Raw genomic sequence first — 57,671 nt, 5'->3', positions numbered from 1 at the left:
TCGCGTACGCGGTGCACACCGAGGTCGGGCACAAGTGCATCGGGGCACGGGTCAACGGCAAGTTGGTGCCGTTGGAGTCGACGCTCTCCAACGGCGACGTGATCGAGATCTTCACGTCGAAGTCCGAGACCGCCGGCCCGACGCAGGACTGGCTCGGCTTCGTCAAGAGCCCGCGCGCCCGCACGAAGATCCGGCAGTACTTCAACAAGGAGCGGCGCGAGGAGGCGATCGAGGCCGGCAAGGACGCGATCGTCAAGGCGATGCGCAAGCAGGGCATGCCCCTGCAGCGGATGCTGACCTCCGACGCGCTCATGTCGATCGCCCGGGACCTGCACCTGGCCGACGTGGCGTCGCTCTACGCGGCGGTCGGCGACAGTCAGGTGTCCGCGCAGTCGGTGGTGCAGAAGCTGATGGCCGCGTACGGCGGCGAGGAGGGCGCGGCGGAGGACATCGCCGAGACCGCCGTCGCCACCCGGCCACCGCGCAGCCGGCAGAGCAGCAGCGACCCCGGTGTCGTGGTCCGGGGCGTCAGCGACGTCTGGATCAAGCTGGCCCGCTGCTGCACCCCGGTCCCACCGGACTCGGTGTTCGGCTTCGTCACCCGCTCCGGCGGGGTGAGCGTGCACCGCGACGACTGCGCCAACGCCGAGGACCTGCGGGCACAGAGCGAGCGGGTGGTCGAGGTGAGTTGGAAGCTCACCTCCGCCTCGACGTTCCTGGTCGCCATCCAGGTCGAGGCACTGGACCGGCACAAGCTGCTGGCCGACGTCACCCGGGTGCTCTCCGACGAGCGGGTCAACATCCTCTCCGCCACCGTCACCACCACCCGCGACCGGGTGGCGGTGAGCCGGTTCAGCTTCGAGATGGCCGACCCGAAGCACCTGGGCCACCTGCTGGCCACGGTCCGCAAGGTCGACGGCGTCTTCGACGCCTACCGGGTCACCTCCGGCGCCTGAGCCGCACACGGAAAAGCGCCCGCCGGCTCAGCCGGCGGGCGCTTCCTCGCGTGCGCGGGGTGTCAGCCCTGCGGGTTGCTCATGGTGAGGTCCTTGATGACGACCTCCTTCTTCGGGTGGCCACCACCGGCCTGCTGGGCGAACGCCCCGTCGTCACCGGCCTTGGCCACGTCCTTGACGATGTCCAGACCGCCGGTGATGGTGCCGAGCACCGTGTACGCCGGGTCCAGCGGAGAGTCGCCGTACACGATGAAGAACTGGCTGCCGGTGCTGCCCGGCTGGCCGGAGTTGGCCATCGCGATGACACCCTCCGGGTACGGCGGGCGCTTGTCGGTGGGCAGGTTCTCCTCGGCCATGCGGTAGCTCGGGCCGCCCTGGCCGTCGGTGTCCCGCCAGCCGTTGCCGGTGGCGCTCGGGTCACCGCACTGCAGCACCTTGATGCCCTCGGTCACCAGACGGTGGCACTTGGTGTTGTCGAAGAAGTTCTTCTCCGCGAGGTAGGTGAAGCTGCCGGCGGTGCACGGCACCAGCGAACGGTCGACCTTGGCGGTGATCGGGCCGAGGTTGGTGTCGATCGTCATGGTCTGCACGCCGGTGCCGGACTGCTCGTTGCTCGGCAGCCCGACGTCCTTGATCTGCGGGGGCCGCTGATCGGTGGGCAGCGCGTTGAACGCGCACTCGGACGCCCCCGGCGCTGCGGTGGTGGTGTCGGGCTTGTCGTCGTCGCCGCCCAGGCTCACCGCCAGCCAGACGGTGCCGGCGACCACGAGCACCAGCGCGACACCCGCGCTGACGATCGCCTGCGTCTGCCGGCGCTTGCGGGCCTTGGCCGAGCGCTCGGCCATCTCCTTCTCGAGCCGGGCGCGTGCCGCCGCGCGCTGCCGCTCTCTGGTGGACGTCACGCCTGGATCCTCCTGGCTGTCTGCTGCTGAGTGCCGACTGGGTGGGTGGTGGCGACCGGTCAGCCGGCGCTCGGGCTGCTGACCGGAGCGCCGGTGGCCGACGGCGCCGCACCGGTGACCGGCTCACCGACGGTGAGGCTCTGGATCGTCACGTCGGTGCTGGGCTTGACCTTGGCTCCGGTCCCATTGTCCACGGTCGGGAGGGCGCCGATCTTCTCCACCACGTCCAGCCCGCCGGTCACCCGGCCGATCACCGGGAACTTCGGGTCGGTGGTGGTGAAGTCCTTGAAGAAGAGCAGGAACTGGCTGCCGTTGCTGCCCGGCGGGTTGGAGATCATCGCCACGGTGCCCTTCGGGTACGTCGGCGGCTGGCCGGGGGCCGGGCTGGCCGACGGGGACGCCGACGGCACGGTCGGCAGTTCCTCGTCGTAGAACGAGTAGGTCGGCCCGCCGAGGCCGGTGCCGCTGGGGTCGCCGCAGCGCAGCGCGCCGTCCGCGGTGATCTCGTGGCACTTGGTGTTGTCGTAGAACGACCGGCTCGCCAGGTGGGCGATGCTCGCCGCCGCGCACGGGGAGTTGGTCAGGTTCAGCTCGGCGGTGATCGGCGCGCCCTGGTTGGTCGTCACCGTCATCGTGCGGGTGCCGTCGGTGGGCAGGTCCTTGGTCGCCGGCGTGCCGACGTCCTTGAGGTTGGTGTTCGCGGTCGCGTCCTGCGGCGTCCAGATGCAGGTCTCCGCCGCGGCCGTGTTCTGCTTCGGGTCGGAGTCGAACGCCCCGAGCGCCCAGGCCGAGCCGGCCACGACCAACACGAGGATCAGAGCGGCCCCGACCCCGGCCTGGATCTGCCGGCGGCGCCGCGTGGCGGCGGCCCGGCGAGCCATCTGCCGGTCGAGCTTGGCCCGCGCCAGTTTGCGCTGCCGGTCCCTGCTGGAAGCCACCCGTGCTCCCCTTTCCTTCACCTGGTCGTCGCCGGCGGCCGGGCGTCCCGGCCCGTCCGGGCGTCACGTGTGTCGCGCCACACGCCCGCCAGAGTGTACGGCTAGCGACTGGGAATGTGGTGTACGAGGTTCCACCCCATCGCGAGCAGCGCTTATCGGGAGTTGTCACTGTGCCGTACGGGGTGCCTGAGACGGACGCGGCAAAGTCGCTCGGCATGCCCGTTAGGCTGCTGGCAGGACGACTACTGCTCGACGGAGAGGACAGCGCCCGTGCTCGTGGCCGGCTTTCCCGCGGACGCCTTCGGCACCAACTGCTACGTGGTCGCCACCGCGCCGGGGGAGCAGTGCGTGGTGGTCGACCCCGGCATCGGGGTGCTCGACCAGCTCGACGCGCTGCTCGCCGAGCACCGCCTGCATCCGGCCGCCGTGCTGCTCACCCACGGCCACCTCGACCACACCTTCTCGGTCGCGCCGGTGTGTGGCGCGCGGGGCATCACCGCCTACGTGCATCCCGGTGACCGGGAGATGCTGGCCGACCCGTCCAAGGGGCTTTCCACCGACCTGACGTCGCTGTTCGGGGGCCGGCTGAGCTACACCGAGCCGGAGGACGTGGCGGAGCTGACCGACGGCGCCACCCTCACCCTCGCCGGTCTGGAGATCGCCGTCGATCATGCCCCGGGCCATACCGGCGGGTCGGTGTTGTTCCGGCTCCCGGGCGCCGGGTCGAGCTGGGAGGCCGACGAGTTGTGCCTCTCCGGCGACGTCCTCTTCGCCGGGTCGATCGGCCGCACCGACCTGCCGGGCGGGAGCATGCCGGCCATGCTCAGCAGCCTGCGCGACAAGATCCTTCCGCTGGCCGACGACACCGTCGTGCTGCCCGGCCACGGGCCCGCCACCACCATCGGCCGCGAGCGGGTCAGCAACCCGTACCTCGTCGAGGTGGCCCAGGTCGGCGGCGGCCGACCGGCGGCCCCCACCCGGGGCCTCTAGATCTCCTCCGCGCCGCGCGCGGACCCACGACATCACCGCGCCACCGGCGCGGAAGCGCAAGGAGTACGCCGATGAGCAAGCCCACGCCCATCTCCGGCTTCCCGGAGTGGACCCCCGGTCAGCGGATGATCGAGCAGTTCGTGCTCGACCGGATCCGGGCCACCTTCGAGCTGTACGGCTTCGCGCCGCTGGAGACCCGCGCGGTGGAGCCGCTGGACCAGCTGCTGCGCAAGGGTGAGACCTCCAAGGAGGTCTACGTGATCCGGCGGCTGCACGCCGACGCGGAGAGCGCGGGCGGCGACGACCAGCTCGGCCTGCACTTCGACCTGACCGTGCCGTTCGCCCGCTACGTGCTGGAGAACGCCGGCAAGCTGGCCTTCCCGTTCCGCCGCTACCAGATCCAGAAGGTGTGGCGGGGTGAGCGACCGCAGGAGGGCCGCTACCGGGAGTTCGTCCAGGCCGACATCGACATCGTCGACCGGGACATCCTGGCCCCGCACCACGAGGCGGAGATGCCCCTGGTCATCGGGGACGCGTTGCGGTCCCTGCCGATCCCACCGGTGACCATCCAGGTCAACAACCGCAAGATCTGCGAGGGCTTCTACCGGGGCATCGGGCTGACCGACCCGGAGGCGGCGCTGCGCGCTGTCGACAAGCTCGACAAGATCGGCCCGGCGAAGGTGGCCGACCTGCTCGCCCAGACCGCCGGGGCGAGCGAGGCACAGGCCAAGGCGTGCCTGGCGCTGGCCGAGATCTCCGCGCCGGACGCCTCGTTCGCGGACGCCGTACGCGCGCTCGGGGTGAGCGACCCGCTGCTCGACGAGGGCATCGACGAGCTGGTCCGGGTGGTGGAGACCGCCGCCGAGCACTCGCCCGGCCTCTGCGTGGCGGACCTGCGCATCGCCCGTGGCCTGGATTACTACACGGGCACCGTCTACGAGACCCAGCTGCGCGGCTACGAGCGGTTCGGCTCGATCTGCTCCGGCGGCCGGTACGACAACCTGGCCAGCGCGGGCGCGGTCTCGTACCCCGGGGTGGGCATCTCGATCGGGGTGACCCGGCTGCTCGGGCTGCTCTTCGGCGCGGGGGCCCTGTCGGTCTCCCGGGAGGTGCCGACCGCCGTCCTCGTGGCGGTGACCAGCGAGGAGCGGCGGACGGCCAGCAACCGGGTGGCGGAGGCGCTGCGCCGCAGCGGCGTGCCGACCGAGGTGTCGCCGAGCGCGGCGAAGTTCGGCAAGCAGATCCGTTACGCCGAGCGGCGGGGGATTCCGTACGTCTGGTTCCCGGGCGTCGACGGGGCGCCGGACGAGGTGAAGGACATCCGCTCCGGTGAGCAGGTCACCGCCGTCGACCAGGAGTGGATGCCACCGGCGGAGGACCTGAAGCCGGCGGTCGGTTGAGGGCTCCCACTGGCGCTAACGGCCGCGGGGACCTACGGTAGCGTAAGTTACGCCACCGTAGGGAGCTTCTCGTGACCGTCAGCACCACACTGAGTCAGACCGCACTGCTCGTCGAGTTGGAGCCGGTGGTTGCCCGCAACCTGGACCGGCACCTCAAGCTGGCCAAGGAGTGGTTCCCGCACGAGTACGTGCCGTGGAGCGAGGGGCGCACCTTCGACGGTCCGCTCGGCGGTGAGGCGTGGTCGCCGACCGACTCCACGATCCCGGACGTGGCTCGTACCGCGCTGATCGTGAACCTGCTGACCGAGGACAACCTGCCCTCGTACCACCACGAGATCGCCACCCTGTTCGGCCGCGACGGCGCGTGGGGCACCTGGGTGCACCGGTGGACCGCCGAGGAGGGCCGGCACGGGGTCGCGATCCGGGACTACCTGACCGTCACCCGCGCCGTCGACCCGGTGGCGTTGGAGCGGGCCCGGATGACGCACATGTCGGAGGGCTACACCAACGCCCACGGCGACGAGGTGCTGCACTCGCTGGCGTACGTCTCGTTCCAGGAGTTGGCCACCCGGATCTCGCACCGCAACACCGGAAAGGCCACTGGCGACCCGGCCTGCGAGGCGTTGTTGGCCCGGGTGGCCGCCGACGAGAACCTGCACATGGTCTTCTACCGCAACCTGCTGGCCGCCGCGTTCGAGCTGGCCCCGAGCCAGGCCATGCGGGCCGTCGCCGATGTGGTGGCCGACTTCCAGATGCCGGGCAACGGCATCGAGGGCTTCGCCCGCAAGTCCGTGGCGATCGCCCTGGCCGGCATCTACGACCTGCGCCAGCACCGCGACGAGGTGTTGCAGCCGGTGCTGCGTCAGTGGGACGTCTTCAACGTGACCGGCCTCGACGCCGACGGCGCAGCCGCCCAGGAGCAGTTGGCCACCCACCTGCAGGACCTCGACCGCGCCGCGAGCCGCTTCGAGGAGAAGCGCGACGCCCGAGCCGCCCGCCTAGCCCTCCGCTAACCCCCCGACCCCCGGCCCACACCCCCGGACCCCCGCCCCACACCTCCGCCCTCGTTGATCATGATGTTGGCGGGTCGTTGGATCTCCGAACCGCCCGTCAACCTCATGATCACCCGAGTTGGGTGGGGAGTGAGGGTGGGGGAGTGAGGGTGGGGAAGTGAGGGTGGGGTTCGGGGTCAGGGTTGGGGGAGGAGGAGGCAGGTGCTGGTGGCGTGGGCGATCAGGCGGGCGTTCGCGTCGGTGATGCGGGCCTCGGCCAGGGCGGTGCGGCGGCCCCGTTGCAGCACCGTGCCCTCGCACCGCAGGGTGCCACTGTCGACGGTGACCGGGCGGAGGAACTTCACGTTGAGGTCCAGCGACGTGTAGCCGACGCCGGCCGGCAGCGTCGTATGCACGGCGCATCCGGCGGCGGTGTCCAGCAGGGTCGAGAGCACGCCACCGTGGACGGTGCCGAGCGGGTTGTAGTGGAACTCCTGCGGGGTCAGCTCGACGCTGACCCGCCCCTCGTCGGCCTGCATGCGGGTCATGTCGAGGAGGTGCATCACCGGTGGCGCGGCCAGTTCGCCGGCGATCATCGCCCGCAGCATGTCGATGCCGCTGCGTCGACCGACCTGGGCGGCGTTGGCTGCCGGGTCGGCCCAGCTGAAGGTACGACTGCGCCCCGGTTCCTGCGTCTGCGTCATGGACGCAGCCTGACACCCGCTTGCTGAGTCTGTCAACGAGACCTAGCCTGGTCGGATGCGACCCGCGGCACTGGACTGGTCGGTGGAGAACTGCACCATCGCCCGCTCGATGGAGATCCTCGGTGAGCGGTGGACCCTGGTGGTGCTCCGCGAGGTGTTCACCGGCGTACGCCGTTTCGACGACATGCGGGTGCGCACCGGCATTCCGCGTCAGGTGCTGACCAACCGGCTGGCCACGCTGGTGGAGCAGGGCGTGCTCAGTCGTGAGCCGTACCGGGAGCCCGGCAGTCGGCTGCGCCACGAGTACCGGCTGACGGAGAAGGGGCTGGACCTCTGGCCGGTGCTGGTCGCCGTGCTCGGATGGGGTGACCGGTACCTCGCCGACCCGGAGGGGCCGCCGCTCACCGTCGCGCACCGTGACTGCGGCGCGCCGGTACGCGTCGAGTTGCGGTGCGCCGACGGGCACGTCGTGGAGCGGACGCGCGACGTCGTGCCCCGCCCCGGCCCCGGGGCCCGTCGCCGTATGTCCTGAGGTGATCCGCCGGCGCTGTCCGCGCATCCGGCAGGCATCGATGACCGTGCTCGCGAAATTCGACATCGGTGTGACGGTGGTTGTTCACCAGCGTGTCGGTGGTGTTGCGCCGAGGCGGGCGATCAAGATCGGCAGATTCGGGCGAATCCAAGCCTTGTCAATGATCTTAAGTATGTGAATACTTCTGTTCACCTGGCCGGTTTTCGCAGATCGGCCGGGTTGTCCTCGGGTCAGCCGTCCCCCACGGCGAGACCCGCTCCCCCGCCCAGGAGGTTTGTTACATGCGACCCACGAGGTCCTCGTTCCGCGTCGCGGCCACAGTCGCCGTGTCCGGATCCCTGGTCGTCGGCGCGCTCATCGGCGCGCCCGCCCAGGCCGCCCCGGCAGCCTCGCCGGATGCCGCCGCCGCGCTCTCCGCGGAACTCGGCGACCGCTCGGCCGGCTCGTACATCGACGCCAGCGGCAAGTCCGTCGTCACGGTGACCGACGCCGCCGCCGCCAGCAAGGCGAGCAAGGCCGGCGCCGTCGTCCGCTACGTCACCCGCGGCGCCGCCGAGCTCAACCGGGCCACCGCCGAGCTGGAGCGCTCGGCCAAGATCCCGGGCACCGCCTGGTGGAGCGACCCGGTCACCAACCAGGTCGTCGTCTCGGTGGACAGCACCGTCACCGGGGCGAAGCTGGAGCGGGTCAAGGCCGCCGCGGCGCGGGCCAACGGCGCGGTCCGGATCGAGGCCGAGGCCGGTGTGCTGAGCACCCGGATCTCCGGTGGCCAGGCCATCTACGCCGGTGGCGGCGGGCGCTGCTCGCTCGGCTTCAACGTGCGCAGCGGCAGCACCTACTACTTCCTCACCGCCGGGCACTGCACCAACATCTCGGCCAGCTGGTACTCGAACTCCGCCCAGACCGCGCTGCTCGGCTCCCGCGCCGGCACCAGCTTCCCGGGCAACGACTACGGCATCGTGCGGCACAACAACTCGGCCAACGCCGCCGGCAACGTCTACCTCTACAACGGCAGCTACCGGGACATCACCGGCGCCGGCAACGCGTCCGTCGGTCTGTCGGTGCAGCGCTCCGGCAGCACCACCGGCCTGCGCAGCGGCTCGGTCACCGCGACCAACGCCACGGTGAACTACGCCGAGGGCTCGGTCTCCGGCCTGATCCGCACCAACGTCTGCGCCGAGCCGGGCGACAGTGGCGGCTCGCTGTTCAGCGGCAGCACCGCTCTGGGCCTGACCTCCGGTGGTAGTGGCAACTGCCGCACCGGTGGCACGACCTTCTTCCAGCCGGTCACCGAGGCGCTCAGCCGCTACGGCGTCAGCGTCTTCTGATCGATTCACCGACCGCGGGCCGCCGGAGGATTCCGGCGGCCCGCGCCGCGTGTGGGGCCGGGTCGGGCACGGCGGCCGCGCCGTCCGTGCGGCCCGACTGGGGCGAGCCGTTCGGGGACGGCGGACGCGCCACGTGGGTGGCCCGGCTCAGGCGAGCCGGTCCGGACCGTCCGCCGGTCGCAGGGGATCCGGGGGTACGACTCCGGCGACCGGTGGAACCGTGCCGACAGGTGTCGCGCCACCGGCGGCCCAGGCGAGGTGCGCCCGCCGGGCGGAGAGGACCGCCAAGAGCGGCCACAGGGAGACCGCCACCGCCGTCACCCGTTCCGCCAGTCCGGTACGGGATCCACTGGTCACCTCGAACGCGAACCAACCGAAGAGCGCGAGCAGCACCACCGTCGCGCTCAGCCCGACGGCCCGGCGAAACGCCCACGGCGGTTCGGGTCGGCTCGGGTGCGCGGTGTCGTGCCCGCGCGGCAGCCACAGTGCCGACCCGGCCGGCCAGAGCGCCAGCGCCAGGACCGCCACCGTCGCGACGATGCCGTGGCTCAGCGAACCGCCCACCGTGGGCCGGGGGAACGCGACGAGCGCGATGGTCGCCACCCCACCGACGGCGAGCAGGAAACGACTGGGTAACCCGGCCGCGTGCAGCACGGCGGCGACGGCCAGATAACAGCAGCCGAGCAGCACCAGGCAGGTGATCATGATCCAGGCGTCGGCGGCGTCGTGCCCGGCCAACTCGCTGATGGTGTCCCGCACCGGGTCGTAACCGGCGGGTTGCCGCGCCTGGGCGATCGTCCATCCGGACACCAGCAACAGGGGTGCGGCGGCCGCCGTGGCGACGGCCCAGTTCGGTACGGCGCGCATTTCGCCACGTTAACCGGCGGGGCTGTCGGCTGGGCCGGGTTCGCCGGTCCGCCCACCTGCGAATCGCGCCGGCCTGCCGGGTGCCCCGGAGGTGGGGCGGCCACCCCTGACAGAATGCCGGTGAGGACTGTTCCACGATGAGGAGTTGCCAGCCGTGATCCGTACCCACAATGCCGGAAGCCTGCGCGCCGCGGACGCCGGCTCGACGGTGACGCTCGCCGGGTGGGTGGCCCGCCGGCGCGACCACGGCGGGGTCATCTTCGTCGACCTGCGCGACGGTTCCGGTGTTGTCCAGGTGGTGTTCCGCGAGGAGGATGCGCACGCGCTGCGCAACGAGTTCTGCGTGAAGGTCGTCGGCGAGGTGACCCGCCGGCCGGACGGCAACGAGAACCCGGAGCTGCCCACCGGTGAGGTCGAGGTGACCGCCGCCGAGCTGGAGGTGCTCTCCGAGGCGGCCCCGCTGCCGCTGCCGGTGGACGACCAGATCGAGGCCGGCGACGACATCCGGCTCCGGTACCGCTACCTGGACCTGCGCCGCAGCGGCCCGGCGAACGCGCTGCGGCTGCGCTCGCGCGCCAGCCACCTGGCCCGGACGGTGCTGCATGAGCGGGACTTCCTGGAGATCGAGACGCCGACGCTGACCCGCTCGACGCCCGAGGGCGCCCGCGACTTCCTGGTCCCGGTGCGCCTGCAGCCGGGCAGCTGGTACGCGCTGCCGCAGTCACCGCAGCTGTTCAAGCAGCTGTTGATGGTCGGCGGCATGGAGCGGTATTACCAGATCGCCCGTTGCTACCGCGACGAGGACTTCCGGGCCGACCGGCAGCCCGAGTTCACCCAGCTCGACATCGAGATGTCGTTCGTCACCGAGGACGACGTGATCGACCTCGGCGAGGCGATCGTGTCGGCGCTCTGGAAGGACCTGGCCGGGCACGAGATCAGCCGCCCGATCCCGCGGATCACCTGGCACGACGCGATGGCCCGGTACGGCTCCGACAAGCCGGACCTGCGCTACGGCGTCGAGCTGACCGAGCTGACCGACTACCTGCGCGGCACCGAGTTCCGGGTCTTCGCCGGCGCGATCGACGCGGGCGGCTACGTCGGCGCGGTCGTCATGCCGGGCGGCGCGGCGCAGAGCCGCAAGGAGCTGGACGGCTGGCAGGACTGGGCCAAGGCGCGCGGTGCCCGGGGCCTGGCGTACGTGGTGCTGGACGCCGAGACCGGCGAGGCGCGCGGCCCGGTGGCGAAGAACCTCTCCGCCGAGCACCTGGGCGGGCTCGCCGACGCGGTCGGCGCCAAGCCGGGCGACGCGGTCTTCTTCGCCGCGAGTGCCACCACCCGGGAGGCGCAGGAGCTGCTGGGCGCGGCCCGGGTCGAGATCGCGAAGCGGGCCGGGCTGATCGACGAGAGCGCCTGGGCGTTCTGCTGGGTGGTCGACGCGCCGATGTTCGAGCGCACGGACGAGGGCGGCTGGACGGCGGTGCACCACCCGTTCACCTCGCCGAACGCCGAGTGGGTCGACCGGTTCGAGGAGGCTCCGGACCGGGCGCTGGCGTACGCGTACGACATCGTCTGCAACGGCAACGAGATCGGCGGCGGGTCGATCCGTATCCACCGGGGGGACGTGCAGAAGCGGGTCTTCGACCTGCTCGGCATCACGCCCGAGGAGGCGCAGGACAAGTTCGGCTTCCTGTTGGAGGCGTTCAAGTACGGCGCCCCGCCGCACGGCGGCATCGCCTTCGGCTGGGACCGGGTGTGCATGCTGCTCGCCGGGGCCGACTCCATCCGCGAGGTCATCGCGTTCCCGAAGACCCGTGGTGGTTTCGACCCGCTGACCAGCGCCCCCACCCCGATCACCGCCCAGCAGCGCACCGAGGCGGGCATCGACGCCAAGCCCAAGCCGCCCGCCACCGCCCACACCGGCACCGCGGGCCCGGCCGCCCCGGTAGCCGACCCGGTCTGACCGCACCCCCTTCGCGCCGTCGATCATGACGTTGACGGGCCCGCGCCCCGGCGCGTCGCTCGTTAACCTCATGATCGGCGGCGACGGTGGCAGGGGAGTGGGCTCAGATGCGGGTGCTTGTCGTCGGGGGTAGCGGGTTTCTGGGGCGTGCGGTGTGCTCCCGGGGCGTCAGCGCCGGGTGGTCGGTGGTCGGGACGTTCTACTCCGGTCGGATAGGCGTGCCGGGGGTGGACGCACGGCGGGTGGACGTGACCGATCGCGCCGCGGTACGCGCGCTGGTCGCCGAGGTGCGGCCGGACGCCGTGGTCGCGACCCCCTATCGGTACGACGACTGGGCGGTCACCGCCGACGGGGCCGCGAACGTGGCGGTAGCCGCCGCCGAGACGGGCGCCCGCCTGGTGCACGTGTCCAGCGACGCGCTGCACGCCGGCCGACCCACCCCGTACGCCGACGACGACCCGCCCACACCGGTGCACGCGTACGGTGCCGCGAAGGCCGCCGCCGAGACCGCCGTGCGGGCGATCGACCCCGGCGCCGCAGTGGTGCGTACCTCGCTGATCCTGGGGGAGGGCAGCAAACAGATCCAGCTCTGCCGGGACGCGCTCGCCGGCCGGGCGGTCCTCTTCGCCGACGAGCTGCGGTGCCCGGTCGACGTCACCGACCTGGCCGACGCCGTACTGGAGTTGGTCGCCTCGTCCTACGCCGGTCTGCTCAACGTGGCCGGCCCCGACGCGGTGAGCCGGGCCGAGCTGGGTCTGCTGGTCGCCGAGCGGGACGGCGTGGACGCGACCGCGCTGAAGACCACCACCGCTGCCTCCACCGGGCTGTCCCGCCCCCTCGCCGTACGCCTCGACTCCACCCGGGCCAGGGGCTTGCTGCGAACGCGTCTACGAGGGGTGCGCGAACTCCTGACACCGTGACGCTGTTACACACTTCCTTTGCATAGGAGTTGTGCATAGGAAGTGTGCAGAGATAGTGTGCACTCATGGAGAATCAGCCACCCGACGGCCGCACTGAGCAACGCCGCGTTGATCTCGATGCCCGGCAGGTTCGCGTGCTGGCCCACCCGCTGCGGATGCGACTGCTCGGCTCGCTGCGCGTCGACGGCCCGGCGACTGCGACTGCCCTCGCCGAGAGGTTGGGCACCAACACCGGAGCGACCAGCTACCACCTGCGGCAACTCGCCGAGGTGGGGCTCGTGGCCGAGGATCCCGACCGGGGCAGCGGGCGGCAGCGCTGGTGGCAGTCGGCGCACGACATGAGTCACTTCGAGCCCACCGACTTCGACGAGGACCCGGATGCCCGCGCCGCGGTCCAGTGGATCCAGGCGGATCAGGTGCGGCTGATGGGCGAGTTGGCTGAGCGTTGGATGGCCGTCGAGCACCACCAGTCGCGGGCGTGGCGCGACGCCGCGGGGATGAGTGACCTGGTGCTGCCGCTCGCCCCGGACCGGCTACGTGCTCTCAACGACGACCTGTGGGCGGTGTTGATGCGCTACCGCGACGAAGCGGCGGCCGAGATGCGTCACCGCGACGACGCCGAGGCCCCGGACGTCAAGCCGGTGCACGTGTTCCTGGCCGGCTTCCCGCGTCTGGACGATCGCTGGTGAGTGTCGTGAGCGCGTTGACCGTACGTCAGGTTCGGGGTCGTTATCTCACGCTCTACGGCCTGCGGTGGCTGCCGACGGGCCTGATGATCCCGGTGATGATCCTGCTGATGCAGGAGCGCGGTTTGTCGTTGCCGCAGATCGGCCTGGTCAGCACCGCGCAGGGGTTGTTGGTGCTGGCGTTGGAGTTGCCCACGGGTGGGCTCGCCGACGCGCTCGGTCGCCGGCCGGTGCTGATCGCCGCCGGGGCACTCAACCTGGCGTCGTTGGCGTTGTTCGCGGTGGCCGACTCGTTCGTGCTGTTCTTCGTGGTCTGGGCGTTGCAGGGGGTCTACCGGGCGTTGGACAGTGGCCCGCTGGAGTCCTGGTACGTCGATGCCACGCTGGCCGCCGACCCGGACGCGGAGTACGAGCGCGGCCTCGGCTACGCGGGCGCCGTCACCGGCGGCGCGATCGCCGGGGGTGCGCTGGTCAGCGGTGGTCTGATCGCGCTCGGTCCGATCGGGCCGGTCACCGCGCTGACGGTGCCCGTGCTCGCCGCCATCCTGGCGCAGGTGGTCGCCCTGGTCGCGTTGGTCGTGTTGCTGGTCGAGGAGCGGCCGGCCACCGGGGTCGCGGCGCTGCGGTCCTCGGTGGTGCAGGCACCCCGGATGATCGGCGAGGCGGTCGGTTTGCTTCGTCGCTCCCGGGTGCTGCTGGCCCTGGTGGCGGTGGAGCTGTTCTGGGGTTTCGGCATGGTCACCTTCGAGTCGCTGCTGCCGGTCCGGCTCGCCGAGGTGATCGGCGATCCGGAACGCGCCGCCGCGCTGCTCGGACCGGCCAACTCGGCGGCCTGGCTCGCCTCGGCTGCGGGCGCGGCGATGACTCCGCTGCTGTTGCGCTGGTTGGGCGCCGCTCCGGGGGCCGCTGTGCTGCGCATCCTGCAGGGGGTGACGGTGGTCGGGATGGGCCTGTTCGCCGGGCCGGTCGGGGTGCTCGTGGCGTACCTGGCCTGCTACGCGGTGCACGGCGCGTCCAACCCGCTGCACAGTGGGTTGCTGCACCGGCAGGTCGACGGTCCGTACCGGACCAGTGTGCTCTCGCTGAACTCGATGATGGCGCAGCCGGCCGGTGCGCTCGGTGGGGTGGTGCTGACCGCGTTGGCGGCGGCCACCAGCGTGGGGACCGCGATGCTGGTCGGCGCGGTGGTGTTGGCCGTGGCCGCCCCGCTCTACCTGCCCGCCTGGCTGGCCGGCCGTCGGGCCACTCCGACCGCCGAGCCGCTCGCCGCCCCCGTGCCCGGCGAACCGGGCGTGGCCCCGGCCGTCGAGCCGCTCGCTGCCCCTGTACCCGGTGAACCGGGCGTGGCCCCGGCCGTCGAGCCGACCACGGCTCCCGTGCCCGCCGCCGAGAGATGAGGGAAAGCCATCCGGGGATGAGTCACACCGTCCGGCGGGTCAGGCGAGGCGGATCGAGCTGAGGGCGAGGGTGTCGGTGAAGCCGAGCCGACGGTAGAGGCGGGCCGCGCCGACGTTGTGCGTGTAGACGCCGAGCCCCACGGTGTCGTGCCGTGCCAGCAGCGCCCGGGTCATCCCGGCGGTCAGGGACGCGCCCAGGCCGCGCCCTCGCTGGTCCGGGGCGACGGTGAGGCCGGCGACGAAGCCGATGTCGCCCTGGCTGCGGTCCGCGCCGCACGCGACCAGCCGGTCGCCGACCCGGATGCCGTACCAGTCGACGACCCGGGGGTCGCCGGGGCGGGAGGTGCTGCTGGGGAACGCCTCGTCGACCAGTGCCGCGAGTGCGGGGAGGTCGGCGTCGGTGAGGCGTACCACCGGCTGCTCGTTCGGTTGGAGCGGCGGTGGCGTGTCGGTCCAGTGGAAGTCCCAGTCGCTGTGCTCCTCCACCGCGAGCCGGCCGGTCAGCAGACCGCGATCGTGCCGGGGGAGGTGCAGCCGCTGCCCTGGACGCACCGTCGCGCTGTCGGCGAGCCTGACACAGATGTCGAGCGCCGGGCCGGCCGGACCGATCGCGCAGCCGGCCGGTCCGGGCTCGGCCGACGTCAACCACAGCACGGCGCCGTCGCGGTGGTACGCGGCCGTCGGCGTGGCGCGTCCGAGCGCGTGCCGGGCGAACGGGTGGTGGCCGACAGCGCCCAGGATCGCGTCCCGGTCCGCAAGCTCCTGGTCTTCGATGATCATGGACTCAGCCTAGGAGCCGTCGGCGGAACGCCCGCGCCGGGTGGCCCCGATCCACCGTGGAGATTGGCGAGCCGACCGATTGGGTACATCACGCGCCGACCTACTGGGAACCCCCACCGGAGGACCGACATGCTCGCCATTCTCGCGGCCATCGTCTTTGGCTTCGCCCTGCTGCTGGACCTGCTCGACACAGACTTCGGAGCACCGGACCTGTTCAACTGGAACACTCTCGTGCTCATCGGGCTCCTTCTGCTCTCGCTCTACCTGGGTGGCGTGGGCAGCGGCCCGCGCGGCGGTGGCGGCGGTCGCTGGTACCGGGGCCGGCGCCCCGGTCGTGGCTGACCGGAACCGATCACCGGTGGCGGGCCCCCGGCGCGATTCCGGCGTCGTGGGCCCGGCCCGGTACTGTCTTCGTGATGGAGTCCGACGCCCTCTTCTCCCTCGGTGAACCCGCCGGGTCGCGCAGCGCGCCCGACGGTCCCGCCGGTGTCGACGGCTTCACCGCGGTGGCCGACGACTCGCCCCTGCCCGTCCGGATGCGCCCGGCGAGCCTCGATGAGCTGGTCGGGCAGGATCACCTGCTCGCACCGGGCGCCCCGCTGCGGCAGTTGGTCTCCGGTGGCGCTCCGATGTCAGTGATCCTCTGGGGGCCGCCGGGCAGTGGCAAGACCACCATCGCGCACCTGGTGGCCGGTGCGACCGACCGTCGTTTCGTCGCCATGTCGGCGCTCTCCGCCGGCGTCAAGGACGTGCGGGCGGTGATCGAGACGGCCCGCCGCCAGCGCCGCTCGGGCGGCCCGCAGACCGTGCTCTTCATCGACGAGGTGCACCGGTTCAGCAAGACCCAACAGGATTCGCTGCTCGCCGCGGTCGAGGACCGTACCGTCACCTTGCTGGCGGCGACCACCGAGAACCCGTACTTCTCGGTCATCTCCCCGCTGCTGTCGCGGTGTGTGCTGCTCACCCTGCAACCGTTGGACGACGAGGCGGTGCGGGGGCTGCTGCGACGCGCGGTCGCCGACAAGCGCGGCCTGGACGCCACGCTCACCCTGACCACCGAGGCCGAGGACCACCTGGTCCGGCTCGCCTCCGGTGACGTCCGTAAGGCACTCACCGCGTTGGAGGCGGCGGCGGCCTCCGCCACGGCGCTCGGCACCGGACGGATCGACCTGGCCACCGCCGAGCAGGCGGTCGACGTGGCGGCGGTGCGCTACGACCGCGACGGCGACGCCCACTACGACGTCGTCAGTGCCTTCATCAAGAGCATGCGCGGCTCGGACGTGGACGCCGCCGTGCACTGGCTGGCGCGCATGCTGGTCGCCGGCGAGGACGCCAGGTTCATCGCCCGCCGCCTGGTCATCTTCGCCAGTGAGGACGTGGGCATGGCCGACCCCGGGGCCCTGAGCGTCGCCACCGCCGCCGCGCACGCGGTCGAGTACGTCGGGCTGCCCGAGGCGCAGCTCAACCTGGCCCAGGCGGTGATCCACCTGGCCACCGCCCCGAAGTCGAACTCGGCCACCACCGCCATCGGGGCGGCGATCGCCGACGTCCGCGCCGGGCGTGGTGGGCCCGTGCCGCGTGGGCTGCGCGACGCGCACTATGCCGGCGCCCGGGGGTTGGGTCACGGGACCGGCTACCGCTACCCGCACGACGACCACCGTGGCGTGGTCACCCAGCAGTACGTCCCGGACGACCTGGTGGGCGCCGACTACTACCAGCCCAGCTCGCACGGCGCGGAACGGGCGGTGGCCGGTCGGCTCCCGCTGCTGCGCCGGATCGTGCGTGGTCTGCCGGCCCCGGCCACCCGGCCGGACGGTCCGACAGCCGAGCCACCTGTAACGACGCTGACCGCGTCGGCGCTTCCCAGCGAGACCGGTCGCCCGGCGACGGGCACGGGCACGGGCACCCCCGGCACGATGCAGGACAGCGGCACCGACGCCGCAGGAGAGGGTCAACAGTGAAATCGCGTGGTGGGGACCGCCCGGACGAGGGCCCGGACGAGCGGCGCGATCCCCGCGCCAAGGCGCGTCGCTGGGGTCGGGGTCGGGCGGCGGAGACCGAGCCGGAGGAGCCGGTCGCCGGCGAGGAGTTCGGCTGGATCGACGACCTCCGCTCGGCCAAGCAGCAGCGCACCGAGCTCGGCCCGGACGGCGCCCCGGCAGAGCCGCACCGCCCCGCCGGGGGTGCGCCGACCGGACCGCGGCCGGCTGGTGCGCGCGCTGGTGCGCCGGTGCCGCCGGACGCCCCGACACCGCCCGCCGCGCGGCCGGGCGACCCGGGCGGTGCCGGCCCGCGTCGACCCGTCGACGGCCCCTGGCCGGGGGAGGCGCCACCGGCGGGCCGCCGGCCGGACAGCCGTCCTCCCGTGGCGAACCCCGGCGCTCCCGCCCCGGCTCAGCCCGTACGTCGCGGGGTGCAGCCGGCCCCCGGTGCCCGCGCCGCCGTTCCCCAGTCGCCACCCGCCGCCCGTCCGGTCGGCGGTGATCCGGCCGGCCCACCGGCTCAGCCCTCGACTCCGGACGCACCCGGCGGTCCGGTCCGTTCGCGCCCCGCAGCGGTTCCGCCCGGCCCACCCGGGGGCCCGGCGCCGTCCGGCGTCCCGACCGCTCGCCGTCCCGACGCCACCGTGCCGAGCGGTCGTCGTCCGGATCCCGCCGCCGCGGGCGGCCACCCGGGGGCCGTACCCCCGTTGCGGCGTCCGGACGCCGGCCCGGCGGCCCGTCGGCCGGGCCCGGAGTCCGTCGAGCCGGGGCGTGCACGCCCGCCGGGCGACGGCACGCCCGCCGGTCGCCGGTCCGCCGGTCCGGCGCGGGCCGCCGGACCGTCCGCTCCCGGCGTGGCCCGCGTCGACGGCACGCCGTCCGGCGGGATTCCACAGGTCGGGGACGGCCTGCGGCCCGACCCCGCCGTCGACCACGACCCGCGTACCGCTCGGCGTCGGCCCGGCCCGGTCGACCCCGGTGCGCCGGAGCCTGCCGGCCGCCGTGCCGCCGAGCCCGCCCGCCCGGTCGGCGGCGGCCGTCGCCGTGCCGCCGAGCCCGACGAGCCGGTGGTGCCCCGCTCGGGCAACGCGCCGCCGGTGCCCGCGGCCTCGGGCGGCCACAGCGGCGCGACGCCCACCGTCGCCCCGGCCGACGGCGCCGGTCGCCGCCGGGCCGCCCCCGACGAGCCGGAGCGGCGTACGCCGACCGGCGGCGAACCTCGGGCGGAGCGACCGGAGCGGCCCGCCGACTGGCTGCGCCAGGCCGGTCGCCTGCCGCACACCGACCCGGGTCTGCAGGTCGTCAACCGTCGAGGGGCCACCCCGCCGCCGTCGGGTAGACGATCCGCTTCGCCTACCGGCACGGGGGAGATCGTCGACCACTCGTCCGGTCGACTCGGCGTACCGGACCCGGCCGCCGAGAGCCCTGCCGCCCGTCGACCGGCCGGTCCGCCGACCGACCCGGGGGCGGACGCGCCGACCGGTCGTCGTGCCGTCCGGCCGGACGCCTCCGGTTCCACCGGTGAACAGGCCCTGCCCTATCCGCCGTCGCCCGGCGACCGACCCGGTCGGGGTCGGGGTGCCGCGGCGCCCGCGCCGGATCCGACCGGTCGGCGGGGTCGTGCGGCGGCTGTGCCCGGTCCGGACGGGGCGCTCGCGCCGGATCCGACCGGTCGGCGACGTCGTCCGTCGGCCGAGTCGGGTCCCGACGGCTCGGCTGCTCCGGGTCGACCCGGAGCCCGTGGCGACGAACCGTACGCCGCTGGACGTCCCGCGTCCGGCGGCCCCGCCGCACCGCCTCGGGGCGCTGCCCGCTCCACCCCACCCGGGCGGGTCCGGCCCGGCCCGGGGGAGGCGCCGGTCGCCGGGCGTGGCGGCGCCGACGGCCCACCACGACCCGGTGCGGAACCCCGCGGCACCGCCCGTCCGGATGGTCCGGCTCGGGCCGCGGTGCCGCCGGGTGTGGACGGCCCGCCGCGTGCGCGTCCGGATGGTCCTGCTCGGGCTGCCGTCCGCCCACCGGGCGCAGCACAGCCGCCCCTCGCCGAGGACCGGGCGGGTGGTCCGCCGGTCGGTCGGCCCGCGCCCCCCGACCGTGCCGCCGGCCGTGCCCTGCCACCTCATCGGGAGCCCGGCCGCGCCGAGCCGAGTGGCGTCGCCCCGGTGCCGCCGCCCGGCCGTCCCGGTGACCCCGTCGGAGTGGCTCGGGCCGCCGCCGTGGTGCCCTCCCCGTCCGGGCCGGCGGACCGGCCGGCGCCGGAGCCGCCCGGCGGCCCCGCGCTGCGTGCGGCCGACCAGGGCACGCCCGGCGACGCCGACGCGGCGGGCGCCCGGTCCGAGGCGCACCGGGAGTCGCGTGAACGGCGACGCCTGCGTGCGGCGGTGCTGGTGCTGGTCAGCGTCGTGCTGCTCGGCGCGGTGCCGCTCTTCTTCGGCCTCCGGACGCTGAGCCGGGATCCGGTCTTCGACAACCTGGACCAGCTCGACGTGCCGGGTTGGGCGGCCGCGAAGACCGTCGACGACGTCAGCGGCAGCCGATGGTGCCTGCTCGACTGCCGGCTGCGCGAGCGCACCGTCACCTCGGAGAAGGCCCCGGCCGAGACGGCGCAGGCGTACGAGCAGGCGTTGCGGCAGGACGGTTGGCAGCCGTGGAAGGTGAGCCGTTGCCCGGAGCAGGAGACGAAGGGCAGCTACACCTGTTGGCGGCGTGACGAGTTGACGCTCGACCTGTGGGTACGCGAGCCGACCTGCGTGCCGCCGCCGGTCGACGGCGAGCCGGCCGTGCCGTCCGCCGACCCGTCGACCGCTGCGACGGAGTGCACCGGCTCGTTGGTGTCGGTGAAGGTGCGTAACGCGATCGACGACGAGCGGACCAGGCCGCAGCCGTCCACCGACCCGTCACTGACCGGAGAGGATCCGTACCCGACGGTCAGCGGCGATCCGCTGGGTGAGCTGACACCCTCACCGTCGTGAGCCGGGATCCATCACGGACGGTAGGGTCTGGGGCTGGCGGGCACGCCCGCCGCCGGTGACCGCCGACGGCGTGGCGGCCGGTACGGGGACCACGGTTGTGCGTTCCGGGGACGTCGGGTCCTGCGGAATTCTGCTTGAGGAGGACAGGCGTGGGCGACATTGGAGCGATCGCGGCGCTGATCGCGGCATCCGCGTTCGCGGTGCTGGTGCTCATCCTGACGCTGCCCATCCTGCGGCTGCGGCACACGGTTGACGCCACCACCCGGATGATCAACGATCTCAACGATCGGACCGCGCCGCTGCTCGGCGACGTGAACACGACGGTGAAGAACGTCAACACGGCGCTGGAGCAGGTGCAGACCTCCCTCGACGGCGTGAACCTCCAGCTGGCGAAGGTCGACACGATGACCAGCCACGCGCAGAACGTCACCGCCAACGTCGCCAACCTGGCCACCGTCGTCTCCGCCGCGGCCGCCAACCCGCTGGTCAAGGTGGCCGCGTTCGGCTACGGCATGCGTAAGGCCGCCGCGAGCCGCCGGCACGCCGAGACCGAGCGTGAGGTCCGCGACACCATCAAGCAGCAGCGACGGGCCGCGCGGCGCGGCAGTCACTGACCGGCCGAGGCACCAGGAGGGTAGCGAGACATGAGGCGTCTGTTCTGGCTCGGTATCGGAGTGGCCGTCGGTGTGATCGTGGTCCGCAAGGCGACCCGGACCGCCCAGGCGTACACACCGGCGGGCATCGCCGGCTCGGTGACGGAATCCGCTGGCGGCCTGGTCGAGTCGCTGCGTAACTTCGTGGAGGACGTCCGGATCGGGATGGCCGAACGCGAGCAGGAGATCCACCAGGCGTTCGCCCAGGGCGAGACGTTCGACGATCAGTTCGCCGAGCTGCGGGAAGACCCGCGGATCGGCGATCGAGACATCTTTCCGGAGGAACATCAGCGATGAAGACGGCGGAGATCAAGCGGCGGTACCTCGCCCATTTCGAGGCGAATGGTCACACTGTGGTGCCGTCCGCTCCGCTGCCCGCCATCAGCGACCCGAACCTGCTGTTCGTCAACGCCGGCATGGTGCAGTTCGTGCCGTATTTCCTGGGTCAGCAGACGCCCGCCTATCAGCGGGCGGTCAGCGTGCAGAAGTGCATCCGCACCCCGGACATCGACGAGGTCGGCAAGACCAGCCGGCACGGCACGTTCTTCCAGATGAACGGCAACTTCTCCTTCGGTGACTACTTCAAGGCCGGCGCGATCCCCCTGGCCTGGGATCTGGTGACGAAGTCGCAGGCCGATGGCGGTTTCGGGTTGGATCCGGAGCGGGTCTGGCCGACGGTGTACCTCGACGACGACGAGGCGTTCGAGATCTGGCGGTCCGTCGGGGTGCCGGCGGAGCGGATCGTGCGTCGGGGCAAGGCGGACAACTTCTGGTCGATGGGCATTCCCGGCCCGTGCGGTCCGTGCTCCGAGCTGTTCTACGACCGGGGTCCGGAGTACGGCCGCGAGGGCGGCCCGGCCGTCGACGAGGACCGCTACATGGAGTTCTGGAACCTGGTCTTCATGCAGTTCGAGCGGGGTCCGGGCACGACCAAGGACGACTACCCGATCCTGGGTGACCTGCCGGCGAAGAACATCGACACCGGCATGGGTCTGGAGCGGATGGCGTCGATCCTGCAGGGCGTCGACAACCTGTACGAGATCGACGAGGTCCGGCCGATCCTGGCGCGGGCGGCGGAGCTGACCGGTAAGCGGTACGGCGCGCACTCGGGGCACGTGGCGAGCGAGTCGCACCCGGACGACGTGCGGCTGCGGGTGATCGCGGACCACGTGCGGACGGCGTTGATGCTGATCGGCGACGGGGTGACCCCGAGCAACGAGGGTCGCGGGTACGTGCTGCGCCGGATCATGCGCCGGGCGATCCGGTCGATCCGGCTGCTGGGCTGGCAGGACCGGGCGTTGCCGGAGTTGCTGCCGGTGGCGCGGGACTGCATGGCCCCGTCGTACCCGGAGTTGGCGACCGACTTCGACCGGATCGCGGACTACGCGTACGCGGAGGAGGAGGCGTTCCTGTCCACCCTGCGGGCGGGCACGACGATCCTGGACACCGCGATCGCGGAGACCCGCACGGCGGGTGGCAGCTCCCTGTCCGGGGCGAAGGCGTTCCAGTTGCACGACACGTACGGCTTTCCGATCGACCTGACCCTGGAGATCGCCGCGGAGCAGGGCCTGACCGTCGACGACGAGGGCTTCCGCCGGTTGATGGCCGACCAGCGCACCCGGGCGAAGGCCGACGCGCAGGCCCGCAAGACCGGCCACGTCGACCTGTCGGCGTACCGGTCGGTGCTCGACGCGGGCGGCCCGGTGACGTTCACCGGCTACAGTGAGGTGTCCCGCGAGTCGACGGTGCGGGCGCTGCTCGGCGCGGACGGCCCGCGCCAGGCGGCCACCGAGGGTGACACCATCGAGCTGGTCCTCGACACGACCCCGTTCTACGCCGAGGGCGGTGGTCAGCAGCCCGACCAGGGCATGATCACCGTCGGCGGCGGGCAGGTCGAGGTGCTCGACGTCCAGCAGCCGGTGCCCGGCCTGATCGTGCACCGCGCCCGGGTGATCCGGGGTGAGGTGCGTGCCGGTGAGGCGGGTTTCGCCGAGATCGACACGACCCGGCGTCGGGCGATCTCCCGGTCGCACACCGCCACCCACCTGGTGCACCAGACCATGCGGAACTTCCTCGGCGAATCGGCCACCCAGGCGGGGTCGCTGAACGCGCCCGGCCGGCTCCGGTTCGACTTCAACACCCCGACGGGGGTGTCCCCGAGCGTTCTGCGTGACGTGGAGCAGCAGGTCAACGAGGTGCTGCTGGCCGACCTGGAGGTGCACGCCTTCATCACCTCGTTGGACGAGGCGCGGCGGATCGGCGCGATGGCGCTGTTCGGCGAGAAGTACGGCGAGGAGGTGCGGGTCGTCGAGGTGGGCGACTACGCCCGGGAGCTGTGCGGCGGCACGCATGTGGCCCGTTCGGCCCAGCTCGGCCTCGTGAAGATCCTCTCCGAGTCGTCGATCGGTTCCGGTGTCCGCCGGGTCGAGGCGCTGGTCGGCATGGACGCGTTCGGCTTCCTGGCCCGCGAGCACCTGCTGGTGTCCCGGTTGGCCGAGCTGTACCGGGTGCCCAACGACCAGGTCGCCGACCGGGTGGAGCAGACCGTCACCCAGCTTCGAGACGCGGAGAAGGAGCTGGAGAAGCTCCGCGCCCAGTTGGTGCTGGGCGGGGCGGCGGCGCTCGCGGCGCAGGCCAAGGACGTGCGCGGGGTCGCGTACGTGGGCACCGAGGCGCCGGAGGGTGCGGCCGGCAACGACGTGCGGACCCTGGCCCAGGAGATCCGCGGCAAGATCGACCCGGCGCGGCCGGCGGTGGTCGCGGTGGCCGCCCGGTCGAACGGCAAGGCGTCTCTGGTCGTCGCGGTCAACGCGGCCGCGCGCGGTCGGGGCCTGGCGGCCTCGGATCTGGTGAAGGCGGCGTTCTCCGGGCGCGGCGGAGGTAGCCCCGACCTCGCCCAGGGCGGTGGTCTGCCGGCGGCCGAGGCGCCGAACCTGCTGCTCACCGTCGAGAAGGCGATCACCGAGGCGTGATGAACGATCACTGTCGGTCAGGGCGGGCCATTCGGCCCGCCCTGGTTCGTACCCGCCCGGTGGTGACCGTCGGTGGCTGAGCTGACGCGTGGTGTACGACTGGGGGTCGACGTCGGTCAGGTGCGGGTGGGGGTGTCCCGCTCGGATCCGGACGGGATCCTGGCAACTCCGCTGGTCACGCTCGCTCGTGACCTCACCGCGGCGCCGGACACGGTGCCGAGTGATGTCGCCGAGTTGGCCGCGTTGGTGGCCGAACATGAGGCCGTCGCGGTTGTCGTCGGCCTTCCGGTCAATCTCGCGGGTAAACACGGCCCGGCGGCGGTCCACGTGAAGGCGTACGCTGACCGACTGGTCGATGTGATAGCGCCCGTCCCGGTAACGCTCACTGACGAGAGGATGTCGACAGTGGTGGCTTCTCGTAGGCTTGCCGAGCGTGGCGTCCGAGGTAAGCGTCAACGTGCGGTTGTCGACCAGGCGGCCGCGGTGGAGATTCTGCAGAGCTGGCTGGACGCGCAGCGGAGGCGGACGTAATGATCGACGATCTGGACCTTGGGTTCGACGAGCCGGAGCGGGGGGAGAAGGGTCGGCACCGGCGCGGCTTTCGTAAGCGCAACGGCAAGTCCGGTGGTGGCCGGGGCAAGACATTCCTGGCGTTGTTGATGGCGCTGGTCCTGTTGGGCAGCATCGGCGGCGCGGCGTTCTACGGTTTCGACCGGATCCAGAACTACTTCGTCACCCCCGACTACGACGGTGCCGGGTCGGGTGAGATCACCGTCGAGATCAAGAACGGTGCGCTGCTGGCGGACATGGCCGACGCCCTCGTCGCGGCCGACGTGGTGAAGAGCCAGAAGGCGTTCATCGAGGCGGCCGAGGCCAACTCGCGCAGCAAGAACATCCAGCCGGGCACGTACAAGCTGCGCAAGCAGATGAGCGGCGAGAGCGCCGTCACCGCGATGCTCGACCTGAAGAACAAGATCGTCAACGGCCTCACCATCCCCGAGGGCCGTACCGCGAAGAACATCTACAAGCTGCTCTCCGACAAGACCAAGATCCCGGTCAAGGAGTTCGAGGCCGCCGCGAAGGACCCGGAGGCGCTCGGCGTCCCGGACTGGTGGTTCAAGCGTGATGACGGCAAGAAGATCGTCAAGTCCGTCGAGGGCTTCCTCTTCCCGGACACGTACGAGATCCCGCCGAAGGCCACCGCGGAGAGCATCCTCAAGCTGATGGTGGACAACTTCCTCTCGGTGACCGGTGAGATGAAGTTCGCCGACCGGGTGCAGAAGGAACGGGGCGGCATCAGCCCGTACGAGGCGCTGATCGTGGCGTCGTTGGCGCAGGCCGAGGCGGGCAACAAGGACGACCTCGGCAAGGTCGCCCGGGTCGCCTACAACCGGGCGTACGGGGATTTCCCGTGCAACTGCCTGGAGATGGACGTCACCGTCAACTACTACCTGGAATCGATCGGGAAGCCGACCAAGTCGTCCAAGCAGATGACCGAGTCGGAGCTCAACGACCCGAAGAACCCGTACAACCGCAAGTTGCCGGGAATGATCCCGACTCCGATCAACAATCCGGGCAAGGACGCACTCGAAGGGGCGATGGACCCGCCGACCGGTAAGTGGGTCTTCTTCGTGGCGGTCGACAAAGAGGGTCACTCGGAGTTCGCCGAGACGCCCGAGCAGCACGAGCGCAACAAGGCCAAGGCCAGGGAGGCCGGCATCATCTGACCGGTCCCGATGGAGCGTCACAAGGCTCCCTTCCCGCCGACCAGAAATGTGCTCGGGTCGGGGAAGGGAGCCTTTACCGTGACGCGGTCAGGGCACCATTGTCAGTGACTCGTGCCCGTCCAGGAACCGGTGCGCGGGTTCAGGAACGTCCACACGCCGTTGCTGTTCTGCTTGCGCAGGGCGAAAGTGCGGTTGTAGCCGTAATAGAAGTAGCCGGTCTGGGTGCTGGTGTCGTAACCGGTGTTCCGGTTGACCGCTCCGTACGCCTCGCCCCAGGTCTGCGGGCCGACCGAACCGTCGACGCCGATGTTCATCACGTCCTGCCAGGTCCGGGTCTTGGCGGCGGTGTTGGAGCCGAACTCGCCGTCGATGAAGCTGGTGCCGACGCTGCCGCTGAGGTCGTCGGCCCAGATGATGGCCTGCCAGAGCCGAACGATGTTGCCGGCCCGCACGCAGGAGCTGGAATTGCACAACTGGTGGTTGTCGGACCAGCTGCCCGCTGCCGGGTCGGCCTTGGCGGGCGCGCCGATCATCAGCGAAAGGCTGAAGACCGCGGCGATTGCGATAAGGGCACGCAGAATGCGTTTGTTCAAAGGTTCCCCCCATTTTCCAGATCGGTCGTGCCGTCGCCGGAATGCTTTCACTCCCATCGATGGCCGTCAAGCGATGGTCCGGCCTCCGAACGTCGTGGAAGGCTGCGGTTCTCTGGTGGCCCGGCCCGCCTGCTGGGTACTGTCGATCCGAGTTCCCCGGGAAGGGCGGAGAGTGATGCGGAACACGGCAGGAGCCCTGGGTGGTGCGGGGTGATCGAGGTGACCCGCAGGGCCGCGGTGGTGGGAAAGCCGATCGCGCACTCCCTCTCCCCAGTGATCCACACCGCCGGTTACGCCGCCGCCGGGCTGACCGGGTGGTCGTACACCCGGGTCGAGTGCGCGGCGGCGGAGCTGCCGGATCTGGTCGCCCGCCTGGGGCCGGAGTGGGCCGGGTTGTCGGTGACCATGCCGGGCAAGGAGGCGGCGCTCGCCGTGGCCGACGCCGCGTCGCCGGTCGCCGCCGCCGTCGGCGCGGCCAACACGTTGGTACGCCGTCCGGACGGCTCCTGGTATGCCGACAACACCGACGTCGCCGGGATGGTGCGGGTGCTCACCGACGCCGGGGTGGGCGCGGGTGCCGCCGTGACGGTGCTCGGCGCGGGTGGGACGGCGCGCGCCGCGTTGGCCGCCGCGGCACAGCTGGCCTGCCCCGCGGTGACGGTGGTGGCCCGCCGACCGGAGGCGGTCGACGAGCTGCGGCCGGTGGCCGACGCCCTGGGTGTCGTACTGACCCCGGCCGGCTGGGCCGACGCGCACCACCACCTGTCCACCGCCGACCTGGCGGTCTCGACCGTGCCGAAGGGGGTCGCCGACCCGCTGGCTCCGGCGGCGTCGTGGTGTGCGGGGACGGTGCTCTTCGACGCGATCTACGACCCGTGGCCGACGCCGTTGGCCGCCTCCGCCGCTGCGGCCGGCCTGCGGCTGGTGTCCGGTTTGGACCTTCTGCTGGCGCAGGCGGTCGGTCAGTTCGAGCAGTTCACCGGGGTGACCGCCCCGGTCGAGGCGATGCGGCGAGCGCTGGGAGAGGCGACGTCGGTCGATTTCCTTAGCTGACGGTTAAGACGCGCTTACGGAAAACTGTCCTTCCGGCGACCTGCCCTGGTCATCGATACGCTGCTCACCGTTACGGACGCAGACACAGGGAGTTTCCTTGACCAGGCACGGACTGCACCGCATCACCCGGTTCCGCTCCGGGCCCCGGCGCAAGGCGATCGCCATCGGCGTCATCGGCGGATCGGTGGTGGCCGGCATCGTGGCCACCATGATGCCGCTGCTGGCCAGCGACGACTTGTCGATCCGGGCGGCGGCGGACACCACCGCGACCATGGTGTCGCAGGACGGCGACAACTCCGTCAAGACGACGGTGGCCACCTGTGCGACGCGCTGCGACGGCAACCCGCGTGGCGGTCGCCAGGCGGTCGTCGAGTTCGCGGTGACCACGATCCCGGCCGCCGCGGTGAACGTCCGGGCGACGCTGCGGATGCACGCCTGGCAGCAGTTCGCCGCGACCGTGACGGCCCACGCGTCACCGCTGAGCGCCCGCGAGGCGCGGCCGGCCCTGGGCCCGGCGGGCGACCTGCTGGACAGCGTGAACGGTGTGTCCAAGGGCTTCAACGAGTGGGACGTCTCCAAGCTGGTCACCGGCAACGGGGTCTGGACGGTCTCGCTGGTCCAGTCCGGCCTGGAGAGCCGGATCTACTGGGCGTCGGTCGAGAACCGCAGCCCGGATCTCCGCCCGAGCCTGACGATCAGCTACGACCTCGGGTCCCGGCCGTCAGCGCCGCCGACCACCCGGCCCGCGCCGACGCCGAGCGCCTCGCCGACCACCGCCGCGCCGAAGCCCTCGCCGACCGTGACACCGACCCGGACGGCCACCCCGAGCGCGAGCGGCACACTGCCGACCGGGAAGTGCGGGTCCGTGTCGGACAAGCTCGTCCCCTCCTGCGGGGCCTGGTGGGGCATGTACTCGCCCGCCGGTGCGGCCGGCGGCTGGGACCACGGCAAGGCCGTATCCGACGTCGAGGCGCAGGTCGGCCGCAAGTTCGACATCGTGCACCGCTACCACGACTTCTCCAACACCGGCAGCAACGGCGCCTTCCCCGACATGTACGAGCAGCAGCAGATGCGCGAGGGCCGGCTGATGTTCTTCGCCTGGGAGTCCCGGAACTTCTCCACCGGCACCACCCTGAAGTGGTCCGACGTCTACAGCGGCCGGCAGGACGAGACGATCGACGCGGTCGCGGGCCGCATCCGCGCCGCCGGGGTGCCCGTCTTCATGGGCTTCGACCACGAGCCCGAGGACGAGCCGAACAAGGGCAGCGACGCCGACTTCGTCCGGGCCTGGCGCTACGTCCACGAACGGTTCGCCAGGGCCGGTGCGAGCAACGCGGTCTGGGTCTGGACGATGATGGGCTGGTCCGGGCACTACTCGCGCTACGCCGGGCTGTACCCCGGTGACCAGTACGTCGACTGGGTGGCCTACGACCCGTACAACTTCCACGTCTGCAACGGCAGCACGGTGTGGAAGAGCCCGAGCACGACGGTCGGCGGCTTCTACCGCTGGCTGGACGACAACGGCATCGGCGCCGGCAAGCCACGGATGCTCGCCGAGTTCGGCACCAACTTCGACGCCGCCGACCCGGGCGCCAAGCAACGCTGGTTCCAGGAGTTCCCGGCGGCGCTGAAGGCGCACCCGAAGATCAAGGCAGCCATCTACTTCAACTCCGCAGGCATGACCAGCCGCACGCCGACCTGCGACATGACGATGAACCACGACGCCGCGGCGGTCGCCGGCTTCGCGAAGGCCGGGCAGGACCCGTACCTGCGGCAGCCCACCGGAGGGAGCCGCTGACGCTCACCACGACGCGCTGACGGAACGCCGTTCGCCGGAGGTCGGTCCCGTCCGACCTCCCGGCGTTCTGTCGGCTAGCGGATTGAGGCACCGCCCAATCGGCGGATTTTGTTAACCAGGCTGGACGAGGCACGCTACCTCGGGTTCTCATCCAATCTGGAGGCGCAGCGTGCCCAAACTCTCGCACTTGTGGCGTTTCGCAGGACGACGTCGTGCTCGGGCGGGGGTGGTCGCGTTGGCGATCGTCGCCGCGGTTCTCGGCGTGCCCACCACCTCGTCGGCCGCGATCGTGCCGGTCCCGGAGACGGCGACCCTGGTGTCGGCGAACCCCGCCGACACGACCCCGCACGCCCGAGACGGTGAGACCCGCGCGTTCGCGCAGGTGGGTAACACGGTCTTCGTCGGCGGCAGCTTCACCCAGCTCCGGCAGACCGCTGCCTCCGCGTGGGTGACGCAGCGCTACCTCTTCGCGTACGACCGGACCACCGGGACCATGTCCACCACCTTCCTGCCGGTGCTCGACGGTGCGGTCAACACGCTCATCGCCGGCCCCGGCGGCACGCTGATCGTGGGCGGTGCCTTCAAGAACGTCAACGGCGTCTCGCGGAAGAACCTGGTCGCGCTCGACCCGTCGACCGGCGCGATCATCGACAGCTGGGTCGGGCGCTCCGACGGTGGCACGGTCCGCGACCTGGCGCTGCACGGCAACTGGTTGTACGTCGCCGGCGCGTTCAACTGGCTCAACGGCACCGCGCACGTCGGCCTCGGCCGGCTCAACGCGACCACCGGCGCGATCGACCCGAGTTTCGTCATCGACGCGACCGTCGGGCGGCACGGCACCACGTCGTACGTCTGGACCATCGACGTCGCGCCGGACGGCGACACGCTCGTCGTCGGCGGCAACTTCACCCTCGTCAACGGCCTGGCCCGCAACCAGATCGCGCTGGTGGACGTCTCCGCGACGCCCACGCTGATCGACTGGAGCAGTGAGAAGTTCGTCGCGCCGTGCGCGTCGCCGGCGACCTTCGTGCACTACGTGCAGGACGTGAAGTTCGGCGGCGACGGCACGTGGTTCGTGGTCGGCACGAACGGCGGCGGCGGCTGGCCGGCGGCGTACTGCGACGCGCTGGTCCGCTTCGAGACCGCCGCCCGGGGCAGCGGCCAGATCGCCACCTGGGTCGACTTCACCGGCAACGACACCATCACCTCGGTCGAGGTCGCGGACAACGTGATCTACCTGGGTGGGCACTTCCGCTGGCTCAACAACCCGAACGCCAGCGACAACGCGGGCAACGGCGCGATCGACCGGCTCGGCATCGCCGCCGTGACCCCCGCGACCGGCATGCCGGTGAACTGGAACCCGCGGCGCAGCGGCAGCGCCTCGATGCCCTCGGGCACCAGCAACTGGGGCTCCTCGGTGCCGGTGCTCTGGCGCGGGTCGGACGGCCTCTACTTCGGGCACAACTCCGACGGCATGGGCGAGGAGTACCACGGTCGGCTCGGCATGTTCCCGCTCTCCGGCGGGCGGACCTTCACCCCGAAGAACCCGCCCACCGACACCACCGGCAACCTCTACGTCAACACCGCTCCGGGCACCCTGGCGAAGGTGCCGTTCGACGGTGCCGCGTTGGGCACCCCGGTCACGGTGAGCCAGCCCGCGTACACGTCGGCCGGTGCGACCTGGCGGGTGGACGACCGGATCTACTGGTCGCACACGGTGGCCGGCACCCCCACCGGCAGCCGGATCGACGTGTCGCTGTTCAACGGCGGGGCGATCGGCTCTCCGTGGGAGGCGTCCGGCTACAACGACTGGTACAACCCGGCGTTGCTGACCGGGGCGTTCTTCCTCGACGGCCGGCTCTACTACACCCGTAGCGGGGCGAACAACCTCTACTACCGCTACTTCGAGATCGACGGCAACTACCTCGGCGCCACCGAGTTCACCCTGCCGACGACGGGCGTGACCTGGTCCACGGTGCGTGGCATGGCGTGGGTGGGCGGCCGGATCGTCTACGGTGCCACTGACGGTTCTCTGCGGAGTGTGCCGTTCGACCCGACCGCCGCGCCGACCGCGGCGGTCAACGGTGCCGGGGCGACTGTGATCACCACGGCGACGCCCGAGTTGTCCTGGTCTACCCCATCGACATTCTTCTCCGTACAGTAACGGTCAACCGTTCGTAACGAAGCATCGGTAGATTGTTCACGTTGGGCCGGTGGCGGTGGTGTACCCGCCGCCGGCCCCACGATGTGGGGAGGATCGTTGCTCGGCGCCGCTGGCATCCGTAAAAGACGCGCGGTGCGTCTCGTCTTCGCGGTCAAGCGCGGCTGGTACCAGCTCCGCTATCGGCGGTTGACGCTCGGCCGGGACGTGGAGATCCGTGGTCGGATCCGGCTGCGTCGCGGGGTACGGGTGACCATCGGCGACCGCACCCGGTTGAACAAGCTCGTCCGCTTCGCGGGCCCCGGCGAGGTACGCGTCGGGGCCGACTGCCTGCTCAACGCCACCTGGATCGGCACCTGGACGTCGGTGACCGTCGGCGACCGGTGCCTGTTGTCAGACTGCGAACTGCTCGACAACGACTTCCACAACCTGCCGCCCGCGCAGCGGCACGACCCGCCCGGCCCGGCCACCCGTGCGCCCATCGTCCTGGAGGACAACGTGTGGGTCGGCGCGCATGCGCTGGTGCTGAAGGGCGTGCGGGTCGGCCGGGACAGCGTCGTCGGTGCGGCCACTGTCGTCCGCACCGACGTACCCCCCGGTGTCGTGGTCGTCGGCAATCCTCAACAGACGGTGAAGAAGTTCCATGACTGATGCGACGCCCGGCCCCTGGCCCCCGGAAGGTTCGTCCTCCACGGCACCCGGCACCGTGACACTGACCGACCTGCTGCGGGTGCCGCTGCACCGGTTACGGCTGGTGGCGGCGGTGGCGATGGTCGGTCTGCTCGCCGCGCTGGGCTACGTGCTGCTGGTGCCGGCGGCGATGAGCGCGAGCGCCGTGGTGGCGGTCCGGCCGGTGGTCACCGACGCGTTCACCCCCAGCGGCGCGGGCGCCGACCGCGCGGTCAACATGAACGTGGAGAGCGGCATCGCCACCGGCACCGAGGTGGTGCAGCGGCTCGCCGACTCCGCCGGCGGTGACCCGCGCGACATCCGCAACGCGCTGGAGGTCGAGGTGCCCACCGGCGGGCAGATCCTGCGCTTCACCTATCAGGCCGGTGACGCGCAGCGGGCGGTGCAGAGCGCCAACATGGCGGCTCAGGCCTACCTGGACGTCCGACGCACCATGTACGAGCAGCAGCGCGCCGAGATGCTGCGGTCCTACGACGCCAGCATCACCAAGGTCGTCGCCCAGCAGGCCGCGCTCCAGAAGCGGGCGAGCACCGTCAAGGACACCGCCGCCGGTGACGCGGTGGTCGCCGAACTGGCCGGGATCAACAACCAGCTCACCCAGCTCAACGCCGCCCGCACCGAGATCGCCGCGGTCGACGTCAACCCCGGCTGGGTCACCCAGACCGCCGAGAAGGCACTGGTCACCTCCGCCGGGCACCGACCGCTCTACCTGGTCGCCGGTCTGCTCGGCGGCGCGCTGATCGGCATCGTGCTGGCGTACGCCTGGGAGTCGACCGACCGCCGGGTCCGCTCGGTCGTCGACGGCCGGGACGCCACCGGCCTGCCGCTGCTCGGCACTGTGCGTCGACCGCCGCTGCGCGGCAGCCCACGGGCGGTCGACGCCGACATCCGGTACGTGGCGATGGCGGTCGCCGAGCGGGTCCGTCAACCGGCCCGGGTGGCACTGGTCACCGCCCGGGAGGACGCCACCCCGCTCACCGCCGGGCTCGCGGTGGCGCTCGCCGCCGACGGTCGTGAGGTCTTCGTCGCCGACGACAACGGGCGCGTCGAGCGGCTGCGCGCCGCCGTGCTCGCCGACCGGGGGCGGCTGCCGATCGACCCGTCCCGGCCGCTGGTGCCCAAGCCCCGCCCGGCCGGCAGCACCTCGACAGTCGCCGGGGGCGCGGACGGCGCGGCCACCCGCCGACCCTCCCCGCACCCGCCCGGCGCCCGCCCGTCCACCGACCCGGACGCCACCCTGACGTTGCCGCGGGTGGCGTCGGCCCGTCCGGAGAACGGTCGGGTCGCCGACCCGGACGAGGTGACGGTGGGCGTGGGCAGCGTCCGGTTCGGCACCTGGCGGCAGGGCGCGGACCACGGCCTGGTGCTGTTCAACGCCCCACCGGCGGAGTCCGACGAGCGCGGCGTCGCGGTCGCCCGGCAGGGCAGCGCGGTGGTGGTGGTGGAACGGGACCGCACCCGGCAGAGCGACCTGCGTCGACTGGTGGAGCGGCTGCGGGCCGCGGGCGTCACCCCGCTGGGCTTCGTGCTCACCCGCAACGGCCGGGCCTGAGCGTGTCGGTCACCCGCGCCCCGGCGACCGAGCCACCGCCCGGAGGCGATCCGGTCGCGGCCGCCCCGGCGCCCCGGCCCGCGCCGCCCCGGCTGCCGCTCTGGCCGTTGTGGCTGATGTTCGGCCTGGTGCCGCTCTGGTGGCTGCTCGGAGCGTTCTACCTCGGGTGGCCCCTGCTGGGCGCGCTGCTGTTGGCGTTGCTGTTCACCCGGGGGCGGGTGCCGCTGCCACCGGCGGTGGGCATCTGGCTGCTGTTCCTCGCCATCGTGCTGGTCAGCGCCACCCAGCTCGCATCTCCCGCGTCGCTGCTGACGTTCGCCCTGCGCCTGGCCTTCTACCTGACCGCGCTGGTGGTCGGGGTCTACGTCTACGCCGCCGCCCGGGAACGGGCCGGTCTGGTGGCGGTGCTCACCCCGCTCTGCGCGTTCTGGTTCGGGTTGGTGGCGCTGGGTTGGCTCGGGGTGCTGGTGCCCCGACTGGCGATGACCACCCCGATGGAGGTGCTGCTACCCGGCGGGGTGGCGGGCACCCCGTTCATCCAGGACATGGTGCACCTGACCACCGCGGAGTACAGCGCCCGTTCGCTGAACCCGATCTACCGTCCGGCCGCGCCGTTCGCGTACACCAACAACTACGGCAGCGCGTACGCGATGACGCTGCCCTGTGTGGTGGCGTACGCGATGCTGCGCCGGCAGGGGGTGCTGCGCTGGGCGCTGCTGGCGTCGTTGCCGCTGTCGCTCGCACCGGCGTTCCTCACCCTCAACCGAGCGATGTTCCTCAGCCTCGGCGCCGGGCTGGCGGTGCTCGGGGTGCGGGCCAGCCTGCGCGGCAACGTCCGGGTCGCCGCGTCCATCGTCGGGGTCGTGGTGATCGGGGCGTTGGCCACGTTGTTCATCCCGATCACCGACCTGATCAGCCAACGGGTCGACTCCAGTGACACCAACACCGACCGGCTGTCGCTCTACACGGAGGTGATCCGCCGGGTGCAGGAGTCGCCGTGGCTGGGTTACGGCGCGCCGGTCAACGTCGACACGGTGTCGGCGGCCGCGCCGATCGGCACCCAGGGTCAGCTGTGGATGGTGTTGTTCAGTCACGGCGTACCCGCGCTCGTCTGTTTCCTGGCCTGGTTCGTGGCCGCCGCGGTGATCTGCGCGCGGGCGACCTCGGCGGCCGGGCAGTGGTTGGCGGTGGTGCCGGTGGTCTGCCTGGTGCAGATCCCGTTCTACGGCATGGCGAACCAGAACCTGGCCGTCGCGTTCTTCGCCGTCGCCTTCGCGATGGCGCTCAGCGAACGGGAACGGCTGACCCGGTCGGCCGGGCCTCGCCCACCGGCCCGGCGCGACGTGGCGGTGCCCGCATGACCGCCGCCACCCGACCCCCGGCCGTCCCGGACGAGCCGGTCGCCGCGACGGCGGCGGACGCGGGTTCCGCGGAGACCCGCCGCAGCGCGCGCAGCGGTGTCGCCGGGCTGCTCGGCGCGGCCACCAGCGGGCTGTTCGGGTTCGTGCTGGCCGTGGTCATCACCCGGGGGTACGGCACGACCGGCTCGGGGGCGTTCTTCGCCGCGATCGGGGTGGTCACGGTGGCCACGGCGGTCTGCACGCTCGGCGCGGAGACGGGTCTGATGTGGGCGCTGCCCCGGCGGGCCCTCGGGGCGCGCGGGGACGCGGCCCGGATGCTCCCGGTGGCGCTGATCCCGCCGCTGCTGGCCGGCTTCCTGGTCGCCGGCGCAGGTGTGCTGGTCGCCGACGCGCTCGCGCCCCGGTTGCTCGGCGGCTCCGGCGCGAGCGGCGAGGCGCTGCTCACCGTCACGTTCGCGGCGATGCCGGTGGTGGTCGCGATGACGCTGCTGCTGGCCGCGCTGCGCTGTGTGCGACCCATCCGGGCGTACGTCGGGGTGCAGTTCTTCCTGTTGCCGGTCGCCCGCCCGGTGCTGGTGGGCGCCGCCGCGCTGGCCGGTGGTGGCCTGCTCGCCGGCATGACCGGCTGGTTGGTGCCGGCGGCGTTGGCGCTGCTGGCCTGCCTCACCCTGGTCGCCGGTCCGCTCGGGCTGGGCCGGGGCGCGACCCTCGCGCCGAGGCGTTCGGACTGGTCGGCGTTCTGGCGGTTCGCGTTGCCCCGGGCCGCCTCGGCGGCCATCGACGCGGGCAGCATGTGGGTGGGTGTGCTGCTCACCTCGGCGCTGGCCGGGCCGGCCGACGCGGGTGTGTTCGGTGCGGTCGGCCGGTACGTGCTGGCCGGTCAACTGGCCATGCAGGGGCTGCGGGTGGCGGTGTCGCCGCAGTTGTCCCGGCTGCTCGGTCGCGGCGAGCGTGCGGCGGCGGCGGCCGTGCACCGGCAGTTGACCACCTGGGGGCTGGTGCTGTCCTGGCCGGTGTACCTGCTGCTCGCGGTGTTCGCGTCGGCCTTCCTGCACCTGTTCGGGCCGGAGTTCACCGCCGGGGTTCCGGCGATGACGGTGTTGGCGCTGGCGATGCTCGTCAACACCGGGGTGGGCAACGTGCAGAGCCTGCTGTTGATGGGCGGGCGCAGCGGGTTGCACCTGGTGGCCACCGTGGCCGGGTTGACGATGACGGTGTCGTTGGGCCTCTGGCTGATTCCCGAGCACGGCGCCACGGGCGCGGCGGTGGCGTGGGCCGCCGGCATCGCCACCGAGAACCTCACCGCGGCGGGGTTCGCCCGCTCGGTGGTCCGGGAGCGGCTGTTCGACGCGGCGATGGTGAAGGCCGCCGCGGTCACGGTCGCCGGGGTGGGGCTCGCCGCCGCCGCCGGTGTGGTGGCGGGCGGTCGTGACCTGCCCGGCCTGGCGGTGGCGCTGGCGGTGCTGGTGGCCGGCTGCGTCGGCATGTTGACGTTGCCCCGGGTGCGCGCCGGCATCCGGGGGACCATGAGGCAGATCCGTGGAGGGGATGGGGCGGCCACGGCCGCCGACCCTGCCCCGGCATCGACGAGAGGCAGGTGAGGTCCGTCGTGGCGTCCATCCGTGACCGGGTGAAGCAGTTGGTGCCGACCCAGGTGACCACCCGGGTGAAGGAGTCGCTCGTCGACTACGGGGTACGCACCAGTGATCGCCGGCCGCTGCCGGATTTCCTGATCATCGGCACCAAGCGGGGCGGCACCACCTCCCTGTGGAACTACCTCATCCAGCATCCGCTGGTGCCCCGGCTGTTCCCCGCGTGGAACACCAAGTCGGCGCACTACTTCGAGGAGCACTGGGGTCGCGGCGAGGCGTGGTACCGCTCGCACTTCCCGACCGAGCGGCAGCGGGACGCCCTGGCCCGGCGGCACGGCGGGCCGGTGCGCGTCGGTGAGGCCGCCCCGTTGTACATGTTCCACCCGCTCGCCGCGCAGCGGGTCGCCGCGCTGATGCCGACGGTGAAGCTGATCGTGCTGCTGCGCGACCCGGTCGAGCGGGCGTACTCGCACTGGAAGGAACGCCGCACCCACGGCATCGAGCCGCTGGACTTCGCCGCCGCGCTGGCCGCCGAGCCGGAGCGCACGGCGGGGGAGCGGGAGCGGTTGATCGCCGAGCCGGAGTCGTTCAGCGAGGCGTACGACTGGTACACGTACCGGGCCCGGGGGCGCTACCTGGAGCACCTGGAGCCGTGGCTGGAACGCTTCGACTCCGAGCAGATCCTCTTCCTGCCCAGCGAGGGCCTGTACCGCGACTCCCGCGCGACCTACCGGCGCACCCTCGACTTCCTCGGGCTGCCGGCGTACGACCTGCCCGACTTCAAGGTCTACAACGACCGGCGTTCGGCGCCGTTGGAGCCGTCGGTGCGGGCCGAGTTGACCGACTACTACCGGCCGTACAACGACGCGTTGCGTCAGCGCCTCGGGCTGGACCTCGACTGGGCGGACCGGGCGGCGTGACGACGCGGGTGGGCCCGGACGCCGACCCGCGCTCGCGGGTGGACGGTCTGGGCTGGGTGAGCCGCGCGGTCTTCCCGGACGACCGGGTGGGCCTGACCGTGGGTGTTGCCCCGCCGGCCGGTCACCGGCAGGTGGCCCGGTACGCGGTGGTGCCGTCGGTCGCCCGGGCCCGATTCCTGGTGCCGCTGGGCGCGCCCCGGGCCGGGGCGGCGTCGCTGCTGGCGTACAACGCGTTGCGGCCACCGAAGGTGCGTGCGGTGCGGGCGGCGCTGGGTGGGTTGGCCCGGTTCGGTCCGGTGGGGCTCGCGGCCTTCCCGACGCTCACCGTCTCGGTGCCCGAGGGGGTGTCGGCGGCCGAGGTGCTGCTGACCGAGCGGCTCGCCGCCGACCTGGGTGGCACGCCGCTGCTGGCCGCGTGCGGGGTCCGGCCGCCCGACCCGAACGGCAAACCGACCCTGCAACTCTTCACCGTCGACGGTCGTCCGCGTGGCTACGCGAAGATCGGCTGGAACGACGCGACCCGTGCTCTGGTCACCGCGGAGGCGGCGGCCCTGCGCGCGCTCGGCGGGGTGACCGGCGTGGCGGACCACCCGACGCCGCCGAGGCTGCTCACCGAGACGGCGTGGGCGGGTCAGGTGGTCGCGGTGATCGAGCCGTTGCCGCCGGCGGTACGCGGTGTACCGGTAGACGAGCCACCGCGGATCGCGGCGCTGCTCGCCGTCGCCCGCCGCGGCGCCCCGGCGGGTACGCCCCGACCACTGGCCGGGTCGACCTTCCTGGCCCGGTTGGCCGGGCTGGCCGCCCGGGCCGCCGCGGTCGAGCCGGCCGGTGCGCGGGCTGTCGACGCGGTCGCCGCGTTGGCCCGCCGGCACGGCGACACCGGTGTGGAGTTCGGCCACTGGCACGGTGACTGGGTGCCGTGGAACCTGGGCCGGCACGCCGGCCGGTTGGTCGCCTGGGACTGGGAACACAGCGCCCCGGACGTGCCGGTCGGCTTCGACCTGGCGCACGACGCGTTCCAGCGGTCGTTGGTGCTGCGGGGGGAGCCGGCCGACGCGGCGGCGTCGGCCGTCGACGGGTACCTGGGTCTGCACGGCGAGCGGCTCGGCCTCGACGCCGCGCAGCGCCGGCTGGTCGCCGACGCGTACCTGGTGGAGATGTGGTTGCGCACGTGGCGGCTGGCGGACGCGGGTGCGGGCTGGAACCCGGCGCTGCATCCCGCACTCTTGGATGTCATCGAGAAACGACATAGCGGCTGATCCGGGGGAATCACGACGTCGGGGGTACGTCGTAGAGTGACGACGAAATCGCAGGTGGTGATGACGATCGATGGACCTCGGACGATCGGTGTGCCCGAAGGTTCGATGTGGAGATCGACATCTCGTCCGGTCGCGCTATTCAACGACCGGAGAACGTGTGATCTGCTTCTGCGTGGCGTGAACTGAAATTCCAAGCGAACTTGTGGGGAGTCGCGTGGACACGAAGAACGATGACGGTGCGGAGCCGGTGCTGCTGCTGGTCGGTTCCAGCGGCGGCCACCTGGCCCAACTACTCGCCCTGCGGTCCTGGTACGAGCAGTGGCGGCGGTGCTGGGTCACCTTCGACACCCCGGAGGCGCTGTCCCTGCTGGCCGGTGAGGACCTGGTGCCGGCGCACCACCCGACCACCCGTAACGTGCCGAACCTGCTGCGCAACGCGCTGCTGGCCTGGCGGGTGCTGCGGGCGCGGCGGGTCGCCGCGGTGGTCACCACCGGCGCCGGGGTGGCGGTCCCGTTCGTGGTGCTGGCCCGGCTGCGGCGCATCCCGACCGTCTACATCGAGGTGTACGACCGGATCGACACCCCGACCCTGACTGCCCGCCTCTGCCGCCCGTTCCTGTCCGCGATGCTCGTGCAGTGGGACGAGCAGCGCCGGCAGTACCCCGAGGCGACAGTCGTCGGGACGCTGCTGTGACGGGCGAGACGGGCACCGCCCGGCGTCGTCAGCCGCAGCCGCAGCCGACCGCCGAGGCGGCCCGCCTTCCCCGCCAGCGGGACAGTCAGTCGACGACCCAGGTCCGGGTGCTGGTCGCGGTCGGCACCGACAAGCACCCCTTCGACCGGCTCGTCGACTGGCTGGCGCAGTGGCACGCGCAGACCACCGCCCCGGTCGGGCTGACCGTGCAGCACGGCCACACCGCCGTGCCGCCGCTGCCCGGCGCGGTGCCGTTCCTCGGTCACGACGCGCTCCAGCAGGCGATGGCCGACGCCGACCTGGTGGTCTGCCACGGTGGCCCGGCGACCATCTTGGAGGCCCGCCGGCACGGTCACCTGCCCATCGTGGTGCCCCGCAACCCGGCGCGCGGCGAGCACGTCGACGACCACCAACTCCTGTTCGCCCGCCGTCTCGGCGCCGCCGGGCTGGTGGCGCTCTGCGAGACCCGGGAGGCGCTGCACGACGCGCTGACCGCCGGGCTGGCCGATCCGAGCCGCTACGCGGTGGCCACCGACCCGCAGGCACACGAGGCGCGACGGGCGGCGGTGGCCCGGGTCGGCCGGATCGTCGACGACCTCGTCGCCGGCTCGACCCCGCGCCTGTCCCGTTGGCGGGTCCGGTCCCGCCCGCGTCCGGACCCGAAGGAGACCTCCCGATGACCCCGCAGCCGAGCGTCAGCGTCGTGGTGCCCACCCGGGACCGTCCCGAGCTGCTGCGGGCAGCGGTGCGCGCGGTCCTGGGCCAGGATTACCCGGGCCCGATCGAGGTCGTCGTGGTGTTCGACCAGTCCACTCCGGACGAGTCGCTGACCGGCCTGGCGAGCGGCCCGGATCGGGCGGTGCGGGTGATCCGCAACGTCCGTACCCCGGGGTTGGCCGGGGCGCGCAACAGCGGCACCCTCGCGGCGCAGGGTGAGCTGGTCGCGTTCTGCGACGACGACGACGAGTGGCTGCCCGGCAAGCTGGCCGCCCAGGTCGACGCGCTCGCCGCCGACCCGGGATCCGAGTTCGTCTGTTGCGGCATCCGGGTCAGCTACGACGGCAGCACCGTCGACCGGGTGCTCGACAAGGAGCGGATCACCCTGGACGACCTGCTGCGCGACCGGATGACGGAGCTGCACCCGTCGACGTTCCTGATCCGCGCGACCGCGCTGCGCGACGGGTTCGGTCTGGTCGACGAGGAGATCCCGGGCAGCTACGCGGAGGACTACGAGTTCTTGCTCCGGGCCGCGCGCAGCGCGCCGCTGATCAACCTGCGGACGCCGTCGGTGCTGGTCCGCTGGCACAAGCGCTCGTACTTCGCGCAGCGCTGGGACACCATCTCCGAGGCGTTGCAGTGGTTGCTGCGGCGCTACCCGGAGTTCGCCACCCAACCGGCCGGTGCGGCCCGCGTCGCCGGGCAGATCGCGTTCGCCCAGGCCGCCTCCGGTGACCGGCGGGGCGCGCTGCGCTGGGCGCGCCGCACCCTGCGGAGCAATCCCCGCGAGCCGCGCGCCTACCTGGCCCTCGCCGTCGCCGGCCGGGTGGTCCGCGCCGACGCGGTGCTGCGCACCCTGCACAAGCGCGGCCGGGGGATCTGAGCTGCCGCCGCCCGGCCCGGCCGCGCGGGGGCGTCCGCAGGGCGGGACGCGCCGGGCGGCACGGCGGGGCGGCGACCGGGCGTGACAGACTGAGCACCGTGTTGCGTTGGCTGACTGCAGGTGAATCGCACGGTCCCGCCCTCGTCGCGATGCTGGAGGGGGTGCCGGCCGGCATCGAGGTGACCACCTCCGTGATCGCCGACGAGCTGGCCCGTCGGCGGCTGGGCTATGGCCGGGGCGCCCGGATGTCGTTCGAGCGGGACGAGGTCGAGCTGCTCGGCGGCCTGCGGCACGGCGTCACCCTGGGCAGCCCGGTGGCCATCCGGGTCGGCAACTCCGAGTGGCCGAAGTGGCAGACCGTGATGGCCGCCGACCCCGTCGACCCCGACGAGCTGGCCCGGCAGGCCCGCAACGCCCCGTTGACCCGACCCCGGCCCGGTCACGCCGACCTGGCGGGCATGCAGAAGTACGGCCACACCGACGCGCGGCCGATCCTGGAACGCGCCAGCGCCCGGGAGACCGCCGCCCGGGTCGCCGTCGGTGCGGTCGCCAAGGCGTTGATCCGCCAGGCTCTCGGCATCGAGATCGTCTCGCACGTCGTCGAGTTGGGCCCGGTGGCCGCGAAGCCGGGCCTGCGTCCGGTCCCGTCGGACGCCGCGCGCATCGACGCCGACCCGCTGCGCTGCCTCGACCCGGAGGCCAGCGCCCTGATGGTCGCCGAGGTCGACGCCGCGAAGAAGGCCGCCGACACCCTCGGCGGCGTGGTCGAGGTGTTGGCGTACGGGGTGCCGCCGGGGTTGGGCAGCCACGTGCAGTGGGACCGCAAGCTCGACGCCCGACTGGCCACCGCGCTGATGTCGATCCAGGCGATCAAGGGCGTGGAGATCGGCGACGGCTGGCAGCAGGCCCGGTCCCGTGGCTCGGAGGCACACGACGAGATCATTCCGTCGGCGACCGGCGTCCGCCGGGTCACCGACCGGGCGGGTGGCCTGGAGGGTGGCATCACCACCGGCGAGCCCCTGCGGGTCCGCGCCGCGATGAAGCCGATCTCCTCGCTGAACCGGGCCCTCTCCACAGTGGACGTCACCACCGGCGAGCCCGCCACCGCGATCAACCAGCGGTCCGACGTCTGCGCGGTGCCGGCCGCGGCCGTCGTCGCCGAGGCGATGGTGGCGCTGGTCCTCGCCGAGGCGGCCACCGAGAAGTTCGGCGGCGACTCGATCGCCGAGATCCGTCGCAACCTGGCCGGTTACCTCGACGCGCTGGTCATCCGCTGATGGCACCGGTCGTCGTCCTGGTCGGCGCGCCCGGCTGCGGCAAGACCACAGTCGGGCGGGCGCTCGCCGACACCCTCTCGGTGGAGTTCCGCGACACCGACGTCGACATCGAGCAGATGGCCGGCAAGCCGATTCCGGAGATCTTCATCGACGAGGGCGAGACTCACTTCCGTACCCTGGAACGGGCCGCGGTGGCCGCGGCGCTGGCCGGCGGCACGGGCGTGCTCGCCCTCGGCGGCGGCGCGGTGTTGGCCGAGGAGACCCGGGCCGCCCTGGTCGGGCACCGGGTGGTGCACCTCTCGGTCGAGTTGCCGGACGCGGTGAAACGGGTCGGGCTCGGGGCCGGCCGCCCGCTGCTGGCGATCAACCCGCGAGCCACCCTCAAACACCTGCTGGACCAGCGTCGGCCGCTCTACGCCGAGGTCGCCACCGAGACGGTGGTGACCGACGGCCGGACCCCGGCCCAGGTCGTCGCCGAGGTCGCCGCGCTGCTGCCCCGCTGACGCCCGCCCCGCCCCGACGGGGGCGGGGCTCAGGTGCGGGCGATCAGGTCGAGGACGTCGGCCAGGGCCTTCGGCTCGCTGAGCATCGGCCAGTGCCCGGTGGGCAGCTCGTGTAGCTGACCGTCGGCCAGGCCGGTGAAGAACGGGTGCTTCTCGTCGATCATCTGCCGGACCACGGCGAGCGGGAAGGTGCTGGCGACCAGCGCGGTCGGCACCTGACGGCCGCCGGTGCGGCGGACCGGGTCGGTGGCCGCGCGCAGCGGCTGCGGGGTGGCCCGGGCGCGCAGCGCCGCCAGCGTGGGCTCGTCCAGACCGGCCAGGTTGGTCGGGTCGGCGGTCGGATCCCAGGCCGGCGGTGGCAGCAGGGCACCGTCGCCGATCGCGGCCCGGAGCCGTTCCTGCTCCTCCGGCGGCACCGTGTCGAACTGCGCGGTGCCGTCCGGCAGCGGCCCGCTCTCCACGTAGACGACCCGGGCGATCCGGTCCGGGACGCGGTCGGCGGCCTGGGCGACCGGCATGCCGCCACCGGAATGCCCGACCAGCACCACGTCGTGCAGGTCCTCGACCTCGATCAGCCGGACGATGTCCGCGGTGTGCGTCTCCAGGCCGACCTCCGGCCCGGCGAGGTGGTCGCGCTCGGCCAACCCGGTCAGGGTCATCGGGTAGACCTCGTGGCCCTGCGCCCGCAGGGTCGCGGTCACCTCCCGCCATGCCCAGGCACCCAACCAGAACCCCGGAACCAGTACGAACGTCGCCATCTGTCGCTCCTTCTCTCGGTTACCGACAGACCGTACGATTGAATGCGGACATAATCCGCCCGGATTGAAGGAGTGGCCCGTGTCACATCCCGCCGGTCGGGTGCTGGCCCTCCTCGAGGTGCTGCAGGCCCGGCACCGCGCGACGGCCGCCGAGCTGGCCGGTTGGCTGGGCGTCGACGAGCGGACCGTGCGCCGCTACGCGGCCACCCTCGTCGAGCTGGGCATTCCCGTCACCGCCGACCGAGGCCGTTACGGCGGCTACCGGCTGCATCCCGGGTTCAAGCTGCCGCCGCTGATGCTCACCGACGACGAGGCGGTGGCCGTGCTGCTCGGCCTGGTCGTCGCCGAACGGGTCGGGCTCGCCACCGAGCAGCCGGCCACCGCCACCGCCCTGGCGAAGATCCGCCGGGTGCTGCCGGCGGCGCTCGCCGACCGGCTCGCCGCCGTACAGGAGCACCTCGGCTTCACCCTGCGTCGCCCGGGCAGGAGCGCGGGCCGGCGTCGGGCACCCTGCTCACCCTGGCCGCGGCGGCCCGGCACCGACAGCGGGTGGCGCTGGACTACCGCTCCTGGCGGGGCGAGCGTTCGCACCGGGAGCTCGACCCGTACGGGCTGGTCTTCCACGCCGGCCGTTGGTATGTCACCGGCCACGACCACCGGCGCGGGGAGGTCCGCGTGTTCCGGCTGGACCGGATCGGCGCCGTCACACCGGGCGAGGCGACGTTCACCGTGCCGGACGGCTTCGAGGCGGTCGCCTGGGTGACCCGGTCCCTCGCCGCTGTGCCGTACCAGCACGAGGTGGAGGTGCTGCTGGAGACCGACCTGGTCGCCGCCCGTCGCCGCATCCCGCCCAGCGTGGCCGAGTTGACCGCCACCACCGACGGGGTGCTGCTGCGGGCGCGGGCGGAGAGCCTGCCCGGGATGGCCGCGCTGCTCTCCGGTCTGGGCTGCCCCTTCACCGTGCGGCAGCCGGACACGCTGCGCGCCGCCGTGGCCGAGCACGCCCGTCGACTGGCGGACTGGGCCGCCCGGCCAGCAGGTGGACAGACACCGTCGCCGCGCCGCCCGCTGGACTAGGCTGCCGGCGATGGACGAGGTGACCCGGATTCCGGTCGGCGGCGAGCGGCCGTACGACGTGTTGGTGGGACGTGACCTGCTGGGCGCGCTGCCCGGCCTGCTGCCCGGGGCGAGTCGGGCGGCGGTGCTGCACACGCCCCCGCTCAAGGCGCTCGCGGACGCGGTCGGCGAGCGGCTGCGCGCCGCCGACGTCGAGCCGCTGCCGATCGAGGTGCCCGACGCCGAGTCGGGCAAGCAGATCGACGTCGCCGCCGCCTGCTGGGACCGGCTCGGGGAGGCCGGGTTCACCCGTACCGACGCGGTGGTCGGGGTGGGCGGCGGCGCGGTGACCGACCTGGCCGGGTTCGTCGCGGCCTGCTGGTTGCGCGGGGTGCGGTGGGTTCCGGTGGCGACCTCGCTGCTGGGCATGGTCGACGCCGCCGTCGGCGGCAAGACCGGCATCAACACGGCCGCCGGCAAGAACCTGGTGGGCGCGTTCCACCCGCCGGTCGGGGTGCTTGCCGACCTGGCCACCCTGGACAGCCTGCCCGCCGTCGACCTGGCGGCCGGGCTCGCCGAGGTGGTCAAGTGCGGGTTCATCGCCGACCCGGCGATCCTCGACCTGGTCGAGCGTGACCCGGCGGCGGCCACCGACGTGCGCGGGCCGGTGACGCGGGAGCTGATCGAGCGGGCGATCCGGGTCAAGGCCGACGTGGTCGCCGGTGACCTGCGTGAGTCGGGCGTGCGGGAGGTGCTCAACTACGGCCACACCCTCGCCCACGCGATCGAGCAGAACGAGGGCTACCGGTGGCGGCACGGCCACGCCGTCGCCGTCGGCCTGGTGTACGCCGCCGCGCTGGCCCGCCTCGCCGGGCGACTGGACGCCCCGACCGCCGACCGGCACCGGGTCACGCTGACCGCGCTCGGCCTGCCGGTGAGCTACCCGGCCGACGCGTGGCCGCGGCTGCTGGCCACCATGCGGGTGGACAAGAAGGCCCGGGGCAGCCGGTTGCGGTTCGTGGTGCTCGACGGGTTGGCCCGCCCGGCGATGTTGGAGGGCCCGGACGACGCGCTGCTGGAGGCCGCCTACCGGGAGGTTTCCCACCCGTGAAGGTCTACGTGCTGAACGGGCCGAACCTGGGTCGGCTGGGCACCCGCGAGCCCGAGGTGTACGGGGCGACCACCTACGCCGATCTGGTCGCGCTCTGCGAGGCCACCGGTCGGGAGTTGGGCCTGGACGTGACGGTCCGGCAGACCGACGCCGAACACGAGCTGCTCGGCTGGCTGCACACGGCAGCCGACGAGGGCGCCGCGGTGGTGCTCAACCCGGCCGCCTGGTCGCACTACTCGTACGCGGTACGGGACGCCTGCGCCATGCTGCGCGGGCCGTTGGTGGAGGTGCACCTCTCCAACATCCACGCCCGCGAGGAGTTCCGGCACCACTCGGTCGTGTCGGCGGTGGCGACCGGGGTGATCTGCGGCCTCGGCATCGACGGCTATCGTCTCGCCCTGCACCATCTGGCCACCCGCTGAGGGGTCGCCGGAAGCGGCGACCAGCCGATTAGACGCAGGCAGTAGACTTCTCTGGTCTGTCCGCCAATTGATGATCAAGGCAGGAAATGGCCTCCACCAACGACCTCAAAAACGGCCTGGTACTCAACCTGGACGGCGAGCTCTGGGCCGTCGTCGAGTTCCAGCACGTCAAGCCCGGTAAGGGTGGTGCCTTCGTGCGCACCACGCTGAAGAACGTGCTGTCCGGGAAGGTGGTCGACAAGACCTTCAACGCGGGCACCAAGGTCGAGACCGCGACCGTCGACAAGCGCACGATGCAATACCTCTACGCCGACGGCGAGGACTTCGTCTTCATGGATCTGGAGACCTTCGACCAGATCACCGTGCCCGGCGGCACCGTCGGCGAGGCAGCCAACTACCTGCTGCCCGAGGCGGAGGCGACCGTCGCCCAGCACGAGGGTGTGCCGCTCTACATCGAGCTGCCCACCAGCGTCGTGTTGGAGGTCACGTACACCGAGCCGGGCCTGCAGGGCGACCGTTCGACCGGTGGCAACAAGCCGGCGACCGTGGAGACCGGCGCCACGGTGCAGGTGCCGCTGTTCATCACCACCGGTGAGAAGATCAAGGTCGACACCCGCGACGGCCGTTACCTCGGCCGCGCCTGATGGCTGAGGGTTCCAAGCAGCAGATGCCGGCGCGCCGCAAGGCGCGCAAGCGGGCGCTGGATGTCCTCTACGAGGCCGATCTACGGGACAAGCCCCCGGTGGAGGTGCTCGCCGGCTACGTGCAGCGGATCGAGCAGCCCCGACCGGAGCACCTCGGTTACGCGGTGAGCCTGGTCGAGGGTGTCGCTGAGCACCTCGACCGGATCGACGAGCTGGTCGCCAGCTACGCCGAGGGTTGGACGCTGGAGCGGATGCCGGTCGTCGACCGGAATCTGGCCCGGATCGCCGTCTACGAGTTGCTCTACGTCGACGAGATCGACGACGCGGTGGCGATCAGCGAGGCCGTGGAACTGGCCCGGCAGATGTCCACCGACGACTCGCCGCGCTTCCTCAACGGGGTTCTCGGCCGGATCGCCGAGTACACCACCCGCTGATCGATCCACGCAGCACCATCGAAAAGGGCCCGTGCCATCCGGCACGGGCCCTTTCGGGTGGATCTACTGCTCAGGAGGCGAAGAACGCCCGGGGGTCGGCCACCAGCACACCGTGCTCGGTGAGCCGCTCGATCAGGCCCGACGGTGAGGCGTCGTACACGATCGCGAGGGCCCGGAGGTCGTCGGCGCGGATGGAGAGCACCCGGCCGTTGTAGTCACCACGCTGCTGCTGGATGGCGCGGGCGTAGCGCGCGACGTAGGCCAGGTCCTCGGAGGCCTCGTCGTAGAGCCGCTCCAGGTCCAGGACGATCTTGCTGGTGGGCTCGTGTCGGACGCCACTGCCGTCAGGCAGCAACTCCGAGACGGGAACACGGTAGAACTCGGCCAGCTCGGCCAGACGGGACACCGTCACGGCCCGGTCGCCGCGCTCGTACGAGCCGACCACCACGGCCTTCCACCGCCCGTTCGACTTCTCCTCCACACCCTGCAGGGAGAGACCCTGCTGCTGGCGGATGGAGCGCAGGCGGGCGCCCAGCGACTTGGCGTATTCAGAGGGCATTCGGACACTCCCAGTGCTGCTCGGGGTTCTCCCGTCGATCGCTACGGAGCGTGACGGTACGGGGAATGCGACACCTGGTCAAGTGGTCGTGACCCTACCGTTGGGGAGCGTCCGGGAAGTTATCGCCTTTTCGTGGTCCTGATCAGGTGGTCAGCGGCCGCCGTCCATCGGCCCGGTGACCACTGGTAACGTGGCGTGAAGCCCCGGCCCGGGTCCGCTCGTCGGTCCGGCCGGAGGTGCCCGACATCCTTTAACGACCCGTCCCGTGAGGCGGGGAAGGAGGTCCGCCGTGGCGTCCCCACCGGCTGCCCGCTCGTCACCACCGCGACAACCCTCGGTGAAGGTGATCCTCGCCAGCGCCGACGTGCAACGCGTGGTCGACCGCATCGCCCACCAGATTCTGGAGAAGACCCAGGGTGCCGCCGACACGGTGCTTCTTGGGATTCCCACCAGAGGTACCCCCCTGGCTCGGCGACTCGCCGACCGGATCACCACCTTCGAGGACGTCGCCGTTCCCGTCGGTGTGCTCGACATCACCCTCTACCGCGACGACCTGCGTCGGCACGCCACCCGCGCGGTCGGCCCGACCGAGTTGCCGTCCGGCGGCATCGACGGCAAGCGGGTCATCCTCGTCGACGACGTGCTGTTCTCCGGGCGCACCGTCCGGGCCGCGCTCGACGCGCTCAACGACGTCGGCCGCCCGGCCTCGGTGCAGCTCGCCGTGCTGGTCGACCGGGGCCACCGGGAGTTGCCGATCCGCGCCGACTACGTCGGCAAGAACATCCCGACCTCCCTCGCCGAGAGCGTGAAGGTGACCCTCGCCGAGACCGACGGCCTCGACGAGGTCAAGCTCTACGGGGGACCCACCTCATGATCAAGCATCTGCTCTCCGGCGGGGACCTGGACGCCGCCACCGCCACCGAGATCCTGGACACCGCCGCCGAGATGGCCACCGTCGCCGGCCGGGAGATCAAGAAACTGCCCGCGCTGCGCGGCCGGACCGTGGTGAACCTGTTCTACGAGGACTCCACCCGTACCCGGATCTCCTTCGAGGCGGCGGCGAAGCGACTCAGCGCCGACGTGATCAACTTTTCGGCGAAGGGGTCCAGCGTCGCCAAGGGCGAGAGCCTGAAGGACACCGCGTTGACCCTCCAGGCCATGGGCGCCGACGCCGTCGTCGTCCGGCACCCCGCCTCCGGCGCCCCGCACCGGCTGGCCAACTGGGTCGACGGGTCGGTCGTCAACGCCGGCGACGGCACCCACGAGCACCCCACCCAGGCGCTGCTGGACGCGTACACGATGCGGTCCCGGCTGGGCCGACTGGCCGGCCTGTCGGTCGCGGTGGTCGGCGACGTCCTGCACTCCCGGGTCGCCCGCTCCAACGTGCTGCTGCTCTCCACCCTCGGCGCCAAGATCACCCTGGTCGGCCCGCCGACCCTGATCCCGGTCGACATCGCCGGAGCCCTCGCCCCCGGCACCGACGTCTCCTACGACCTCGACTGCGTGCTGCCCGACGTGGACGTGGTGATGATGCTGCGGGTGCAGCGGGAACGCATGAAGGACTCCTACTTCCCCTCCGCACGCGAGTACGCCCGCCGCTACGGGCTGGACGGCCCCCGGATGCGCCGCCTGCCGGAGCACGCGATCGTCATGCACCCCGGCCCGATGAACCGGGGCATGGAGATCACCCCCGAGGTCGCCGACTCACCCCGCTCCACGATCGTCGAACAGGTCACCAACGGGGTCTCCGTGCGGATGGCTGTCCTTTACCTGCTGCTCGGAGGGAACAACCGGTGAGCGCGTACCTGATCACCAACGTGAGTGTCGTCGGTGGCCCGCCGACCGACCTGCTGATCCGCGACGGCGTGGTCGCCGAGATCGCCGACGGGCTGTCCGCGCCGGACGCCACGGTCGTCGACGGCACCGGGCTGGTCGCCCTGCCCGGCCTCGTCGACCTGCACACCCACCTGCGCGAGCCCGGCCGGGAGGACGCCGAGACCGTCGAGTCCGGTTCCCGGGCGGCGGCACTGGGCGGCTACACGGCGGTCTGCGCCATGGCCAACACCTCCCCGGTCGCGGACACCGCCGGGGTGGTCGAGCAGGTCTGGCGGCTCGGCCGCGAGGCCGGTCTGGTCGACGTGCAGCCGATCGGCGCGGTCACCGTCGGGCTGGCCGGCGAGCGCCTGGCCGAGCTGGGCGCGATGGCCGACTCCGCGGCCCGCGTGCGGATCTTCTCCGACGACGGGCACTGCGTCGCCGACCCGTTGCTGATGCGCCGGGCCCTGGAGTACGTCAAGGCGTTCGACGGGATCATCGCCCAGCACGCCGAGGAGCCCCGTCTCACCGAGGGCGCCCAGATGCACGAGGGTGAGGTCTCCACCCGGCTCGGGCTGATCGGCTGGCCGGCGGTCGCCGAGGAGGCGATCATCGCCCGGGACGTGCTGCTCGCCGAACACGTCGGCAGCCGCCTGCACGTCTGCCACGTCTCCACCGCCGGCAGCGTCGAGGTGCTGCGTCAGGCGAAGGCCCGTGGGGTACGCGTCACCGCCGAGGTCACCCCGCACCACCTGCTGCTCACCGACGAGCGTGCGGAGACCTACGACCCGGTCTTCAAGGTCAACCCGCCGCTGCGGACGGCCGCGGACATCGCCGCGTTGCGCGCCGCGCTCGCCGACGGGGTGATCGACATCATCGCCACCGACCACGCCCCGCACGCCGTGGAGGACAAGGAGTGCGAGTGGGCGTACGCCCGGCCGGGGATGCTCGGCCTGGAGACGGCCCTGTCCATCGCGCTCGACGTGCTCGGCCCCGAGTGGGACCTGATCGCCGAGCGGATGTCGCGTACCCCCGCCCGGATCGCGGGGCTGACCGGGCACGGCGTCGACCCGGCACCCGGTGTGCCGGCCAACCTGACAGTCGTCGATCCGGCCGCCCGCCGCACCATCGAACCGGCGGAGTCGGCCAGTCGCAGTCGCAACACCCCGTACGCCCGCATGACGCTGCCGGGTCGCATCGTGGCGACCTTCCTGCGTGGCGAGCCGACGGTCCTGGACGGAAAGGCAGTCAAGTGAGCGCGAGGAATGCAGCGCGGCGGAGTCCCGCAGTCGCGAACGAAAGGCGGGCACGGTAATGGTCAAGCGCAGGCCCGCGATCCTCGTCCTCGAGGACGGGCGCACGTTCCCCGGTGAGGCGTACGGCAGCGTCGGGGAGACCTTCGGCGAGGCGGTCTTCACCACCGGCATGACCGGTTACCAGGAGACGCTCACCGACCCGTCGTACCACCGGCAGGTGGTGGTGCAGACCGCACCGCACATCGGCAACACCGGCGTCAACGGCGAGGACGACGAGTCCGGCCGGATCTGGGTGGCCGGCTACGTCGTCCGCGACCCGGCCCGGATCGGCTCGAACTGGCGGGCCACCGGCGGTCTCGAGGACCGCCTCGCCACCGAGGGTGTGGTGGGCATCAGCGGGGTGGACACCCGTGCGCTGACCCGGCACCTGCGTGAGCGGGGCGCGATGCGGGTCGGCATCTCCAGCGTCGAGAAGGACCCGCAGAGCCTGCTGGCCCGGGTCCGGCAGTCACCGCAGATGGTCGGCGCGGACCTGTCCGCCGAGGTGAGCACCCCCGAGCCGTACGTCGTCGACGCGATCGGCGAGCACCGGTTCACGGTGGCCGCGCTCGACCTGGGCATCAAGCGCAACGTGCCGCGTCGGCTCGCCGCACGCGGGGTGACCACCCACGTGCTGCCGGCGTCGTCGAGCATCGAGGAACTGCTCGCCACCGGCGCTGACGCGATCTTCCTGTCGCCCGGTCCGGGCGACCCGGCCACGGCCGACGGCCCGGTGGCGGTGGCCCGGGAGGCGCTGCGGCGGGAGGTGCCGCTGTTCGGCATCTGCTTCGGCAGTCAGATCCTCGGCCGGGCGCTCGGGTTCGGCACCTACAAGCTGGGCTACGGCCACCGGGGGATCAACCAGCCGGTGCTCGACCGGGCCACCGGCAAGGTCGAGGTGACCAGCCACAACCACGGCTTCGCGGTCGAGGTGCCGGGCACCGGCGCGGTGGTCCCCGACCAGGTGATCGACACCGACTTCGGTGGCGTGCGGGTGTCGCACGTCTGCCTCAACGACAACGTGGTCGAGGGGCTGCGGGCCGTGGACGTACCCGCGTTCACGGTCCAGTACCACCCGGAGGCGGCGGCCGGCCCGCACGACGCCGACTACCTCTTCGACCGTTTCGCCGAGCTGATCGAGGGCCGGCAGCACAGCAAGGGGCGCAGCAATGCCTAAGCGGACCGATCTCAAGCACATCCTGGTGATCGGCTCCGGGCCGATCGTCATCGGGCAGGCCTGCGAGTTCGACTACTCCGGCACCCAGGCGTGCCGGGTGTTGCGCAGTGAGGGGATCCGGGTCAGCCTGGTCAACTCCAACCCGGCCACCATCATGACGGACCCGGAGTTCGCCGACGCGACCTACGTCGAGCCGATCACCCCGGAGTTCGTGGAGCTGGTCATCGCCAAGGAGCGCCCGGACGCGATCCTGGCGACCCTCGGCGGGCAGACCGCGCTGAACACTGCCGTCGCCCTGCACGAGAACGGCGTCCTGGAGAAGTACGGCGTGGAGCTGATCGGCGCGAACATCGACGCCATCAACCGCGGCGAGGACCGGCAGCTGTTCAAGGAGATCGTGGCGAAGGCCGGCGTACGCCTGGGTGTCGAGGACCCGAGCGGGCTGGTGCCCCGCTCCCGGGTCTGCCACTCGATGGAGGAGGTCGAGCAGACGGTCGCCGAGCTGGGCCTGCCGGTGGTGATCCGGCCGTCGTTCACCATGGGTGGCCTGGGTTCCGGCATGGCGCACACCCCGGAGGACCTGGCCCGCATCGCCGGCGACGGCCTCGCCGCCAGCCCGGTGCACGAGGTGCTCATCGAGGAGAGCGTGCTCGGGTGGAAGGAGTACGAGCTCGAACTGATGCGCGACCGCCACGACAACGTGGTGGTGGTCTGCTCGATCGAGAACGTCGACCCGATGGGCGTGCACACCGGCGACAGCGTCACCGTGGCACCGGCCATGACGCTCACCGACCGGGAGTACCAGCGCCTGCGTGACCTGGGCATCGCCGTGCTCCGTGAGGTCGGGGTGGACACCGGCGGCTGCAACATCCAGTTCGCGGTGAACCCGGTCGACGGCCGGATCGTCGTGATCGAGATGAACCCGCGGGTGTCGCGTTCCTCGGCGCTGGCCTCCAAGGCGACCGGCTTCCCGATCGCGAAGATCGCCGCGAAGCTGGCCATCGGCTACACCCTCGACGAGATCCCCAACGACATCACCCTGAAGACCCCGGCGGCCTTCGAGCCGACCCTGGACTACGTGGTGGTGAAGATCCCCCGGTTCGCGTTCGAGAAGTTCCCCGGCGCGGACCCGGAGCTGACCACCACGATGAAGTCGGTGGGCGAGGCGATGAGCCTCGGGCGCAACTTCACCGAGGCGCTGAACAAGGCGATGCGCTCGCTGGAGACGAAGTCCGGCGGTTTCTGGACCACTCCGGACCCGGCGGGCGTCACCCTCGCCGACACTCTCGCCGCGCTGCGGATCCCGCACGACGGGCGGCTGTACACGGTGGAGCGGGCGCTGCGCCTCGGCGCGTCGATCGCCGAGGTCGCCGAGGCGTCCGGCGGTATCGACCCGTGGTTCCTGGACCAGATCGCCGCGTTGATCGAGCTGCGCGCGGAGATCGTGGACGCGCCGGTGCTCGACGCCGACCTGCTGCGCCAGGCCAAGCGGGCTGGCCTGTCCGACCGGCAACTCGCCGCGCTGCGCCCGGAGTTGGCCGCCGAGGACGGCGTACGGACCCTGCGGCACCGTCTCGACGTACGTCCGGTCTACAAGACGGTGGACACCTGCGCGGCCGAGTTCGAGGCGACCACGCCGTACCACTACTCGACGTACGACCTGGAGACCGAGGTCGTGCCGTCGGACCGGCCGAAGGTGCTGATCCTGGGCTCCGGCCCGAACCGGATCGGCCAGGGCATCGAGTTCGACTACTCCTGCGTGCACGCGGTCCAGGCGTTGCGGGGCGCGGGCTACGAGACGGTCATGGTCAACTGCAACCCGGAGACCGTCTCCACCGACTACGACACCGCCGACCGGCTCTACTTCGAGCCGTTGACCTTCGAGGACGTCCTGGAGGTCTGGCACGCCGAGGACTCGTCCGGCCGGGCGGCCGGCGGGCCGGGCGTGGTCGGTGTGGTCGTGCAGCTCGGCGGTCAGACCCCGCTGGGGCTGGCGCAGCGGCTCAAGAACGCGGGCGTGCCGATCGTCGGCACCTCCCCGGAGTCGATCCACCTGGCCGAGGAGCGGGGCGCGTTCGGCGCGGTGCTGGCCCGGTCCGGGCTGCGCGCGCCGGCGCACGGCATGGCCACCTCCTACGACGAGGCCAAGACGATCGCCGACGAGATCGGCTACCCGGTGCTGGTCCGGCCGTCGTACGTGCTGGGCGGCCGGGGCATGGAGATCGTCTACGACGACCCGACGCTGCGCGACTACATCGGGCGGGCCACCGACATCTCCCCGGATCACCCGGTGCTGGTGGACCGGTTCCTCGACGACGCCATCGAGATCGACGTGGACGCGCTCTGCGACGCCGACGGCGAGGTCTACATCGGTGGCGTGATGGAGCACATCGAGGAGGCCGGCATCCACTCCGGTGACTCGTCCTGCGCGTTGCCGCCGATCACCCTGGCGGGCTCGCACCTGGCGGAGGTCCGCCGCTACACCGAGGCCATCGCGCGTGGCGTCGGCGTCCGTGGCCTGCTCAACGTGCAGTACGCGCTGAAGGACGACGTGCTCTACGTCCTGGAGGCCAACCCGCGGGCGTCGCGGACCGTGCCGTTCGTCTCCAAGGCGACGGCGGTGCCGCTGGCCAAGGCGGCGGCCCGGATCGCGCTCGGTGCGAGCATCGCCGGGCTGCGCGCCGAGGGCCTGCTGCCGGCCACCGGTGACGGGGGCACGATGCCCGCCGACGCGCCGGTCGCGGTCAAGGAGGCCGTACTGCCGTTCAAGCGCTTCCGGACCCGCTCCGGCAAGGGCATCGACTCGCTGCTCGGCCCGGAGATGAAGTCGACCGGCGAGGTGATGGGCATCGACACCAACTTCGGGCACGCGTTCGCCAAGAGCCAGTCGGCCGCGTACGGCTCCCTGCCGACCGGCGGGAAGATCTTCGTGTCGGTGGCCAACCGGGACAAGCGCGGCATGATCTTCCCGATCAAGCGGCTGGCCGACCTGGGCTTCGAGATCGTCGCCACCGCCGGCACGGCCGAGGTGCTGCGTCGGCACGGCATCGCCTGTGAGCAGATCCGCAAGCACTACCAGGCGGGTGAGGGCGACGACGCGGTGTCGCTGATCGGCGGCGGCCACGTGGCGCTGGTGATCAACACGCCGCAGGGCTCGGGGGCCAGCGCCCGCTCCGACGGGTACGAGATCCGCAGCGCGGCCGTCACCGCTGACATCCCCTGCATCACCACGGTCCCCGGGGCCGCGGCGGCCGTCATGGGGATCGAGGCGCGGATCCGGGGCGACATGCGGGTCCGTCCCCTGCAGGACCTGCACGCCACCCTGCGGGCGGCCCAGTGACGGTGTTCGAGCGGGTCGTACGACCTGGGTTGTTCCGGATCGGCGGCGGGGACGCCGAGGCGGCGCACGAGTGGACGCTGCGGCGGTTGGCCGCCCTGTCGCGGCGTCCGGCCGCCCTGGCCGCGCTGCGGGCCCGGTACGCGGTCGCCGCGCCGCGCACGGTGTTCGGGGTGCGGTTCCCCAACCCGGTCGGCCTGGCCGCCGGCATGGACAAGGACGGCGCGGCGTTGCCGGCGTGGCCGGCGCTCGGCTTCGGCTTCGTCGAGGTCGGCACGGTCACCGCGCACGCCCAGCCGGGCAACCCACGGCCACGGCTTTTCCGCCTGCCGGCCAGCGAGGCGGTGGTCAACCGGATGGGCTTCAACAACGCCGGTGCCGCCGCGTTGGCCGTCCGGCTGGCGGCGCTGCCGCGCCCCCTCGGGGTCCCGCTGGGCATCTCGCTCGGCAAGTCCAAGGTGACCCCGTTGGACGAGGCGGTCGAGGACTATCTCACCTCGTACCGGGCGCTGCGCGGGCACGGTGACTACTTCGCGGTCAACGTGTCCTCACCGAACACCCCGGGCCTGCGCGCGTTGCAGGACCGCGCCCACCTGGACGCGCTGCTCGGCGCCTTGGTGGGGGAGAAGCCGGTGCTGGTCAAGATCGCGCCTGATCTGACCGAGGCGGCGATCGCCGAACTGCTGGAGGTCTGCCTCGCCCGGGGCGCCGCCGGGGTGATCGCCACCAACACGACGCTGTCCCGCGACGGGCTCGCGGCGGTGGACGCCGACCGTGGCGAGCAGGCCGGCGGCCTGTCCGGTCGACCGTTGACCGGCCGGGCCCGGGACGTGGTGGCCTTCGTGCATCGCGAGACCGGTGGTCGGCTGCCTGTCATCGGGGTCGGTGGGGTGCTCGATCCGGACGACGCCACCCGGATGTTCGACGCCGGAGCCTCCCTGGTGCAGCTCTACACGGGCTTCATCTACCGGGGCCCGGCCCTGGTCCGGGCCGCCGCCCGGGCGAGCGCCACGGCGGTGACACCGGATCCGGTCGCCGGCCGGTGACCGTCCGACGACCCGGTGCCGGCCCGGCCCGATCTGGAGCCGGGCCGACCCCGGGTCGGCGTCGCGCCGGGGTACCCGACCCCGCTGTCGGCCCTTTGCTCTGCACCTGCGGGTGCACCACCCGGCGTCCGCCACCAGCCGTCCGAGAACGCCCCGGCCGAGGTCGTGCCGTCCGGAGCGCGTCGTCCGGGGCTGCGTCGCCGAGGTCGCGCCGTCCGGGATCGCGCGGACCGGGATCGCGCCGTCCGGGATCGCGCCGTGCGGCGTGTCGCATCGGTGGGTGCAGAGCAAAGGCCGCGAAGGAGTGGCTCGACCGGGCCGCGCGGCGTCCGCCGTGCGGCCCCTTCGCGCCCCGAGAGGAGTACACGTGACCCCCGAGGAGATCCTGGCCGCCGACCGGGCCCACGTCTGGCATCCGTACGCGGCACTGCCACCGGCGAACCCGCCGTACGTGGTGCGCAGCGCCGAAGGCGTCCGGCTGCGGCTGGCCGACGGCCGTGAGTTGGTGGACGGGATGTCGTCCTGGTGGGCGGCGATCCACGGGTACCGACACCCGGTGCTGGACGCGGCCGTCACCGACCAGCTCGGTCGGATGAGCCACGTGATGTTCGGCGGGCTCACCCACGAGCCCGCCGTGCACCTCGCCCGCACCCTGGTCGAGCTGACCCCGGAGGGCTTGGAGCACGTGTTCCTGGCCGACTCCGGGTCGGTCAGCGTCGAGGTGGCGGTGAAGATGTGCCTGCAGTACCAGCGGGCCCTCGGGCGGCCGCAGCGGCGTCGGTTGGCGACCTGGCGGGGCGGCTACCACGGTGACACCTTCCACCCGATGAGCGTCTGCGACCCGGAGGGCGGGATGCACCACCTGTGGGGCGACGTGCTGCCCCGACAGGTGTTCGCCCCGGTGCCGCCGGGCGGTTTCGACGACCCGCCCGACGACGCGTACGTGGCGGCGTTGGAGCAGACCGTCGCGCGGTACGCCGACGAACTGGCCGCCGTGATCGTCGAGCCGGTCGTCCAGGGCGCCGGCGGGATGCGCTTCCACCACCCGGGTTACCTCCGGGTGCTGCGCGAGGTGACCCGCGCCCACGGAGTGCTGCTGATCTTCGACGAGATCGCCACCGGGTTCGGCCGTACCGGTGCGATGTTCGCCGCCGAGCACGCCGGGGTGACCCCGGACGTGCTGTGCGTGGGTAAGGCGCTCACCGGTGGCTACCTGACGCTCGCGGCGACGCTCTGCACCCCGGAGATCGCCCGGGGCATCTCCGCCGCCGGTGTGCTGGCGCACGGACCCACCTTCATGGGCAAC

At 72.3% G+C, this 57,671-nt stretch carries 52 protein-coding genes and 1 pseudogene (2 of these 53 running past the window's edge); 45 read left to right on the top strand and 8 right to left on the bottom strand.

Going from position 1 to position 57,671, the window contains the following annotated elements; translation table 11 throughout:
- Window positions 1-956, top strand: partial view of a bifunctional (p)ppGpp synthetase/guanosine-3',5'-bis(diphosphate) 3'-pyrophosphohydrolase gene (locus O7617_RS01240; protein ID WP_282260912.1) — the end only. Its footprint begins 1,567 nt before the window's first position; only the last 956 of its 2,523 coding nucleotides appear in the window; its start codon lies off the left edge, out of view; it ends in the stop codon at window positions 954-956.
- A 62-nt stretch (window positions 957-1,018) separates the two neighbouring features.
- On the opposite strand, the gene O7617_RS01235 is transcribed toward O7617_RS01240, so the two are convergent.
- Both O7617_RS01235 and O7617_RS01230 read right to left on the bottom strand, forming a co-directional pair.
- Window positions 1,019-1,858, bottom strand: coding sequence for a peptidylprolyl isomerase (locus O7617_RS01235; RefSeq protein WP_282260911.1), 840 nt, complete (start codon window positions 1,856-1,858; stop codon window positions 1,019-1,021).
- Window positions 1,859-1,917: 59 nt separating this feature from the next.
- Complete coding sequence (locus O7617_RS01230) at window positions 1,918-2,796, bottom strand: peptidylprolyl isomerase (RefSeq protein WP_282260910.1); 879 nt, start codon at window positions 2,794-2,796, stop codon at window positions 1,918-1,920.
- 270 nt (window positions 2,797-3,066) lie between these two features.
- Here O7617_RS01230 and O7617_RS01225 point away from each other — a divergent pair, with 270 nt between their 5' ends.
- From O7617_RS01225 to O7617_RS01215, 3 genes are all read left to right on the top strand, one after another.
- Complete coding sequence (locus tag O7617_RS01225; protein WP_282260908.1) at window positions 3,067-3,786, top strand: MBL fold metallo-hydrolase; 720 nt, start codon at window positions 3,067-3,069, stop codon at window positions 3,784-3,786.
- A 71-nt stretch (window positions 3,787-3,857) separates the two neighbouring features.
- Entirely contained in the window at window positions 3,858-5,186 is a 1,329-nt protein-coding gene (gene hisS, locus O7617_RS01220) for a histidine--tRNA ligase (protein WP_282260907.1), read from the top strand.
- Between the two features lie 71 nt (window positions 5,187-5,257).
- Entirely contained in the window at window positions 5,258-6,199 is a 942-nt protein-coding gene (locus tag O7617_RS01215; RefSeq protein ID WP_282260906.1) for an acyl-ACP desaturase, read from the top strand.
- Window positions 6,200-6,375: 176 nt separating this feature from the next.
- Here O7617_RS01215 and O7617_RS01210 read toward each other — a convergent pair whose 3' ends face one another.
- Window positions 6,376-6,882: a PaaI family thioesterase gene (locus O7617_RS01210; protein ID WP_282260905.1), complete on the bottom strand. Its 507-nt coding sequence runs from the start codon at window positions 6,880-6,882 to the stop codon at window positions 6,376-6,378.
- A 55-nt stretch (window positions 6,883-6,937) separates the two neighbouring features.
- Here O7617_RS01210 and O7617_RS01205 point away from each other — a divergent pair, with 55 nt between their 5' ends.
- The 3 genes from O7617_RS01205 (at window position 6,938) to O7617_RS01195 (ending at window position 8,742) form a co-directional block, all read left to right on the top strand.
- Window positions 6,938-7,414 carry a helix-turn-helix domain-containing protein gene (locus O7617_RS01205; RefSeq protein WP_282260904.1) on the top strand — a complete coding sequence of 159 codons (477 nt, stop codon included), beginning with the start codon at window positions 6,938-6,940 and terminating at the stop codon, window positions 7,412-7,414.
- 40 nt (window positions 7,415-7,454) lie between these two features.
- Entirely contained in the window at window positions 7,455-7,592 is a 138-nt protein-coding gene (locus tag O7617_RS01200; protein ID WP_282260903.1) for a hypothetical protein, read from the top strand.
- 103 nt (window positions 7,593-7,695) lie between these two features.
- Window positions 7,696-8,742, top strand: coding sequence for a S1 family peptidase (locus tag O7617_RS01195; RefSeq protein WP_282260902.1), 1,047 nt, complete (start codon window positions 7,696-7,698; stop codon window positions 8,740-8,742).
- Between the two features lie 147 nt (window positions 8,743-8,889).
- On the opposite strand, the gene O7617_RS01190 is transcribed toward O7617_RS01195, so the two are convergent.
- A complete protein-coding gene (locus O7617_RS01190; protein WP_282260901.1) occupies window positions 8,890-9,609 on the bottom strand; it encodes a DUF998 domain-containing protein in 720 nt (239 codons plus the stop codon).
- 154 nt (window positions 9,610-9,763) lie between these two features.
- On the opposite strand from O7617_RS01190, the gene aspS reads away from it, so the two are divergent.
- The 4 genes from aspS to O7617_RS01170 all read left to right on the top strand — a co-directional run bounded on the left by aspS (window position 9,764) and on the right by O7617_RS01170 (window position 14,572).
- The gene (gene aspS, locus O7617_RS01185) at window positions 9,764-11,569 is read left to right on the top strand and encodes an aspartate--tRNA ligase (protein WP_282260900.1); all 1,806 of its coding nucleotides are present in this window, start codon (window positions 9,764-9,766) and stop codon (window positions 11,567-11,569) included.
- A 107-nt stretch (window positions 11,570-11,676) separates the two neighbouring features.
- Window positions 11,677-12,489 carry a sugar nucleotide-binding protein gene (locus O7617_RS01180; protein WP_282260898.1) on the top strand — a complete coding sequence of 271 codons (813 nt, stop codon included), beginning with the start codon at window positions 11,677-11,679 and terminating at the stop codon, window positions 12,487-12,489.
- Between the two features lie 65 nt (window positions 12,490-12,554).
- Window positions 12,555-13,178, top strand: a complete 624-nt coding sequence (locus O7617_RS01175; RefSeq protein ID WP_282260897.1) for a helix-turn-helix domain-containing protein — start codon at window positions 12,555-12,557, stop codon at window positions 13,176-13,178.
- A gap of 5 nt (window positions 13,179-13,183) precedes the next feature.
- A complete protein-coding gene (locus tag O7617_RS01170) occupies window positions 13,184-14,572 on the top strand; it encodes an MFS transporter (RefSeq protein ID WP_282264602.1) in 1,389 nt (462 codons plus the stop codon).
- 39 nt (window positions 14,573-14,611) lie between these two features.
- On the opposite strand, the gene O7617_RS01165 is transcribed toward O7617_RS01170, so the two are convergent.
- On the bottom strand, window positions 14,612-15,352 hold the full coding sequence (locus O7617_RS01165) for a GNAT family N-acetyltransferase (RefSeq protein WP_282260896.1): 741 nt from the start codon (window positions 15,350-15,352) through the stop codon (window positions 14,612-14,614).
- Between the two features lie 129 nt (window positions 15,353-15,481).
- Here O7617_RS01165 and O7617_RS01160 point away from each other — a divergent pair, with 129 nt between their 5' ends.
- From O7617_RS01160 to mltG, 8 genes are all read left to right on the top strand, one after another.
- On the top strand, window positions 15,482-15,694 hold the full coding sequence (locus O7617_RS01160) for a hypothetical protein (RefSeq protein WP_282260894.1): 213 nt from the start codon (window positions 15,482-15,484) through the stop codon (window positions 15,692-15,694).
- A gap of 74 nt (window positions 15,695-15,768) precedes the next feature.
- Window positions 15,769-17,313 (top strand): replication-associated recombination protein A, encoded by a 1,545-nt coding sequence (locus O7617_RS01155; RefSeq protein ID WP_348774164.1) that lies wholly within the window; start codon window positions 15,769-15,771, stop codon window positions 17,311-17,313.
- A gap of 2,300 nt (window positions 17,314-19,613) precedes the next feature.
- Entirely contained in the window at window positions 19,614-20,306 is a 693-nt protein-coding gene (locus O7617_RS01150) for a hypothetical protein (protein ID WP_282264601.1), read from the top strand.
- Between the two features lie 149 nt (window positions 20,307-20,455).
- Window positions 20,456-20,920 (top strand): DUF948 domain-containing protein, encoded by a 465-nt coding sequence (locus tag O7617_RS01145; protein ID WP_282260892.1) that lies wholly within the window; start codon window positions 20,456-20,458, stop codon window positions 20,918-20,920.
- Between the two features lie 30 nt (window positions 20,921-20,950).
- Window positions 20,951-21,256: a hypothetical protein gene (locus O7617_RS01140; protein WP_282260890.1), complete on the top strand. Its 306-nt coding sequence runs from the start codon at window positions 20,951-20,953 to the stop codon at window positions 21,254-21,256.
- Window positions 21,253-23,931 carry an alanine--tRNA ligase gene (gene alaS / locus O7617_RS01135; protein ID WP_282260888.1) on the top strand — a complete coding sequence of 893 codons (2,679 nt, stop codon included), beginning with the start codon at window positions 21,253-21,255 and terminating at the stop codon, window positions 23,929-23,931. The genes O7617_RS01140 and alaS overlap by 4 nt, the downstream gene beginning before the upstream one ends.
- Before the next feature lie 72 nt (window positions 23,932-24,003).
- On the top strand, window positions 24,004-24,462 hold the full coding sequence (gene ruvX / locus O7617_RS01130; RefSeq protein WP_282260887.1) for a Holliday junction resolvase RuvX: 459 nt from the start codon (window positions 24,004-24,006) through the stop codon (window positions 24,460-24,462).
- Window positions 24,462-25,658: an endolytic transglycosylase MltG gene (mltG, locus tag O7617_RS01125; protein WP_282260886.1), complete on the top strand. Its 1,197-nt coding sequence runs from the start codon at window positions 24,462-24,464 to the stop codon at window positions 25,656-25,658. Before ruvX ends, mltG begins: the two co-directional genes overlap by 1 nt.
- Before the next feature lie 101 nt (window positions 25,659-25,759).
- Here mltG and O7617_RS01120 read toward each other — a convergent pair whose 3' ends face one another.
- Window positions 25,760-26,191, bottom strand: coding sequence for a peptidoglycan-binding domain-containing protein (locus O7617_RS01120; protein WP_088990334.1), 432 nt, complete (start codon window positions 26,189-26,191; stop codon window positions 25,760-25,762).
- A gap of 273 nt (window positions 26,192-26,464) precedes the next feature.
- Here O7617_RS01120 and O7617_RS01115 point away from each other — a divergent pair, with 273 nt between their 5' ends.
- From O7617_RS01115 to O7617_RS01050, 14 genes are all read left to right on the top strand, one after another.
- The gene (locus O7617_RS01115) at window positions 26,465-27,304 is read left to right on the top strand and encodes a shikimate dehydrogenase (protein WP_282264600.1); all 840 of its coding nucleotides are present in this window, start codon (window positions 26,465-26,467) and stop codon (window positions 27,302-27,304) included.
- Window positions 27,305-27,401: 97 nt separating this feature from the next.
- On the top strand, window positions 27,402-29,102 hold the full coding sequence (locus O7617_RS01110; RefSeq protein ID WP_282260883.1) for a glycoside hydrolase: 1,701 nt from the start codon (window positions 27,402-27,404) through the stop codon (window positions 29,100-29,102).
- A 226-nt stretch (window positions 29,103-29,328) separates the two neighbouring features.
- Window positions 29,329-31,266 (top strand): hypothetical protein, encoded by a 1,938-nt coding sequence (locus O7617_RS01105; protein ID WP_282264599.1) that lies wholly within the window; start codon window positions 29,329-29,331, stop codon window positions 31,264-31,266.
- An 81-nt stretch (window positions 31,267-31,347) separates the two neighbouring features.
- Window positions 31,348-31,914, top strand: a complete 567-nt coding sequence (locus O7617_RS01100; protein WP_282260881.1) for a DapH/DapD/GlmU-related protein — start codon at window positions 31,348-31,350, stop codon at window positions 31,912-31,914.
- Complete coding sequence (locus O7617_RS01095; RefSeq protein ID WP_282260879.1) at window positions 31,907-33,505, top strand: lipopolysaccharide biosynthesis protein; 1,599 nt, start codon at window positions 31,907-31,909, stop codon at window positions 33,503-33,505. The genes O7617_RS01100 and O7617_RS01095 overlap by 8 nt, the downstream gene beginning before the upstream one ends.
- Window positions 33,506-33,597: 92 nt before the next feature.
- Window positions 33,598-34,866 carry an O-antigen ligase family protein gene (locus O7617_RS01090; protein WP_282264598.1) on the top strand — a complete coding sequence of 423 codons (1,269 nt, stop codon included), beginning with the start codon at window positions 33,598-33,600 and terminating at the stop codon, window positions 34,864-34,866.
- Window positions 34,863-36,467 carry a lipopolysaccharide biosynthesis protein gene (locus O7617_RS01085; protein WP_282260877.1) on the top strand — a complete coding sequence of 535 codons (1,605 nt, stop codon included), beginning with the start codon at window positions 34,863-34,865 and terminating at the stop codon, window positions 36,465-36,467. Before O7617_RS01090 ends, O7617_RS01085 begins: the two co-directional genes overlap by 4 nt.
- Window positions 36,468-36,475: 8 nt before the next feature.
- Window positions 36,476-37,378, top strand: a complete 903-nt coding sequence (locus tag O7617_RS01080; protein ID WP_282260876.1) for a sulfotransferase domain-containing protein — start codon at window positions 36,476-36,478, stop codon at window positions 37,376-37,378.
- The gene (locus O7617_RS01075) at window positions 37,375-38,637 is read left to right on the top strand and encodes a hypothetical protein (protein ID WP_282260874.1); all 1,263 of its coding nucleotides are present in this window, start codon (window positions 37,375-37,377) and stop codon (window positions 38,635-38,637) included. The genes O7617_RS01080 and O7617_RS01075 overlap by 4 nt, the downstream gene beginning before the upstream one ends.
- Before the next feature lie 214 nt (window positions 38,638-38,851).
- Window positions 38,852-39,331 (top strand): UDP-N-acetylglucosamine--LPS N-acetylglucosamine transferase, encoded by a 480-nt coding sequence (locus O7617_RS01070; protein WP_282260872.1) that lies wholly within the window; start codon window positions 38,852-38,854, stop codon window positions 39,329-39,331.
- On the top strand, window positions 39,328-40,011 hold the full coding sequence (locus tag O7617_RS01065; protein WP_282260871.1) for a glycosyltransferase: 684 nt from the start codon (window positions 39,328-39,330) through the stop codon (window positions 40,009-40,011). Before O7617_RS01070 ends, O7617_RS01065 begins: the two co-directional genes overlap by 4 nt.
- On the top strand, window positions 40,008-40,931 hold the full coding sequence (locus tag O7617_RS01060; protein WP_282260870.1) for a glycosyltransferase family 2 protein: 924 nt from the start codon (window positions 40,008-40,010) through the stop codon (window positions 40,929-40,931). The genes O7617_RS01065 and O7617_RS01060 overlap by 4 nt, the downstream gene beginning before the upstream one ends.
- Before the next feature lie 98 nt (window positions 40,932-41,029).
- Window positions 41,030-42,208: a chorismate synthase gene (aroC, locus tag O7617_RS01055; protein ID WP_282260868.1), complete on the top strand. Its 1,179-nt coding sequence runs from the start codon at window positions 41,030-41,032 to the stop codon at window positions 42,206-42,208.
- Window positions 42,208-42,711, top strand: a complete 504-nt coding sequence (locus O7617_RS01050) for a shikimate kinase (RefSeq protein ID WP_282260866.1) — start codon at window positions 42,208-42,210, stop codon at window positions 42,709-42,711. Before aroC ends, O7617_RS01050 begins: the two co-directional genes overlap by 1 nt.
- Window positions 42,712-42,740: 29 nt before the next feature.
- Here the strand turns inward: O7617_RS01050 and O7617_RS01045 are convergent, their stop codons facing one another.
- A complete protein-coding gene (locus O7617_RS01045; protein ID WP_282260864.1) occupies window positions 42,741-43,469 on the bottom strand; it encodes an alpha/beta hydrolase in 729 nt (242 codons plus the stop codon).
- Between the two features lie 79 nt (window positions 43,470-43,548).
- Between O7617_RS01045 and O7617_RS01040 the strand changes: the two are divergent.
- The 5 genes and pseudogenes from O7617_RS01040 to nusB all read left to right on the top strand — a co-directional run bounded on the left by O7617_RS01040 (window position 43,549) and on the right by nusB (window position 47,136).
- A pseudogene (locus tag O7617_RS01040) lies at window positions 43,549-44,546 on the top strand (YafY family protein).
- Between the two features lie 10 nt (window positions 44,547-44,556).
- Complete coding sequence (aroB, locus tag O7617_RS01035) at window positions 44,557-45,636, top strand: 3-dehydroquinate synthase (protein ID WP_282260862.1); 1,080 nt, start codon at window positions 44,557-44,559, stop codon at window positions 45,634-45,636.
- A complete protein-coding gene (aroQ, locus tag O7617_RS01030) occupies window positions 45,633-46,058 on the top strand; it encodes a type II 3-dehydroquinate dehydratase (protein WP_282260861.1) in 426 nt (141 codons plus the stop codon). Before aroB ends, aroQ begins: the two co-directional genes overlap by 4 nt.
- Window positions 46,059-46,144: 86 nt before the next feature.
- Window positions 46,145-46,702, top strand: coding sequence for an elongation factor P (efp, locus tag O7617_RS01025; protein WP_088990319.1), 558 nt, complete (start codon window positions 46,145-46,147; stop codon window positions 46,700-46,702).
- A 23-nt stretch (window positions 46,703-46,725) separates the two neighbouring features.
- A complete protein-coding gene (nusB, locus tag O7617_RS01020; protein WP_282264597.1) occupies window positions 46,726-47,136 on the top strand; it encodes a transcription antitermination factor NusB in 411 nt (136 codons plus the stop codon).
- Between the two features lie 70 nt (window positions 47,137-47,206).
- Here the strand turns inward: nusB and O7617_RS01015 are convergent, their stop codons facing one another.
- Window positions 47,207-47,695 (bottom strand): transcriptional regulator, encoded by a 489-nt coding sequence (locus tag O7617_RS01015; RefSeq protein ID WP_007458348.1) that lies wholly within the window; start codon window positions 47,693-47,695, stop codon window positions 47,207-47,209.
- Window positions 47,696-47,984: 289 nt separating this feature from the next.
- Between O7617_RS01015 and pyrR the strand changes: the two genes are divergently transcribed.
- The 7 genes from pyrR to O7617_RS00980 all read left to right on the top strand — a co-directional run.
- Entirely contained in the window at window positions 47,985-48,569 is a 585-nt protein-coding gene (gene pyrR / locus O7617_RS01010) for a bifunctional pyr operon transcriptional regulator/uracil phosphoribosyltransferase PyrR (protein ID WP_282260860.1), read from the top strand.
- Window positions 48,566-49,492: an aspartate carbamoyltransferase catalytic subunit gene (locus O7617_RS01005; protein WP_282260859.1), complete on the top strand. Its 927-nt coding sequence runs from the start codon at window positions 48,566-48,568 to the stop codon at window positions 49,490-49,492. Before pyrR ends, O7617_RS01005 begins: the two co-directional genes overlap by 4 nt.
- Entirely contained in the window at window positions 49,489-50,766 is a 1,278-nt protein-coding gene (locus O7617_RS01000; RefSeq protein ID WP_282260857.1) for a dihydroorotase, read from the top strand. Before O7617_RS01005 ends, O7617_RS01000 begins: the two co-directional genes overlap by 4 nt.
- A gap of 58 nt (window positions 50,767-50,824) precedes the next feature.
- The gene (gene carA, locus O7617_RS00995; RefSeq protein WP_282260855.1) at window positions 50,825-51,982 is read left to right on the top strand and encodes a glutamine-hydrolyzing carbamoyl-phosphate synthase small subunit; all 1,158 of its coding nucleotides are present in this window, start codon (window positions 50,825-50,827) and stop codon (window positions 51,980-51,982) included.
- Window positions 51,975-55,322 carry a carbamoyl-phosphate synthase large subunit gene (gene carB, locus O7617_RS00990; RefSeq protein ID WP_282260853.1) on the top strand — a complete coding sequence of 1,116 codons (3,348 nt, stop codon included), beginning with the start codon at window positions 51,975-51,977 and terminating at the stop codon, window positions 55,320-55,322. The genes carA and carB overlap by 8 nt, the downstream gene beginning before the upstream one ends.
- Window positions 55,319-56,365, top strand: a complete 1,047-nt coding sequence (locus tag O7617_RS00985; protein WP_282260851.1) for a quinone-dependent dihydroorotate dehydrogenase — start codon at window positions 55,319-55,321, stop codon at window positions 56,363-56,365. The genes carB and O7617_RS00985 overlap by 4 nt, the downstream gene beginning before the upstream one ends.
- Window positions 56,366-56,732: 367 nt before the next feature.
- Window positions 56,733-57,671 carry the 5' portion of an adenosylmethionine--8-amino-7-oxononanoate transaminase gene (locus O7617_RS00980; protein WP_282260849.1) on the top strand. 336 nt of this gene lie beyond the right edge of the window, so only the first 939 of its 1,275 coding nucleotides appear in the window; the start codon lies at window positions 56,733-56,735; the stop codon falls past the right edge of the window.

It is taken from the genome of Micromonospora sp. WMMD1155 (assembly GCF_029581275.1).
Lineage (GTDB): Bacteria > Actinomycetota > Actinomycetes > Mycobacteriales > Micromonosporaceae > Micromonospora.
This window is presented reverse-complemented; position numbering and strand designations above follow the sequence as displayed.

Bases quoted from the DNA above. Each gene is read 5' to 3' on its own strand.
- alaS (WP_282260888.1), top strand. From the start codon at position 21,253: ATGAAGACGGCGGAGATCAAGCGGCGGTACCTCGCCCATTTCGAGGCG.
- O7617_RS01190 (WP_282260901.1), bottom strand. From the start codon at position 9,609: ATGCGCGCCGTACCGAACTGGGCCGTCGCCACGGCGGCCGCCGCACCC.
- aroB (WP_282260862.1), top strand. From the start codon at position 44,557: ATGGACGAGGTGACCCGGATTCCGGTCGGCGGCGAGCGGCCGTACGAC.
- O7617_RS01160 (WP_282260894.1), top strand. From the start codon at position 15,482: ATGCTCGCCATTCTCGCGGCCATCGTCTTTGGCTTCGCCCTGCTGCTG.
- nusB (WP_282264597.1), top strand. From the start codon at position 46,726: ATGCCGGCGCGCCGCAAGGCGCGCAAGCGGGCGCTGGATGTCCTCTAC.
- O7617_RS01100 (WP_282260881.1), top strand. From the start codon at position 31,348: ATGTGGGGAGGATCGTTGCTCGGCGCCGCTGGCATCCGTAAAAGACGC.
- O7617_RS01205 (WP_282260904.1), top strand. From the start codon at position 6,938: ATGCGACCCGCGGCACTGGACTGGTCGGTGGAGAACTGCACCATCGCC.
- O7617_RS01175 (WP_282260897.1), top strand. From the start codon at position 12,555: ATGGAGAATCAGCCACCCGACGGCCGCACTGAGCAACGCCGCGTTGAT.
- O7617_RS01195 (WP_282260902.1), top strand. From the start codon at position 7,696: ATGCGACCCACGAGGTCCTCGTTCCGCGTCGCGGCCACAGTCGCCGTG.
- O7617_RS01045 (WP_282260864.1), bottom strand. From the start codon at position 43,469: ATGGCGACGTTCGTACTGGTTCCGGGGTTCTGGTTGGGTGCCTGGGCA.
- O7617_RS01005 (WP_282260859.1), top strand. From the start codon at position 48,566: ATGATCAAGCATCTGCTCTCCGGCGGGGACCTGGACGCCGCCACCGCC.
- O7617_RS01015 (WP_007458348.1), bottom strand. From the start codon at position 47,695: ATGCCCTCTGAATACGCCAAGTCGCTGGGCGCCCGCCTGCGCTCCATC.
- efp (WP_088990319.1), top strand. From the start codon at position 46,145: ATGGCCTCCACCAACGACCTCAAAAACGGCCTGGTACTCAACCTGGAC.
- O7617_RS01095 (WP_282260879.1), top strand. From the start codon at position 31,907: ATGACTGATGCGACGCCCGGCCCCTGGCCCCCGGAAGGTTCGTCCTCC.
- carB (WP_282260853.1), top strand. From the start codon at position 51,975: ATGCCTAAGCGGACCGATCTCAAGCACATCCTGGTGATCGGCTCCGGG.
- O7617_RS01050 (WP_282260866.1), top strand. From the start codon at position 42,208: ATGGCACCGGTCGTCGTCCTGGTCGGCGCGCCCGGCTGCGGCAAGACC.
- O7617_RS01210 (WP_282260905.1), bottom strand. From the start codon at position 6,882: ATGACGCAGACGCAGGAACCGGGGCGCAGTCGTACCTTCAGCTGGGCC.
- mltG (WP_282260886.1), top strand. From the start codon at position 24,462: ATGATCGACGATCTGGACCTTGGGTTCGACGAGCCGGAGCGGGGGGAG.
- O7617_RS01060 (WP_282260870.1), top strand. From the start codon at position 40,008: ATGACCCCGCAGCCGAGCGTCAGCGTCGTGGTGCCCACCCGGGACCGT.
- O7617_RS01140 (WP_282260890.1), top strand. From the start codon at position 20,951: ATGAGGCGTCTGTTCTGGCTCGGTATCGGAGTGGCCGTCGGTGTGATC.
- carA (WP_282260855.1), top strand. From the start codon at position 50,825: ATGGTCAAGCGCAGGCCCGCGATCCTCGTCCTCGAGGACGGGCGCACG.
- O7617_RS01085 (WP_282260877.1), top strand. From the start codon at position 34,863: ATGACCGCCGCCACCCGACCCCCGGCCGTCCCGGACGAGCCGGTCGCC.
- hisS (WP_282260907.1), top strand. From the start codon at position 3,858: ATGAGCAAGCCCACGCCCATCTCCGGCTTCCCGGAGTGGACCCCCGGT.
- O7617_RS01165 (WP_282260896.1), bottom strand. From the start codon at position 15,352: ATGATCATCGAAGACCAGGAGCTTGCGGACCGGGACGCGATCCTGGGC.
- O7617_RS01200 (WP_282260903.1), top strand. From the start codon at position 7,455: ATGACCGTGCTCGCGAAATTCGACATCGGTGTGACGGTGGTTGTTCAC.
- O7617_RS01120 (WP_088990334.1), bottom strand. From the start codon at position 26,191: ATGATCGGCGCGCCCGCCAAGGCCGACCCGGCAGCGGGCAGCTGGTCC.
- O7617_RS01180 (WP_282260898.1), top strand. From the start codon at position 11,677: ATGCGGGTGCTTGTCGTCGGGGGTAGCGGGTTTCTGGGGCGTGCGGTG.
- O7617_RS01155 (WP_348774164.1), top strand. From the start codon at position 15,769: ATGGAGTCCGACGCCCTCTTCTCCCTCGGTGAACCCGCCGGGTCGCGC.